Source organism: Patiriisocius sp. (assembly GCF_051252435.1).
GTDB lineage: Bacteria > Bacteroidota > Bacteroidia > Flavobacteriales > Flavobacteriaceae > Patiriisocius.
In genome coordinates this window covers 115,343-173,013 of the sequence record NZ_JBPOFW010000006.1, presented here as the reverse complement: position 1 = coordinate 173,013, position 57,671 = coordinate 115,343, and the positions used below count along the sequence as shown (strand labels likewise).

Below are 57,671 nucleotides of genomic sequence, written 5' to 3'. Positions count from 1 at the left end.
TCTACGGCGTTTATTTGTGAAAATAAATAACCGTTGTTTTGGTATAAGTTAGTTAAATCAAAAGCTTCTGGATCTGTATTGTCTTCAATACGTTTTTTAAGTAGCGTACCATTGTATACCTCACCTTTAGTAATCCCTAAAGTTTGGCGTAATTGACCATCTGTGTAAACACTATTCCCTAAGAACTTTATATCTCCAAAATAATATTTTTGTCCTTCCTCAATTTCAATATTGATGCCTATATTTTTTCTATTTCTCTCAAACACACTGTCTTTGATGATACGGGCATCTCTATAACCATTTGACTTGTATTTTTCAATAATTGAAGCCTTATCTTCTTCATAACCGGCTTCAGTAAATTTTGACATTTTCCATAAACGTACTGGGTTTCTACGTTTTGTGTTTTTCATGGAACGTCTCAATTTTCCGTCAGAAAGATTCTCATTTCCTTCAAATTCAAGGGGTCTTACTTTAACTCTTTTACCTTTATTGACAATGATATTCATGTTCTTGGCAATTTCGGTTCCTGTAGAATCGACTTCGGGAGTTGTACTTATGAGAACTTCAGTATTGTAAAAACCTTTTTCTACATACTTGTTTTTTATGATATTCTTTGTAGTGGTAAGTAGGTTTTTAGTGATTTTAAGTCCGGGTTTTAAATCGGTTTCTTTCTTTATTTCCTTTACAACACCTTTGCGCATTCCTTTTCCTTCAAAGGTGATTGTGTTTAGCTTAGGTAGCTCAACGATGTAGATTTCTAAATCTACTAGGTCGCCGTCCATAGCAGAAACATAGATTGCAATGTCACTAAAAAGGTTTTGTTCCCACAATTTTTTGGTTACTTCGCTTAAGCGTTCTCCGGGAATGTATATTCGCTCACCAACTTTCAAGCCTGTAAATGCAATGACAGTCATTTCATTGAAACTTTGAGTCCCAACTACTTTAATATCATTGATTTCATATTTAATACCGGAGTCTAGCTCTTTTTTTTGTGCTTGTGCTGAAAAAACCGAAAGCATTGTAAAGAGTACAATGCTATATAATTTTATATGTAATTTCAAAAACTGAATTCTCCTAAAGTTGCTCACTTGTCTTTCCAAATCTTCTTTCTCTGTTTTGATAATTCAATATTGACTCAAATAGATGTTCTTTAGTGTAATCTGGCCAAAGCACCTCTGTAAAATATAACTCGGCATACGCAATTTGCCATAATAGAAAATTACTAATGCGTTGCTCGCCACTTGTTCTAATCAATAAATCTACGTCTGGTAAATCTTTTGTATATAAGTGATTTTGTATTATTTGCTCGTCAATTTCGAACGGCGAAATTAGTCCTTTTTTAACTTTAAGACTAATCTCTTTAATTGTTTTTGTTATTTCTTCTCTAGACCCATAACTTAACGCAAGTGTCAAGGTCATTCTAGTGTTGTCTTTGGTCTTTTCAATAACATCAAACAGTTCTTTCTTTACCTTGGGTTGCAATGCATCAACGTTACCAATTGCATTTAACTTAATGTTGTTTTCTTGCAATGTTTTAATCTCTTTTTTTAAAGAAGAAACTAAAAGCTTCATTAAAAATTCTACTTCAAGTTTTGGACGGTTCCAGTTTTCAGTAGAAAAAGCATACAATGTTAAAAATGGAATGTTTATTTCGGCACATGCCTCTGTAATTTCCTTCACTGCTTTAGTGCCATTTTCATGACCCATAGACCTAAAAAGACCTTTCTGCTTTGCCCAGCGACCATTACCATCCATGATAATTGCCAAGTGCTGCGGAAGCTTTTTTATATCTATTTGATCTAAGAGACGACTCATTTTTCTAGAAATTACAATAACAGGGTTCTCGACCAAAGGTAAAGGATAATGTCAAGCCTGTAAAGACATACCAGTCGTTATTATTCACGTTACCAAAACGGAGTTCTTCTGCATCGGCAAGTCCTTTTACTGGATAACTCCCATCAAGATCATCAGTAAAGGTATAGCGTGCGCCAATTTCAACGGCCGCTATTAATTTTGTGCTTATTGTGGCTTTGTAACCGACAGTCATGGGTATTGCGAAAGAGCCTGCTTGTTCATAATCTTTGTAAACTCCATCCCCTGTGATATATGAAGCTTCATATAAAAAATAAGTGATTCCTGTGTATAAATAAGGAGTTGAAACTGGGTTTCCTGTATTTAGATTAAATTCCCAAAAAGTATATTCCAGGCCAAGAGAAGCTTCTTTAATTGAGTTTTGAAAGGAATAACCTCTCTGTTGTCTTCTTTCTTCACTACTTTCTCTGTCGTCACCTTCGGCTTTTGCGTAAGTTGCTGAAAATCTAAATGAATGACGTTCGCTTCGGTTCCATTTAAAGATGCCGCCAACCGCGAGTGTGTTTGGATTTATGTAAGCTGTATTTCCTACGTCGCCAATAACATTTGCTCCACCCACAAAACCTCCTATTTCGTAGGTTTGCGAATGCGCGAAAAATGGGCAAATTATAAGTAAAATTAGGGCTGCTAAATACCTCATAAAAGTTAAAAAGTTTGCAAATATAATAATAAACTTGTCTTTACCCCATGATAAGGGAAAGACTCTGATTTGTAAACCTTTTTTGAAGTATTTTATTGTCTAATTTCTCTTGTCTTCTCCCCAAAGCAATTTTTTTCTGAGGGTTTTAACAAAACTTTCATCGTTGAGTTGGACAAGTTTGATTTTGAAAGGAGCTTTTTGAATTTTTATTGAAGTTTCATTATCAAGGGCAAGAATTCGAGAATCTAAAGAGCACAAATATTCTTTCTCCCTTCCCGTAACTTTCAAAGTAATTTTACTGTCTCCTTGCACTACTAAGGGTCGCGCGCTCAAATTATGTGGCGCAATTGGCGTTAAAATAATACAATCGTTTGTTGGGTCGATAATTGGACCTCCACAACTCAAAGAATATCCAGTAGAGCCTGTGGGTGTGGCTACTATTAATCCGTCTGACCAATACGATGTTAAGTATTTGTCATCAATAAATGTCTCCACTTTAATCATTGAAGTGGTGTTTTTTCTATTTATTGCTACTTCGTTCAAAGCAAAATTTAACGGTACTATTTCTTGATGTCCCGGGTCTGTTTCAATGGAGAGTAATGTTCTTTCTGAAATGTAATAATCACCTTCTAAAATTTCAGAAATACTTTCGGCAATATTTTCTTTTTGTATCGTGGCTAGAAATCCTAACCTTCCCGTGTTGATCCCTACAATAGGAATATTTAAATCTCTAACAAATGTGACAGATTTTAAAATCGTACCATCACCGCCTATGCTGAAAAATAAATCATACGAGCTGTCGAGTTTTGCAAACGTTTCAATATTCGACAAATCTGAATGAAATTTTTTATGTTCATTCATCATTGCCAAGAAATTTTCTTCAATTACAATAGTCACATTTCGGCGTTGCAAAACATCTAAAATTGATTGAATGTGCTGCTCGCTGTTTTCATGATAAAATTGACCGTAAATCGCTATTTTCATCACTTACATATTTAGATATTTATCCAAGTAGTCTGATCGCTTTTTCAAGTCCTCTAAAAATTTATCTTCTTCGTGATTGCTCACCACATTATAACTGTAGCGTCTAAAAGTTTGGACAATCGCATTCATTCCAGTATGCCCTATTTTAATAGTTGCCTGCATTAAATCATTGCTAATTTTTGAAATAAATATTCCTAGAATCTTCGCGTCGTTGCTCTCTACTATTTGGCACATTTCAGAAAAAGAATAATCTAGAATACCCTTCTCCACAACAATGATTCCGCCGGCTTCGCTCAAAAATGGCGTGTCGTTAAATAGTTGCATGATGTCGCTCAACTCATAGTAGCCAAGGTATTCATTTTCAATATTTAGCACGGGCATAATGTTGCTTTGGTGCAATGCAAAAGCTTCCAGAATATCAAGCCAATTGGTATCTTCCTTCACGTGAAAAGGCTCGAGTGCATATTGAAAATCACCAATTACTTTATCGGTTTCAAAGCAATGCACATCGGTTTCCGAAACGCTACCAACAAAATCATTTTCATGAACTACCGGAATGTGCGAATATGTCAATTGGTTAAATGCCTTTTGAACAGAGCTAATAGGCGCAGTTTTATCAAAAGGCTGGATGTCGTTAATAATATATTCAGATGTGTTCAAAGCGTTTGTTTTTTATGCAAATTACTTAAAATATAACTTCAAAACTGCATGGAAGGGTTGTATTTTTGTTTTTCAAAGAGAAGTTCTTCGGAAATTTTAAGAGTGAAATTGAGGTTGTTTGATTTCAGAAAATAGAAAACCGAAACAATTTTAAGTACGTTCAATTCTAAAATGTTTCATATACAACCCATTTTTTGAAGTTGTTTGATTTCAGAAACTAAACCGAACTATTCTCGTCAAGTTTAATTAAAAAGATGCCCGACCAGGCGGATAGTAATATGACAAAACTAAGTGTAAATATCAATAAAATAGCTACCCTTCGAAACGCGCGAGGTGGCGATTATCCTAATGTGGTCCAAGTTGCAAAAGATGTACAATTGTTTGGTGCACAAGGTGTAACTATACATCCGCGCCCAGATGAGCGACACATTCGCTATCAAGATGCGTACGATTTAAAAAGCGTTGTAACGACCGAATATAACATTGAGGGAAACCCAATCCAGAAATTTATGGATATGGTGCTGACCATAAAACCCACACAGGTTACGCTTGTGCCAGATAGCGTGGATGCAATAACCTCAAACGCGGGTTGGGATACCATTAAACACAAAGATTTTTTGATGGAAGTGATTTCCGATTTTAAGAGAAATAACATCCGTACTTCCATTTTTGTGGATCCTGTTATCAATCAAATTGAAGGAGCAGCAAAAACTGGAACTGACCGTATTGAATTATATACAGAGGAGTTTGCAAAACAATTTGCCCTCGGAAATATGACCGCCATTAAACCGTATGTCGCGTGCGCGGAAAAAGCGCATGAGTTGGGTTTAGGGGTAAATGCAGGGCACGATTTGTCTTTAGATAACATTCAGTTCTTCAAACAAAACGTTCCCCATCTCGCCGAAGTGAGTATTGGCCATGCCTTAATTGCCGAAGCCATATATATAGGACTGCAACCTACCGTTGAGGCATACTTAAAACTATTAAAATAATGGAAACACTGCATTCACAAATAATAGGGGAAGGAAAACCGTTGGTCATTTTACACGGATTTATGGGAATGGGTGATAATTGGAAAACACTGGCAAATCAATTTGCCGAAGATGGTTTTCAAGTACATCTTGTTGATCAAAGAAATCACGGACGAAGTTTTCATAGCGACAAATGGAATTATCAAGTAATGGCAGAAGATGTGCTGAAATATTGCGATGCACATAATTTAAATGAAATCAATCTTATCGGTCATTCCATGGGAGGGAAAACCGCCATGGAATTTGCGACTACGCATCCTGAGAGAATATCAAAATTAATTGTTGCAGATATTGGTCCCAAGGCTTATCCGCAACATCACCAAGATATTTTGAAAGCATTATCGCTTCTAGATTTTAGTGCGTTAAAAAGTAGAGGAGAGGCGGATGATGTTCTGAGTGAATATATTAAGGACACCGGAATTAGACAATTTTTACTCAAAAATTTATATTGGAAAGAAAAAGGAGTTTTGGCGTTGCGCGTTAATCTACCTGTAGTTTCGGCAAAAATTGAAGAGGTGGGGAAGGCACTTGCAGATTCAAAGATTTTTGAAGGAGACACGCTTTTTGTGAGAGGAGCAAAGTCGGGATATATTGAAGACGCAGATGAATGGGGCATCAAAAAACAATTTCCGAAGAGCGAAATAAAAACAGTTTCGAAAGCTGGGCATTGGCTGCACGCAGAAAATCCTACCGAATTTTACCAAATTGTTATGAATTTTTTATAACATTGCAAGTCTTAATTTATTATGTATGCATAGTAATTGTTATATTTCAATTTTAATGCGTATTTTAATTGACAAAACAAACAAACTTTAATTTTAACTTAACGGAAAACTATTATGAAAAAAGTTTTACTTCTTGCTGTTTTTTTACTTACTGCAGCAGTAACCTATGCCGGTGGCTATAGGGTAAGTCTCCAAGGAAATAAAGCCTTGGCGATGGGTCACACAGGTGTTGCTGTTGTAAACAGTAGTGAACTTGTATTTTTTAATCCAGCGGGATTAGTGTATTTAGAAAATAAGCTAAGTGTTTCGGTTGGAGCGCACGGTGTATTTGCTGATGTTGCTTACCAAAACACCGCAACAGGTGAATCTGCTGTTACTGATAGTGATGTAGGTACTCCTTTTTACGCATACATCTCATACCAAGCTACAGATTGGTTAGCATTGGGCCTTGGTGTATACACTCCTTACGGAAGTGGTGTAACCTATGAAGATGACTGGGCTGGTTCTCACTTGATTAATAATATTGACCTTCAGGCTATCTTTATTCAGCCAACGGTTTCTATAAAATTGAGCAAATATTTTAGTATTGGTGGTGGTCCTATCTATGCTACTGGTAGCGTTAACTTTAACCGTAACGCAAACCGTACCCTTTCAAATTTTGAGGGAGAGCGTACCGAAGTAACATTAGACGACAGCGGGATTTCAAAATGGGGATGGACAGCAGGATGGATGTTTAATCCTACTGAAAATTTAACATTGGGTATGAACTATCGATCAAAAATTATTCTTGAAGCTGAAGGTGGTGATGCCACATTTGAAAACATTCCAAATTCTCCTTTAGTGCCTTTTCCTGCAAATGACGGAACTATTGAGACACAATTTAATGCAGCATTACCATTGCCAGCTGAATTGACAGTAGGTCTTTCCTATGAATTTTGTGATAAGTGGTTATTTGCTTTTGATTTTAACAGACAATTTTGGGATGTTTATGAGTCTTTAGACATACAATTTGCTGACGAAGGGATTGCAGATTCTAATAACGCACGTAATTACAAAAATTCTTCTGCCTATAGATTCGGATTGCAATACAAAGCAACAGATGCTTTCACATTGAGAGCAGGTTATTACTTTGATGAATCTCCTGTGCAACCTGGATATTTTGCACCAGAAACACCACGTAACGACAGTAACGGTTATACGGCGGGTCTGACGTTCAATGTTGGAAGTCGATTTCAAGTGGATGCATCATTCTTATACTTGCATTTCAAAGAAGTGGATGCTTCTTATGATTTTTACTTCGAAAATGGTCAATCAGTGCCATTCGAAGGAACCTACAAATCAAGTGTATTCGTACCAGGTTTAGGTATCACATATCAACTATAATCCAAAAAAAATTACAAGATGAAAAATACTATAAAATTAATGATTGGCTTACTTGCCGTTGGGTTTGTAAGCTGTGAGCCTGAATTTGAAAATCCCGTTGAAGATAATTTCTACACAAATGGTGATGCAGATTTCTCAAACTATGTGGCAATAGGTAATTCACTTACTTCTGGGTATGCTGATGGGGCATTATATATTTCAGGACAAGAAAATTCATTCCCAAATATTATGTCACAGCAATTTGCTTTAGCTGGTGGAGGTGAGTTTACACAACCTTTAATGAATGACAACTTAGGTGGTCTTTTATTAGGTGGAGCTCCTTTACCAGGCTTCGGAAATAGATTGGTTCTTTCAGTAGGTGCAAACGGAAATCCTGGGCCAGTGCCATTGGCGGGTCAGGGAACAACAGAGGTTTCAAATGTAATCGCTGGTCCTTTTAATAATATGGGAGTTCCAGGAGCAAAAAGTTTCCATTTGGGAGCTGAAGGATATGGTAACGTTGCAGGTTTGTCAACCATGCCTCCAAGCGCAAACCCTTATTTTGTTCGTATGGCTTCAAGTCCTAATGCAACGGTTATAGGTGATGCAGCTGCACAAAGCCCAACGTTCTTTAGTCTTTGGATTGGGAACAACGATATCTTGGGTTATGCTACTTCGGGCGGGTCTGGAGTTGACCAAACAGGAAATTTAAATCCTGCAACTTATGGTTCTTCTGATATTACAGATCCTAACGTATTCGCTTCTGTATATTCTGGTTATGTTGATGCTTTGACAGCAAATGGTGCTGGTGGAGTTTTGATTAATATTCCTGAAGTTACTTCAATACCTTACTTTACAACAGTTCCTGCACAATCTATTCCTTTAGACGCAGCAACTGCTGGAGCTTTGAACGCGCAATTTGCATTGTATAACACTCAGGTTTTACCAGGATTGGTTCAGGCTATGGTTATCTCTGCAGAAGAAGCTGCGTCACGAATGATTAACTTTAGTGCAGGTGCTAATTTCCCAATCATTATGGATGATGATTTGACTGATATTGCTCCTACTTTACAAGGACCTCCTTTTAATTTACCACCAGCCACTGCAGGACTTTTAGGTCAATTGCGTCAAGCAAACAATACTGACTTGGTTGTTTTGCCTGCTTCAAGCGTTTTAGGTACTGTTCCAGACCCTGCTAATCCGCAAGGAGTTGTGGGAGTTTCAATTCCATTAGAAGATCGCTTTGTATTAACTGCGGTTGAGCAAGGACGTGTTTCAACAGCTGGAGCTGCATACAATTCAACAATTCAAGCACTTGCTTCTGCAAAAGGTCTTGGTTATGTTGATGCGAGAGCTGCATTGGCGCGTGTTGCTTCAGGTGGCGTTGGTTTTGATGGAGGTAGTTTAACTTCTACTTATGTTACAGGTGGTGCTTTTTCACTTGATGGTGTACACCCTACGCCTAGAGGATATGCATACACAGCAAACGTGATTATCAATGAAATAAACCGTGCTTATAATGCTACAATTCCTAATGTAAACATAGGAAACTATGGTACTGTAACATTGAACAACAACTAATAAGTACTAGAAAACTAGACTTAAACATAGTAAATCCCCACTGATGAATAATTGGTGGGGATTTTTTTGTCTTCGGAAATTTCCACCTTATTAAAAACCAAATTTTTAAACCTATTAGCCCTCTTTCCAATTTTTTTGTAAGCTTGATAATTAATCGTATTTTTGCACGCTCGTAAATCAAGGGTGTTTGCATAAGATTTCCGAAGTGAAATTTCTAAAGAAAAAAAGTAAAAAATGGATATTAAGAAAAAAGATATTGATGCATTAAATGCAGTGGTAACAGTTGAAATAAAGAAAGAAGACTATGACGGTGCTGTTCAAAAAGTGCTTACTAATTATAGAAAGACTGCAAATATTCCAGGTTTTAGAAAAGGACATATCCCTATGGGAATGGTAAAAAAACAATACGGTCAAGCGGTGTTGGTTGAAGAGGTGAACAAATTGCTTCAAGAAGGATTACATAAATTTCTTACAGAAGAAAAACTTGATATTCTTGGAAATCCACTTCCTAAAAATGAAGGTGAAATTGACTGGAAAAGTGACGATTTTAAATTCGAATTCGATTTAGGGATGTCTCCTAAGTTTGATGTTGATGTAACTAAAAAAGCAATAACAAACTATAAAGTAGTTGCAGACGATAAAATGCTTGACAATCAAGTAAAAACTATCCGCAAGCAATATGGAAAATTAGTAAGTAAAGATGCTGCTGCAAAAGGAGATGAGGTTACGGGGACTTTTATTAATGAAGAAAAAGGAATTGATAAAAGCACAACGCTCGAACTTGATACATTAAGTGGAAAATCGCAAATCAAAGCGCTTACGGGTGCTAAGGTAGGTGACGAAGTTTCTTTAAAAGTGAAAGGAATGTTTGCCGAGGATCACGAAATCCAAAAGCATTTAGGTGTAACGGCTGAGGATGCAAAGGATATTGATGAGGTAACATTCAAAGTTGAAGAAGTAAACACTCGTGAAATGGCGGAGTTAAATCAAGAGTTGTTCGATAAACTTTTTGGTGAAGGTGTTGTTAAATCTGAAAAAGAGCTAAAAGCAAAAATAAAAGAAGATGCCGAAAAGCAATTTGAACAACAGAGCGACCAAAAAATGTTGAACGATGTTGTTGAATCATTAATAGAGAACACAAAATTTGACCTTCCTAAGGAATTTTTAGAGCGTTGGATTGCCGTTTCGGCAGAGAAACCAATGACCGAAGAGGAAGCAAAAGCAGAATACGAAAGAAGTGAGAAAGGATTACGTTACCAATTAATCGAAGGAAAATTGAGAGCGGAAAATAATTTACAGGCTACCTTTGATGAGCTAAAAGAATATAGCCGCGGGATGATAAAGGCGCAGATGGCGCAGTTTGGTCAAATGAACCCTAGCGACGAAGAGCTTGACAATATTGCAGCGCGTATCATGTCAAACCAAGAAGAGGTACAGCGTATGGGCGAGCAGTTGAATACAAATAAATTGCTTCAGTTTTTCAAGGAAAATGCAAAATTGAAAACAAAAGAGGTAACGTATGAGAAATTCATCAAAGAAGCCTACGAGTAATTCATTAAGATTTTAGTTATCTTTAGGGCGCTTTATGGTATGATAGAGCGCCCTATTTATTTCTGAAATTTTAAATTTTTAAAACCTTAATTCTGTTGGACATACAATATGTCAGTTCATTTAAACTAGGCACTTTATTTGACAGTACAAAAGGGTGGAATGATTAAGATTTCAGAAGAAAAAATTCAATTAAGATTAAAGAATAAAAAAATATATGGACTACGGAAAAGAGTTTAAAAAATACGCGATAAGCGACCATGGTATCAACGGTAATTACTTCGATAAAATAACAAGTAGTATGAACCCAATGGGGCTTACTCCAAATATTATTGAAGAACGCCAAATGAATGCAGTAGCAATGGACGTTTTTTCTAGATTAATGATGGATCGTATTATATTTTTAGGAACGGGAATTAACGACCAGGTAGCAAATATTGTGCAAGCACAATTGCTGTTTTTAGAAAGTACAGATGCGTCTAAGGACATCCAGATTTACATTAACTCGCCAGGAGGAAGTGTATATGCCGGATTGGGTATTTATGACACTATGCAATTTATAAAGCCAGATGTGGCAACTATTTGCACTGGAATGGCAGCCTCAATGGGCGCAGTACTTTTATGCGCGGGAGAGAAAGGAAAACGAAGCGGGTTGACCCATTCTAGAGTAATGATCCACCAACCGCTTGGAGGTGCGCAAGGTCAAGCTAGTGATATCGAAATTACGGCTAGAGAGATTGTAAAACTGAAAGAAGAACTCTACACCATTATTGCAAAGCATAGCGGACAAACCTACGAGAAAGTTTATGAAGATAGCGATAGAGATTATTGGATGAAAGCTGATAAAGCGCTAGAATATGGAATGATTGATGAGATTTTATCTCGTAATAAATCGGCATAAGAATATACCGATTATAGAAATAAATTATGGCTAAAGAAGTATTAGAATGTTCTTTCTGCGGAAGAAAAAAAGCGGAGACGAGTTTGCTCATTGCAGGTTTGGACGCGCATATTTGCGACCGCTGTATAGAGCAGGCGCATGGCATTGTAGTTGAAGAGGCAGTTCATGCCAAAGGTGATGAGATTAGCAAAGACTTAATGCTAAAAAAGCCGAAAATTATAAAAGCATTTCTTGACGATTATGTAATAGGACAGGACAACACAAAACGAGTAATGAGTGTTGCCGTTTATAATCACTACAAAAGATTGTTGCAACCCAAAACTGACGACGACATTGATATTCAAAAAAGTAATATCATCATTGTTGGAGAAACGGGTACCGGAAAAACCTTGGTTGCAAAAACTATTGCTCGTATGTTAAATGTACCATTGGCTATTGTTGACGCAACAGTTTTAACTGAAGCCGGTTACGTAGGCGAAGACGTAGAAAGTATTTTAACGCGCCTCTTGCAGGCCGCAGATTACGACTTAGATAAAGCACAAAACGGAATCGTATTTATCGATGAGATTGATAAAATTGCTCGCAAGAGTGACAACCCATCCATAACAAGAGATGTAAGTGGCGAAGGCGTTCAGCAAGCATTGCTTAAATTACTGGAAGGAACGGTTGTAAACGTACCGCCAAAGGGAGGTCGTAAACATCCGGATCAAAAATTTATTGAAGTAAATACCGAGAACATTCTCTTTATAGCTGGTGGCGCTTTTGACGGTATTGAACGTCATATAACAAAGCGATTGAATATGCAAGCTGTTGGTTTTAGTGCCTCTAAAAAAGAAGATTTTCTAGAGCGTAGCCATATGCTTAAATATATTATTCCAAAGGATTTAAAAGATTTTGGATTAATTCCTGAAATAATAGGGCGACTTCCTGTATTGACATATATGAATCCGCTCGATAAAGGAACGCTCAGAGCGATTTTAACCGAGCCTAAGAACGCGATTGTCAAACAATACATAAAGTTGTTTGAAATGGACGATATTGAGCTTATAATCACAGAGGAGGCTCTGGACTTTATCGTAGAGCAAGCAGTTGTTTACAAATTGGGAGCAAGAGGACTTAGGTCGTTGTGCGAAGCCATTTTGACAGATGGAATGTTTGAGTTGCCGGGAACAGACGTGAAAACGCTTCAAGTTACCAAGGAATATGCTGAGGATAAACTAAATAAATCGACTATTAAAAAGCTGAAAGCAGTTTCTTAAGCTCACGCGAAAATTTTAATCATTCAAACCCGTGGTGTTTTATTACACTTCGGGTTTTTTTATGTTTAGGAAATTAGAATCGAAAACGTACTAATTTATAGGGTGAGGATAAAAGTAATTATAAAGGTGAAATCAAAACCGCACAAGTTACCGCAAAAAAAAGCCCTGATTCTCTCCAGATCAGGACTTTTGAAATTTAACTTACTTAAACTTACTTATTTTTATGGTAATGCAATTACCTTTTTTGTTGAGGTATTTAAAATCTTTTGTTCCATCAATTGCTTTTTGTCTTTCAAAGTATAACCGGCAACTTCAGCATCATTATTTTGAATTGAAGAAGTAGTTCCACAAGACGTCATCGTACTTGTTAAGATTACTGTAGCTAGGATAAAAATTACTTTTTTCATTGTGTATGTTACTTCATTAGAACAGTACAAACATATGACGTAAGAAAAGTACTACCAAAAGTTTTAGTTGAACTGAGAAAGATACTCGTTGAAATACACGATTTTTTTTATTCTTCGGTGAAGTGAATAATAACGCGGGTTAACGGAGTTTTTTTAATCGGAAGAAAGATGTCTTTAATCGATAAAACGAGTTTTGTTACTTATTGAGGTCGAGTAATTCGTTCAAAAAATCACGATTATTTGACAATCTGGGTACTTTATGTTGCCCGCCTAATTTGTCTCTTTGTTTTAACCAATCATAAAAAAGCTTTTCCCGACCCACGTGAATTTTGGGTGCGTTCAATGTGAGATTGTTGAATCGTTTTGCTTCATAATCACTATTGACTTGCATAAGTGCGTTGTCTAATTCTTGTGAGAAGACTTCAAAATTTGAAGGTGGTTTTTTAAATTCGATAATCCACTCGTGTGCTCCTTTTTGTTTGCCTTTCATAAATATGGGAGCAGCCGTGTATTCTACAATTTCGCAATCCGTGATTTTAGAGGCTTGTTTAAGGGCAGCTTCAGCATTTTCGATGATAAGCTCTTCCCCAAACACATTGATATGGTGTTTGGTTCTTCCAGTTACCTTAATACGGTGTGGTTGAACAGAAGTAAATCTAACAGTATCTCCCACTTTGTATCGCCACAAGCCAGCGTTGGTTGTAATCACTATGGCATAATTTTTACCAACTTCTACGTCGCACAAAGGAATGATTTTCTGTGTCTCATTTCCGTAGGAAGACATTTCTATAAATTCGTAGAAAATTCCGTAGTCAAGCATTAGAAGGAGTTCTTTGTTTGCGTTCCTGTCCTGGATGGCAAAAAATCCTTCACTGGCATTGTATATTTCGTAATACCTGAAATTATCTTTGGGCAGTATTTTATTGTACTGTTCAATGTAGGGGTCAAAACTTACGCCGCCATGAAAATAGACTTCTAGGTTGGGCCAAACATCAAACAAATTATCTTTACCCGTGGTTTGAATAACGTTATGAAGTAAAACCAGCATCCATGAAGGGACACCTAAAATACTCGTTACGTTTTCATTGATGGTTTCGTCAACGATTGCCTGCATTTTAACTTCCCAGTCGCCCATCAACGAAACTTCATTACTTGGGGTACTGCTGTATTCTGCCCAGAAAGGCATATTGTCAATTAAAATGGCAGATAAATCGCCAAAGACAGTCCCATTCTCAGTATATAATTCTTTGCTTCCGCCAAGTCTCAAACTCTTTCCCACAAACAATTTTGCATCCTCATTATTATTGAGATACATGCACAACAAATCTTTACTAGCTGCATAATGGCAATCCACCAAGGATTCATTGCTCACCGGAATAAATTTGCTTTTTGCATTTGTTGTTCCACTGGATTTTGCAAACCATTTAATGGGCGAAGGCCAAAATATATTGCTTTCGCCACGGCGAGAACGCTCAATCATATCACTATTGTCTTCATAGTTTGTGATGGGCACTCGTTCAATAAATTCTCTGTAGCTTTTTATGGTTGAAAAATCGTATTTTCTTCCAACTTCAGTAAATTTTGCAGTGCTTAAAAGATATTCAAGTAGTTCGTTTTGTACATCGATAGGGTATTTAAGGAACAGCTCTATTTGGTGAAAGCGTTTCTTTAAAAACCATGAAGCAATCGAATTTACAATGGGGATTGGCATATTTTTGACCTATCTTTAGATTTTAAAAATACATTAAATTTTTATGCAATACCAAGGGGTTCTTACAAAAATGCAAACCGAAATAGGTTCACCCATTCAGTACTATCTCGTCTTTGAAAATGATTTTCTGAATGTCAATCAATTGTTAGATAAAAAAATGACCATCAGTTTTGTTGGTTATCAATGCCTTAATTGTAAAAAGGAAAAAAAAATTTACAGACAGGGATTTTGCTACGACTGTTTTTTTGAAATACCACAAGCGGCAGACTGGATAATGAAACCAGAACTGAGCAAAGCACACTTGGGCATTGAGGAGAGAGATTTAGAATATGAACAAAAAGTACAACTCAAACCTCACATCGTTTACCTTGCAAATAGCAGTAATGTGAAGGTGGGAGTGACACGGAAAACACAAGTCCCCACCAGGTGGATTGACCAAGGTGCACACGAGGCCATTGAAATCGTAGAAGTCCCCAATCGGTATCTAGCGGGCATTACCGAAGTCGCATTAAAAGACCATGTGGGAGATAAAACTAATTGGCGAACGATGCTCAAAAATGAAGTGCAAGACGAAGATTTAGTGGTTTGGCGAGATAAATTAAAGCAATACATCCCCGAAGAAGCCCAACAGTATTTTATAGAGAATAATACCGAAACCAACCTAGAATTCCCAGTATTGCAATATCCCAAAAAATTGAAAACACTCAATCTCACAAAGACTCCAGATTTTGAAGGCATACTTAAAGGCATCAAAGGCCAATACCTCATTTTTGAAGACAACACAGTTTTTAACGTGCGTAGCAATGAGGGTTTTGTTGTGGCCATTAATGTTTAAATCTGTCCGGTTGAGCGCAGTCAAAACGTACAATTAGAAAAAGTTTAAATCATAAATACAAACTAAATTATTCTAGAGATGATAACTTCTGAAACGGTACAACTTGAAAATTCTCGCGTTCTGTTAAGACCTTTGGTTAAAAAAGATGCTTCTTTTCTTCTGAAATTTGTAAAAAACGAACCTGAAATTTGGACGTATTCACTAAAACAACTTCAAACCGAAAGCGATTTAAACGATTATATTTCCGAAGCATTGAAACTTAAAAACAATGGAAGTGCATATCCATTTATAGTCTACGATAAACTTAAAAAGCAATACGCTGGTTGTACGCGATTTTATAATATTGATGCTGTCCATAAAACGTTGATGCTAGGGTACACTTGGTATGGCAAAGATTTTCAAGGAACCGGACTCAATAAAAATGCTAAGTTATTACTTTTAGAATATGCCTTTGAAACACTGCAAATGGAACGCGTAGAGTTTAGAGCAGATGTAAATAACGAACGTAGCATTCGCGCCATGAAAAGTTTAGGCTGTAAAGTAGAGGGTGTTTTAAGGCAAAACTTTGCCATAGAAAATAAAAGAAGAGATAGTATTGTTTTGAGTATCCTAAAACCCGAATGGCCACAATGCAAAGAAGTATTGTTGAATGCCCTTAAACAATAATCATCACTACAAGTCAAATATCATTCTAATTCCTTGAGCTAAGCTTCCAATTACGAGAATATAGCCAATTATTGTGTGAATTCTATCCTTGTTTTTTGAACCTTTTGTATTGACTTTATCGCTCAATTTCCCATACATATAAAGCACGCCAAATTTTCCAATAAACACACCCGCGAAAAAACAAATGAGGACAAGAATTGGGCTGAATTTTGTAATTGAAAACAAAAATTGATTGGCAAGTGATAAAATAAAAATCCAAAACAATAACGCCGGTGGATTGAAAATGGCTAACAAAAAACCTTTGTAAAAACTTCCAACATTCCATTCCTTGGATAAGGGATTTTCAAATCCAAAATCAATTAAATTTCTTGTAATTATAAATATTCCAATAATAAAAAAGAGTACTAGAAATGAAATTTGAATCCAGAGATTATTTTCAAAGTAGTTGGTAAATACTCGGCTATACCATAAGGCAATAAATGCGATAAGTGCGCTTCCCAATCCAGCGCCATAAGCAATATTGACAGCTTTTTTAAAAGACGAGTCAAGTGTAGTTGTCACCATCGCTACATTTGAGGAACTTGCAGGAAGGGCTCCCAATCCAGAAATAATACATCCTGAAATTAAAAAAACCAATAAAATAATAGGGTCACTCATTACATATCTTTAAAATGAGCATTACGGCCCAACATACATTAGTTAACGCTATCTTTCTTCTTATTCCCGAAAATGCCACCAATTACATCTTTAATAATTTCTTTTGGTTTTTCATCCTTTGGAGGTGTTGTTGTATTTGAAGAATTTCCATCGCCTTTAGGTTTAATAATTCCGTCAATAATACCTCCAACGTTGCCACCTGTATTGCCTCCAGTATTATTGTTTATAATATCCTTTATTGCGTTTGTTCCCTTGTCAACCAATTCATCTTTTTGTTTTGCAATGATGCGTTGCGTGAGTTCAGTCACGGCCGCTTTTGTGTTCACTTTAATTTTAGGATTTGTAAATGTACCTGTAAGACCTACGGGCAGTTCTACCGTCATATTGTTTGCTTCAGAAGGGTCAAGTTTAGCGAGTAAATTTGTAATGTCGCTTCCCAAATATCTTGCGGGTACATCCATTTTTACGTCATAATTTATGGTGTTGCTCAAACTGTGCGAACCTCCCGCGGTAATTTTAATCCCTTTTACGTCAAAGTCAAACGGCTGCACAACAATGTTTCCATTGTCAAAAGAAAGATTGGTGTCAATATCTCTTAATTCTAACTTGTCTAAATTTAAAAACGAGAGTTGGCTTCCCAGTGCATTTAGCAATGGAGTTTGGTTACCATCAACTTGAGCGGTTATTATTTGAGCATAAGCTGAACCGCCTAAACTTGATAAAACCGGTGTTAAATCCTTCGTTAGATTTCCGTTGAGTTTGAATTTTGTATTCATGTTTCCTTGCAGCGCCTTTGCAATGGGTGCTAGAAATTTCAACATTGGCATTTTTGAAAAAGACTGGTCGATATCTATTTTAGAAAGATCCAGATTCATCACAAATGTAGGTACATCGTTTTTCGTAGTTACATTTCCGTCAAGGGCAATATTACCTCCAAAAATAGACGAAGTAACATTGCTCAATTGTGCCGTTTCATTTTTGATGGATACGGTTCCTTTCGCGTCGTCAAGTGTTAAATCGTCATAGATCACTTTTTTTGCATTGAAGTTCAAAGTGGCATCAAGAAAATCTGGAATTTTGATACCGGTATCTTCTGCGGAAAGGGAACTCCCACCGCTATTCTTTGAAGTTGTTCTGGTCTCGGCAACCATAAAATCGTTAATGTTGAAGGTATTGGAAGTGACATCAAAATTCCCTTTTAAATCTTGCTTCGCCATGATCCAAGGAATCAAATTTTGAATGCTCCCTTTTGCGTTGATGTCTGTTGTTCCAGAGGATGCATTCATGTCGTTCAAAACAATGCTACCGGGCGACATGCTAATATTTGCACTACTTATTTTAATAGGATTTGGAAATGCAGCATCAGCATAATTGAAATCTGTAATACTCGCCGTTCCATTTGTTTTTATGTTTTGGTATTGCTCATTTTCAACACTATTCATGTCAAAATTTGTAGTAACATCTGCCTTGAAGATTCCGGTTAAATTTTGATCCATTTCAACTGGGAGCACTTTTTCAATATTGGCGAGGTTGAGCGTTCCTTTGAGTGCCAAGTTGACGAGCATGTTTTCAGTAAAGTTTTTTAAACTTCCGCTTACATTAAATATTTCGTTGTCAATTTTAAAGGTTAAACCTCCAATATTAAGATAGGTATCCTGCATCAATCCCGTGGTATTGATGAGGTCAGCATTTATAGAAATATTTTGAACAGCTTTGGGTAAGGTTGGGTATTTAAACGAAGCATTGTCACTACGAACTTTAATATCCATTGTAGGTATTCTCGTATCATCAACGATGCCTTTTAAAATTCCATCGACGGTGAAATTACCGGTTGTTGTAACGCCATCAAGTTCTTTTACATACGTTTTTGGGATGACCGCAAGAAAGTTTTTAAAGTCTGAAGAAGGTGTTTTAAAAGTTAAATCAATCTCATTATTGTTTTCATTGATTTTTACAAATCCGTCAAATTTGAGCGGTAGTTCATTGATTTTCGCTTCGTTCTCAAGGAATGTATATTTTTGGTTTTCAAGGTCCATATCAAAAACCGCATCTAGCGTTACATTATTTTCACTCAAATAAGCAACATCTCCCATTTTGTATGATACAACGGCAGTAGTCTCGGTGTCCAATTTCGATTTTGCGGCTGAGAAATCCCCTGTTCCTTGATGGTTTACATTTGATAGCATTAAGTACGTTTTTGTTGCTTCGTCTGTATAATTTATACGCGAATTTTTCAATTCGTAACGTTGCAAATCAAAGGTAAAACCGGTGCTTTCTTCGGTAGAAATAGTCTTGTCTGCTATAGGTGCATCGTCCTTGAGCGCTATATCGTAGTTAGCATTTCCGAGGGAATCCAAGTGGATATTCACAAATGCTTCATCAAGTTCAAGCGCATCAATTTTAATAGGGTCGTCGCCACTTTTAAAAAGTTGGGTGATTCCCATATCGAGTTTCAGCGTCTTTCCACTGGCAAGCGTGTCTCCTTCAAAAGGAGCTTTGTTTATAACGCTAAAGTCTGAAATGACCAACGCCGCATCTGGAAAACTGCTAAATAGGCTGAGGTCAAAATCTTCCCAAGCCACCGTGGCGTTAAGATTTTTATTAATGTTTTTAACGAGCAGTTTTTCAAGCGAATCTCTAAATAAAAAAGGAGATGCGATGAGCGCAATGATCAATATCAAAACGACAATTCCGGTTATTTTTAAAAACTTTTTCATAATGTATGTTACTTTTTAGCTTACGCGAAAACGTGAAGCGTTTAATTCAATTTAAACTATTGTTGCTTATTTCTGGAATTTCTTCTCCCATCCTCAATCCAAATTTTTTCCGAAGTATTCCAACAAATAAATACAAAAACGGAGTGTCTAAAACAGCGACCAAAACCTTAAAAAGAAAACCCGCCAATAGTAGGCCACTAAACAACTCCCACTCAATTTTTCCAAAACTGCAAAGCAACAATAAAACCGCCGCAGTATCTACAAATTGTGATAGAAACGTTGAAAAATTGTTCCGTAGCCATAAATGTTTTCCTTTGGTGATTCGTTTCCAAAAGTGGAAAATCTGGATGTCTATAAATTGTGCCAATAAGTATGCCACCATTGAAGCTGTAACGGCAATCGAAGTGGCTCCAAAAACGTTACTGAAAATCCCATCATCAATTGGACTCCATGCAGTTGCGGGAACGGCATCTGCCACAATAACTATAAGCAACGAAAACAGCGAAGCGAAAATACCAGCTGTTACCACTTGGTTGGCTTTCTTCTTTCCATAAACCTCACTAATAATGTCAGTGATTAAAAAGGTAATAGGATAGGGTAAGATTCCCACGGAAATTTCAAAATTGTACAGTCCAAAAAAATCCCAGTAAAAGAACTTCTGAAATATTAAATTAGAAACCACCAAAGAACAAATAAACAACGCAGCTAAAATTAAATAGACACGTTGCGCCAATAGTTGCTGACCAAATGTTAATTGTTTCACCATAGTTTTATTGTAAACAAAGATAATTGCGAGTAGTTTTGTTTTTCTTAAATTGAACTTAAATTCTCATTACTCATCAACCCACTAAACAACATATATCTAGGGCTAGGCAGCAATATGGGTAATCGCTTTGAATATCTTCAAAATGCGGTGGATGCCATTTTTAAACAAATAGGTTCGGTGACTAAAATTTCGTCTGTCTATGAAACCCCAGCGATGGGATTTGAAGGAGGTGATTTTTTGAATTGTGTTGTATTGGTGCAATCAAATTATTCCGTATCAAAATTGCTAAAAGGAATTTTAGAAATTGAAAGGAAAATAGGCAGAGAAGAAAAAAAAGGGACGCAATATCAATCGCGTCCAATCGATATAGATATATTGCTATATAACGATGAAATTATTGATAAAAGAAATCTACGAGTCCCGCACCCACGAATGCAAGCACGTAAATTTGTCCTTCAGCCCCTTGCTGAAATTAATAACCAATTGGTGCATCCCGTTTTTCAAAAAACAATTTCAGAACTATTAGAAATAACTGAGGACGCAACTTCAATTACAAAACTTTCAAAATGGCTTAGAAATCCCCAAAAGGATTTTGATTTCAGTAAGCTAAATTACATCGCCATTGAAGGAAATATTGGTGCGGGAAAAACAAGTTTAGCACATTTAATGGCATGTGACTTTAATGGTAAATTAATCTTGGAACGTTTTAAGGATAACCCGTTTTTGCCTAAATTTTATGAAGACCAAGCACGGTATGCTTTTCCGTTAGAAATGTCTTTTCTGGCAGACCGTTATCAACAGTTGCTTGAGGATATTACACAATTTGATTTGTTCAACGATTGTGTAATTGCAGATTATGACGCTTACAAATCATTGATTTTTGCTCAAGTAACCTTGCAGGCTGAGGAATTTAATTTGTACAAGAAGCTATTTCATCTAATGCATAAAGAGCTTCCAAAACCAGATGTTTACATTTATCTCTATCAAAATACTGAACGACTTTTAGAGAATATCAAAAAAAGAGGAAGGTCCTACGAAAAAGGAATCAAGCCAGCATATCTTCAGAAAATTAACGACGGTTATTTAGAGTTTATTAAAAATCAGCATAACGAAAATATCAGAATCATAGACATTTCAGAATTGGATTTTATTAAAAACAGAGCCGATTATCTTTCAATTTTACATCAAATTCTAGATTGACAAAAAGATTAAATAGCTGACAAAAAATTATTGCTATTTCAACGTTAGCTTACAAAACAAATCCCAGACAACCACTCCCGTACTTACGGCAATATTTAAAGAATGCTTGGTCCCATACTGTGGGATTTCAATCACAGCATCGCTTTCGGTTACAATTTGTTGTTGAACGCCCTTTACTTCGTGACCAAAAACAATGGCGTATGTGAGCGACTTTTGAGTAGAAAATTCTTGAAGTGGGATGGATAGTTCGGCTTGTTCAATACTCGCTACAAAAACGCCTTCGGCTTGTAGTTTTTTTACAATATCCATTGTGTTTTCGGCATATTCCCAAGCAACGCTATCCGTAGCTCCGAGCGCGGTTTTTTGAATATCCTTGTGTGGAGGTTGCGCTGTAATACCGCAGAGATAAATCTTTTTCACCAAAAAAGCATCCGCCGTTCTAAAAACCGAACCTATGTTATTTAGGCTTCTAATGTTATCAAGAATGATAATCAAAGGTGTTTTTTCCTGTGCCTTAAAAGTTTCGGCATCGATACGGTCAAGTTCGCTGTTCTTTAATTTTCGGTATTTCATAGCGCAAAAATAGAATTTATTTCCGTCGGAAATTTAATCCACCGATTACTTGAGGTGTTAATTGTTTAAAACGGAAAATATTCCTTTAAATTATTTTAAATTTTAAAATTTCAGAAAAAAAATCTAAAATTATTTGTTTTATAATTATTTATTTCACAATATTTGCGCAGACAAAGTTCAAAACTTTACTGAAATGTTATCAAGAAAGGCGGAGGGATTAGACCCATTGAAGCCTTAGCAACCCTGTAACGCCGCTTTAGCGGTAACAGAAGGTGCTACATTCTACAACGGTTTTTTATAAACCGGCGATAGATAACGACAACCCAATATGCTTGCTGTGTATTGTAGTCAATTTCTTATAACATTTTTCTTAAACAATTATTAATAGGGTTCGCGTAAAACGAAAAGCGAGACCGAAGAAAATTTTTAGAAAAATGAGTGCAACAAAAATTATCCATTCCATTCCAAGTGACCCGTTAACGGGTGCAATTTCGGTACCAGTGTACCAAACTTCAACATTTATTCAAGAAGCTCCCGGCGTAAACAAAGGCTACGATTATGCCCGAAGCAACAACCCAACCCGCAAGGCGCTGGAAGATGTTGTGGCAGGACTCGAAGGTGGTCACGGCGCATTTGCTTTTGCCACGGGGCTTGCCGCAATTGATGCTGTTCTGAAAACATTATCTGCCGGTGACGAGATTATCGCGGTTGATGATATTTATGGCGGTGCCTACCGTTTATTTACGCACGTGTACGAAAAATTGGGCATTACCATTAAATATGTGGACACCACCGAAGTTGAAAATGTAGCGAATGCCGTGAGCAGTAAAACAAAATTCATTTGGATTGAGTCGCCAACAAACCCCACTTTAAAAGTAAGTGACATTGCGGCGATTGCTAAAATTGCAAAAAGCATTAACGCATTATTGGTCGTTGATAATACATTCGCAAGTCCGATTGCACAGCAGCCACTCTCGCTGGGAGCCGATATTGTAATCCATAGTGGTACAAAATACATTGGTGGTCACAGCGATTTGGTAGCTGGATTGGTTGTTACAAAAACGCAAGTATTGAGCGAAAAAATAAAGTTTATTCAAAATGCTTCGGGTGGAATTTTAGGTCCGTGGGATTGTTTCTTGACCATTCGTGGGATTGAAACGTTAGACATTCGCTACAGAAAACAATGCGAAAACGGACAAAAAGTAGCAGAATTTCTTCTGAAATGTGACCAAGTTGACTCTGTGTTTTTCCCAGGATTGGCTACACATAAAAATCACGAAATTGCAAAAAGACAACAAAATGGATTGTTTGGTGGTATCGTTTCATTTACATTAAAAGAAGATACCGTTGCAGCGGCAAATGCTTTTGTAACAAATACAGAATACTTTAAACTTGCCGAAAGTTTAGGCGGTGTAAAAAGTTTATTATGCCATCCACCACAAATGACGCATGCTTCAGTACCTAGAGAAAAAAGATTGCAGGCAGGTATCAAAGATTCATTGATACGATTGAGTTGTGGTATTGAAAATGCCGAAGATTTGATAAAAGATATAGAAATCACATTTAAAAGAGTTGCTTCAACTACTAACGCTGTTGTGGCATAACCCTATAGAAATTATGAGCGCAGAAATAATAATAAAAGAGATTGAAAAAATAGATTTGGCTCTCTTGAAAAAAACAAATGTAAATGTGGTGATTTTTGGTCACGGTCTTGTGGGCGGTGCATTGATTAAACAAATCTTAAAAGAGAAAAAGGATTTTTTGAATAGAAAATCTTTGAAGTTAATTATCGTGGGAGTTGCAAATTCTACAACGGTGTTATTAAATAAAGATGGTGTAAAAGAAAATTGGAAAGAGCTTAAGGTTGCCGAAGGGATTCCATGTTCAATAGAAAAAATTATCACTTTTGTAAAAGAGCATAAACTAGAAAACCTTATTGCAATTGATAACACTGCCGATGCTACTTTTGTTTCAAATTATGAAACACTTGTTGCCAATGGGTTTCATTTAGTTTCCTCTAATAAAATTGCCAACACACAATCTTTAGAGTCATACAATTCACTAAGAAAGGTGTTGGCTGAAAACGACAAAGAATATCTTTATGAAACAAATGTAGGTGCAGGACTTCCGTTGATTGACACTATAAAGTTGTTGCATCTTTCGGGAGAGAATATTACGAGGATCAAAGGAGTTTTTTCAGGATCACTGAGTTATATCTTTAATACCTTTTCCGAAGAAGAAAAACCATTTAGTGAAGTTTTAAAAGAGGCAATTTCATTAGGACTTACTGAGCCAGACCCAAGAGAAGACCTTTGCGGAAAGGATGTTGCGCGTAAGTTATTAATCCTCGCCAGAGAGTTGGAATTGTTCAACGAACTGGAAGATGTTGAAGTACAAAATCTAATCCCAAAACGTTTTAGGACCTTAGAAAAAGATGTGTTTTTAAGGCATATTGATGGGTTAGACTCTCAATTTGAATTAGAAAAAAACAAACATGGACAGAATAATGTGCTGCGATATGTGGGAGAATTATCGGGCGATTTATCAAAAAATGATGGAGCTGTTTTAGAAGTTAAATTGGTTTCAGTTTCAAAAAATAGTGTCCTTGGGCAATTAAAAGTAAGTGATACTATTTTTGAAATTTATACCGAAAATTACAGCAAAAACCCTTTGGTCATTCAAGGTGCCGGAGCAGGTGCTGAGGTAACTGCAAGAGGGGTTTTTGGAGATATTTTAAGACTAGTTGCTAAGTTTTAATTTAAAAAATGTCAAGCTAAACGCAGTCGAAAACTACCTAAAAATAAAGAATACTTAATACCTAATAAAACTAAATGCCAAAATCAATCCATGAAGTGTTAAAAGAAAGAATCCTCATCCTCGACGGAGCGATGGGGACTATGTTGCAACGGTATAATTTTACCGAAGACGATTTCCGTGGAGAACGATTTAAGGATTTTCATACGTCGGTAAAAGGGAATAACGATTTGCTTTCCATCACACAGCCCAAGGCGATTGCTGAGGTTCACGCCAAGTACTTTGCCGCTGGAGCAGATATCGTTGAGACCAATACATTTTCTGGAACTACCATTGCGATGGCGGATTATGATATGGAGGATTTGGTGTATGAACTCAATTTTGAAAGCGCCAAAATTGCCCGAGAAGTTGCAGATAGTTTTACTAATAAAGAACCACATAAACCCAGATTTGTAGCAGGGGCAATTGGTCCAACAAATAAAACGGCGAGCATGAGTCCAGATGTAGACGACCCAGGTTTTAGGGCGATTTCCTTTGACGAATTACGAGTTGCATACAAACAACAAGCCGAAGCTTTACTCGACGGAGGTGTAGATATTTTGCTCGTGGAAACTATTTTTGACACACTCAATGCAAAAGCAGCACTTTTCGCGATTGAGGAAATCAAAGAAGAACGTCAAATTGAAATCCCCATTATGGTGAGCGGCACGATAACAGACGCCTCGGGACGCACATTATCTGGGCAAACGGCTGAAGCTTTTTTGATATCAATTTCTCACATTCCGTTGTTGAGCGTTGGTTTCAATTGTGCTTTGGGTGCTAAACAATTAACGCCTCATCTTGAGGTGGTGAGCAATCATACAGATGTAGCTATAAGCGCATATCCTAACGCGGGGCTGCCAAACGCCTTTGGAGAATACGATGAAACACCCGAGCAAATGGCAGAACAGATTAGAGAATACCTGGATAAAAAACTCATTAATATTATTGGAGGTTGCTGTGGTACAACACCGCCGCATATAAATGCCATCGCAAAAATTGCGAGCGAATACAAGCCACGTCCCCTAAATACACCAGCGTTGTATGTCTAATATTTCAGAAACAAAACATACAAAAACTTTGACTTCGGAAATAAATAACACCCAAAACCGAGTGCTAAAATTATCAGGTTTAGAACCGCTCATTATCACTCCCGAAAGTAATTTTATCAACGTGGGTGAACGAACAAACGTAGCCGGTTCCCGAAAATTTTTACGCTTGATAAAAGAGGAAAAATTTGAAGAGGCATTGGCGATTGCACGTGAACAAGTAGAAAATGGCGCGCAGATAATTGACATCAACATGGACGACGGACTCATAGACGGGAAGACTGCGATGGTTCGTTTTTTAAATTTGATTGTTGCCGAGCCAGATATTGCACGCGTTCCTATTATGATTGATAGTTCAAAATGGGAAATTATTGAAGCGGGACTTCAAGTGGTGCAGGGCAAATGTGTAGTAAATTCAATAAGCCTTAAAGAAGGAGAAACCGAATTTATCCACCACGCTAAAAGCATAAAACGGTATGGTGCGGCTGTCATTGTAATGGCTTTTGACGAAGTGGGACAAGCAGATACCTATGAACGTCGTTGCGAAATCTCAAAACGCTCCTATGATATTTTAGTGAATACGGTAGGCTTCAAACCTGAAGATATCATCTTTGATTTAAATATTTTTCCTGTGGCAACGGGGATGGATGAACATCGCAAAAACGCCATTTATTTTATTGATGCAACACGATGGGTAAAAGCAAATTTGCCGTATTGCAGTGTAAGTGGTGGGGTGAGTAATGTGTCGTTTAGTTTCCGAGGAAATAATACCGTAAGAGAAGCGATGCATTCTGTGTTTTTATATCACGCTATTAAAGCCGGAATGAACATAGGGATTGTAAATCCTGCGATGTTGGAGATTTATGACGATATCCCGAAGGATTTATTGGAGCACGTGGAAGATGTCATGTTCGACCGTCGAGATGATGCCACCGAAAGACTATTAGATTTTGCCGAAACCGTTGTTGGTAAAGTAAAAGAAAGCACAGTCGATTTAAGTTGGAGAAATGAACCGCTCCAAAAACGAATTACACGAGCACTTGTAAAAGGAATAGATCAATACATTATTGAAGATGTGGAACAGGCAAGAAAAGAGGCAGCTGCTCCCATCGAGGTTATTGAAGGTCATTTGATGACAGGAATGAATGTGGTGGGAGACCTTTTTGGTAGCGGTAAAATGTTCCTTCCCCAAGTAGTTAAAAGTGCCCGCGTCATGAAAAAAGCCGTGGCATATTTAGAACCTTATATTGAAGCTGAAAAGCAAAAACAACTGGAAAAAGATTTGCTTACAAATAAAGATGCTAAAGTCCAACAATCTGGCGCTGGCAAAATATTAATGGCAACGGTAAAAGGGGATGTGCACGATATTGGGAAAAATATTGTTTCGGTAGTGCTGGCTTGTAATAATTATGAAATTATAGATCTTGGAGTAATGGTGCCGCCAGAGAAAATCATTGCGGAGGCTAAAGCTCATAATGTGGATATTATTGGTTTGAGCGGTTTGATAACACCGTCCCTTGATGAAATGGTATTTTTGGCCAAAGAAATGCAACGACAAAATTTTGAAGTTCCTTTAATGATAGGAGGCGCAACAACGAGCAAAGCACATACCGCAGTTAAAATTGATCCTCAATACAAACACGCTGTAGTCCATGTAAATGATGCTTCGAGGGCGGTTACGGTTGTTGGAGATTTACTGCAAAAAGAAAGAAAAGATACGTATAAAAAAGAGTTGAAGGAGGATTATGCTGTGTTTAGAGACAGCTTTTTTGGAAGGCAACGTACCAAAGAATATGTGACGATTACTGAAGCAAGAGCGAATAAATTTAAAATAGATTGGAGTACTTCGGACCTGCCTGCCGGTAAGGCAGGAATTTTTAAACCGAAAAACTTAGGAATCCAAAAGATTGAAAATTTAGATTTGGAAATCTTAAGAGATTACATTGATTGGAGTCCATTTTTTAGAAGTTGGGATTTACATGGCAAATTTCCGCAGCTATTAGAAGATGACGTTGTTGGTGAGCAAGCCACCGAATTGTTCAAAGATGCTCAAGTTATTCTTGATAAAATTATTTCAGAAAAACTGTTGATAGCAAAAGCTATTTTTGGATTATTTGAAGCAAATACCATCAACGATGATGATATTGAAATAAGCCCCCCTAGCCCCCAAAGGGGAGATGATTCGGTGTTGGGCGAAAAAGTTGAGTTTGTTTACCCTTCGGGGGTTAGGGGGGCTATATTCCGTACCCTGCGCCAACAATCAAAAAAAGCGACCGGAAGACCCAACATTGCATTGTCAGATTTTATCGCTCCATCCGAAACAGGTATCCAAGATTATATGGGGTGCTTTTGTGTGAGCACAGGTTTTGGCACAAAGGAATTGGCTGAGAAATACGAAGCAGAAAATGACGATTATAATTCAATAATGGTAAAGGCATTAGCCGATAGACTCGCAGAAGCCTTTGCCGAATATTTACACAAAGAAGTACGGACAAATCATTGGGGCTACGCAGCAAACGAAACATTGAGTAATGAAGATTTGATTAGGGAAAGCTACAAAGGAATTCGCCCCGCACCAGGATATCCAGCATGTCCAGACCATTTAGAGAAATTAACCATTTGGGAACTATTAAATGTAAAAGAAGAAATAGGAGTGGAGTTGACCGATGGATTGGCGATGTGGCCAGCAGCTTCGGTAAGTGGATATTATTTTGGAAATCCAGAAGCACGCTATTTCGGACTTGGGAAAATCAAAGAGGATCAAGTAAAAGATTTTGCCAATCGCAAGCAAATTTCAGTAGAAAAAGCAACAAAATGGCTGGCGCCAAATATTGCCGACTAGCACATTGAGTGAGAACTCTATTTTTGTGTTATTGATTAGTAGATGAATAAAGATAAATCAGTTTTTACTTTGAGTAAAAAAAATAAATACCTCCTTTGGGGGCTAAGGGGCCTATGAAAGTAATAGAACACATAGAAAATGGTAATGGTAATACGCAGTTCAGTTTTGAAATTTTGCCACCATTAAAAGGGCAGAATATTCAGCAAATATTTGATAATATTGATCCGTTGATGGAATTCAAACCCCCATTTATTGATGTGACTTATCATCGCGAGGAATACGTATATCAAGAACAGGAAAACGGATTGCTCAAAAGGAAAGTAGTTCGAAAACGTCCTGGCACCGTGGGTATTTGTGCTGCAATACAAAACAAATATGATGTAGATGCAATACCGCACATTTTATGCGGTGGATTTACAAAAGAGGATACCGAGAATTTTTTGATTGACTTGGGATTTTTAGGTATTGATAATGTGATGGCATTACGCGGAGATGCTGTTAGAAACGAAACCTATTTTACACCAGAACGCGAAGGCCATAAATATGCAAGCGAATTGGTAAGCCAGATTCAAGCGCTCAATAAAGGGAAATATCTGGATGCTGAAATTCAAAATCAAGCAGAAACCGATTTTTGCATAGGCGTTGCAGGCTATCCCGAAAAACACATTGAAGCGCCGAGTCTTGATAGCGATATTCATTTTATAAAAAAGAAAATTGCAAATGGTGCTAGCTACATAGTAACGCAGCTTTTTTACGACAATGAAAAGTACTTTAAGTTTGTCAATAAATGCCGAAAGGAGGGAATTACCGTTCCCATAATTCCGGGATTGAAACCCATAGCGACAAAGAAGCAACTCAATTTAATTCCGCATCGTTTTTCATGCGAGTTACCCGATGACCTTATCATGGCGATTGTAAAATGTAAGGATAACAACGCCGTTAGGCAAGTGGGGATTGAGTGGTGTGTCGCTCAAAGTAAGGAGTTAGTGAAAGCTGGAGTACCTGTTTTGCATTACTATTCAATGGGGAAAAGTGATAATATTAGAACGATTGCCTCGGAGTTGTTTTAGCTTCCTGATATTCTATACCTAGATTTTTCAGCTTCAATTTTAATTTCAGTTTGGCTTTTTCTCCTTTTTGTTGATAAATCCCTCCATCTTACTTTTAAAAGTGGATAACTACGGGTTATGATTTCTTCGGAAATTTTAATATTTCGGTATTTTTGAGATGTTTAAAATTTCCGAAGTAATTAATCCAAAAGATATCTGCTTTCGCGGATAATAAATATGAGCAAGCCGAAAAAAGTAACCCCTTTAATGAAACAATACAATACCATTAAGGCGAAATATCCTGATGCTTTGTTGTTGTTTAGAGTGGGTGATTTTTATGAAACTTTTGGTGAGGATGCGGTAAGAGCTGCTGGAATTTTAAACATTACATTGACTGCCCGAAATAACGGTGGCGATAATATTGAACTTGCCGGTTTTCCACATCATTCTTTAAATACCTATCTGCCCAAACTTGTGATGGCGGGATGCAGGGTTGCTATTTGTGACCAACTCGAAGACCCAAAACTCACTAAGAATATTGTTAAAAGAGGCGTAACGGAGCTAGTAACTCCGGGGGTTGCAATGAATGATGATATCTTGCAGTCCAAGTCGAATAACTTTTTGGCTGCTGTGCATTTTGGTCCTTCTACAGGCTCAGGTACTAAAAAAATTGGTGTTTCTTTTTTAGATATTTCTACGGGAGAATTTCTTACTTCGGAAGGGAATGCCGAGTATGTGGATAAATTGCTTCAGAATTTTAATCCTTCCGAAGTGCTTTTCAGTAAACAAAAAAGGAAACAGTTTTCTGAAACGTTTGGCGATAATTTTCATGTGTTCCATTTAGAAGATTGGGTATTTCAAATGGATTACTCAAAAGAAACATTGCAAAAGCATTTCGGTACAAAAAATTTAAAAGGTTTTGGGATTGACCATTTAGAAAATGGGATTATTGCAAGTGGCGCTGCGCTTCATTATCTGGGAGAGACGCAACATAAAAAATTAGAGCATATTTCGAGAGTGTCTCGTATTGCGGAGGATGAATATGTGTGGATGGACAGATTTACGATTCGCAATCTTGAATTGTATCATTCCAATCAACAAAATGCAGTCACTTTATTGGATGTGATTGATAAAACAATTTCGCCCATGGGCGGTCGTAAGTTAAAACGATGGATGGCGTTGCCTTTAAAAAATATTGATACGATTAACCGCCGTCATGAGGTGGTGAGCTATCTGCTGGAAAATGTGAACGTGCTTGCGAATGTGCAGACACACATTAAAAGGATAGGCGATTTAGAACGGTTGATTTCTAAAGTAGCAACAGGAAAGATTAGTCCAAGAGAGGTGATACAGTTAAAAAATTCTTTGGAAGCTGTAAGTCCGGTGAAGATTGCTGCAATGGCAAGTGATAATGAATCGCTTAAAATAATTGGTGAACAATTGCACGAATGTCAATTGCTACGGGATAAAATAAAAGAGACAATTAAAGAAGAGGCGCCTGTTAATATTTTAAAAGGTAACACAATCGCTTCTGGCTTTCACGATGAACTTGATGAGTTGCGCGCCATTGCTACAGGTGGTAAGGAATATCTTGACAAAATGCTGGCAAGAGAAACGGAACGCACAGGGATAACATCTTTAAAGATTGCCAGTAATAATGTGTTTGGCTATTATATTGAAGTTAGAAATACACATAAAGATAAAGTTCCACAGGAGTGGATTCGAAAGCAAACTTTAGTTAGTGCAGAGCGCTATATTACTGAAGAATTAAAAGAATACGAGACAAAAATTCTAGGTGCTGAAGAAAAAATAAGTGCCTTAGAGCAAGAGATTTTCGCAAAATTAGTACAATGGATGTTGCAATTTATTACACCAGTACAACAAAATGCGGCGCTCATTGCTGAGGTGGATTGTCTATGCTCATTTGCTTCTCATGCAAAAGCGGCCAAATATGTGCGACCTGATTTTGATGAAAGTACAGACCTACATATTAAGGACGGTCGTCATCCCGTAATTGAAAAACAGTTGCCGCCAGATGCACCGTTTATTGCTAACGATGTTTTTCTTGATAGAGAGAATCAGCAAATTATTATGATTACCGGTCCAAACATGAGCGGTAAAAGTGCGATTTTGCGTCAGACGGCTTTGATTGTTTTACTTGCGCAAATGGGAAGTTTCGTTCCTGCGGGCGAAGTGCGATTGGGTGTAGTTGATAAGATTTTCACGAGAGTGGGAGCGAGCGATAATATTTCTATGGGCGAATCTACTTTTATGGTAGAGATGAATGAAACAGCCAGTATTTTGAATAATATTAGCGAACGCAGTCTCGTGCTTCTTGATGAAATTGGTCGAGGGACAAGTACGTATGATGGTATTTCTATAGCATGGGCGATTAGTGAATACCTGCACGAACATCCAAGCCACGCAAAAACATTGTTTGCCACCCATTACCACGAAATAAATGAAATGACCGAAACTTTTTCTCGAATTAAGAATTACAATGTTTCAGTAAAAGAGTTGAAGGATGATGTACTTTTTCTTCGGAAATTGGTTCCGGGAGGCTCACATCATTCGTTTGGAATTCACGTAGCAAAAATGGCGGGAATGCCGCAAGCAGTTTTAAATAGAGCTAATAAAATTTTAAAACGGCTCGAGAAAAGTCATTCTTCCGAAGAGTTAAGTGACAAGATGAAGCAAATTTCTGAAGAGGAAATGCAGCTTAGCTTTTTCAATTTAGATGATCCTTTATTGGAGGAGCTGCGTGATGAGATTTCAGAAATCGATATTGATACCTTGACTCCGGTGGAGGCATTGATGAAACTCAATGAAATGAAGCGTATGCTGCAAAGGAGTGCGAAAGTGAAAAAAGGCAAATGATATTTGTTTTTAACGTATTCTCTCGATGGTAAAAAAGCTACTCGCTGAGGAGCCTACAAGATTGGTACTAACACTAGTTAAACTACTTTCTATTTCAAATGTTATTTCATCCTCTTCATTTAGTTCAACTAGCGTTTGAATGCTTCTAATAGGTGAGGTCACATCAACAAAAGCTACACTTAAATTAGCAAAGGAATTTTTTTGAATAACAGTGCCGTTTTTCATTATTCTAACACCATAATTTGTTGAAATGAGAAGGTTGTTTTGCTTTATCTGAACGTAAATCCTATAGATTCCATCTTGTTTTGCAGTGAAAGTGTGCGTGGTAGTGTCGAACTCATCATTTATATCGAACTCTTCATTATTGAAGGGTACAACTCCAGAACCACCACCCAATGAAATTGAAATAGTTGAAGAGGTATTAAAACTTCCTTTGACGGCAGTTTTGTAAATCTCTTCAATCGCATCCTTTAAAGGTACTTTTTTTACTATGCCGCCTGAGGTAACTAAAATGGAGTTTGTCGCCTGAGCCATATCTCCTTCCCAGTCCGTTGTTCTAATCATTAGGTCACCGTTTATGTCTAATGTTGCGTTTGGGTCTGTTGTATTTATGCCCACTTGGGCGAATAGTGAAAAGCTCGACAGCAATAAGAGTATTACCTTTTTCATAGCGATACATATTAAAAAGTTATGGGGAGCTTAGTAACACTATAAAAATAATAAAAAATAGATAAAGTGTAATATAAATAAGTTAAAATGTACTATTTAACGTTTATACTGAAATGAAAGTTAAAAAATTAACATTCTGTATTGGTAATTATAAAATGCAAAAAGCCAAGTCCTTCGACTTGGCTTTCTACTCATTTGTACTGAAGACGGGACTTGAACCCGTACGGACATTACTGCCCACTGGATTTTAAGTCCAGCGTGTCTACCAATTCCACCACTTCAGCATTGGTATTTTTTATATCCCTACAACATAAATTGTTGATATATTGAGCGAAAAACGGGATTCGAACCCGCGACCTCCACCTTGGCAAGGTGGCGCTCTACCAACTGAGCTATTTTCGCGAATTTTACTAAGACCGCATCTTAATTTCTTAAGAGTTGGCAAATTTAAAATATTTTATAGGATTTGAATGAATTATCGCGATTTTTTTTTGACTAATTTAAATACGAAATATCGATGTTTAAATTCCATCAATTTCTGTGATTATTAATTCATTAAAAATTAATTATCGTCGTTCCCTTCAATTTCATCCTCAACGTCTTGAGCAGCGTTCTCGATAGCATCACCCGTTTTTTCAGCAGCATTTTCAATAGCATCTCCAGCTTCTTCAAGGTTGTTCTCAGTATCTTCAGCTGCTTTCCCAAGAGTTTCTTGAGCACTTTCTTTGGTGGTTTCTCTACAAGAAGATACAGATACGATTAAAGCTAAAGCTGCAAATGTTACAAATAATTTTTTCATTTTAATTGTTGTTTAGGTTAATGTTTAACATAGCGAAATTAGTCATTTTTTTAACATGGGTTGTTTTTCACTTAAATATTTCCAATACCTTTTTGGCACATGCCTTATGTGCAATTTCGTATTTTTACGAGATGCAATATTGGTGCTTTTAAAATAATTTTGCCAAAGATTTTGATAGTCAAATTCCTCTATGGTAAAGTAGTCTTCATTTTTTTCTGAAATATTAATTGTTGGAGCCAAATCTATACTTATAGTTTCCACAGTTTTCATATCGTAATACAAACCATACTTTCGTTTTAAATCATAGATGATCCATCGTTGGTCTGCATACCTATTTTTAAAATGCTTCAGATTTAGTGGTAGTACATTATAATCTGGTTCAATCGTTGCAAAATAAAGACCATCTCTAGTCACTCTAAATCTAACAAAGGCATCCATTCTGTGTTTTTCCCGCCCCACCATTTTGGCAACTTTCGAAGTTCTCAAAACATGCTCATTTCCGAAGTCACCATCAATATTTTGAGCGCTACTAAAAGCATATCTAATATATCCCAGCAAGGTATTTTCAATATCATCAAATTCGCTCAAAAATGCTCGATACATATTTGAGGTCCCGGCAACAGAACATTTCTTCTTTAAACCTTGCCAAACACGAGCTGCTTTTTTCTCATCGGAAATTACGATTTCAGCTTCATCAAAAAAAGTTTCCATAGCGATGCTTGACTTTTTAATTGATACCGTTTCAAGTTTACGTTCATAAACCTCAAAAACGCAAGTTAAAAAACCTTCAAACGTGCCGTCATATTTTAAAATAGTAATCATATGGTTAATGGAAGGTTTGAGTCAAAAAGGTTTAATTGATTGCTGTATGTTTTAGAAAATTTACTTTTCGACTCTTGTAAAATGAGTCCTTTAATTTGGGCGGCAGTTCGGTCTTTGGTCTCAAAATTTCGGGAGTCGCAAACCATAAAATATTTTGCTCTGTTCAATGCCAAACCAATGGCGCTTAAATGTTCCCAATTCAATTTTCTAAATTTACGAGCATTCATAATTTTATAAACACTTTTCATTCCAAGGCCAGGGATTCTTGCTAGCATTCGCTTGTCCGCTTTATTAACATCAACGGGAAAGTATTGAAGATTACGCAACGCCCAACTCAATTTTGGGTCAATATCCGTATCTAGATTGGGGTGCTCTTTGTTTAATATTTCTCGAACATCAAAGCCGTAAAACCTCAATAGCCAATCGGTTTGGTATAATCTATTTTCTCTTAATACTGGAACTTCGGTGCCAATGGAGGGAAGTCTATCGTCATAACTAATAGGTATGTAACCAGAATAATACACTCTTTTTAAATTGAAATTTTTATAAAATTGAGCAGATGTGTACATGATTTCGGCATCGGTCTCGCCACTGGCACCAACAATCATTTGTGTGCTTTGCCCAGCAGGGGCGTAAATGGGAGTAGATTTGATTAATTTTTTTTCGCTCTTGTATTGTATAATTTCATTTTTAACCTTTTCCATAGGTTTTATGAAATCTTCCCGATTTTTATCTGGAGCTAAAAGTTTTAAACCCTTAACAGAAGGTATCTCAATATTTACCGAAAGTCTATCCGCATACAACCCAGCTTCGCGCATCAACTCATCGCTCGCTCCCGGAATGGATTTTAAATGTATGTAACCATTAAAGTTTTCTTCTTCCCGCAATTTTTTAGCGACGGCCACAAGACGTTCCATCGTATAGTCTGCATTTTTAAAAATACCGCTACTTAAAAAAAGACCCTCGATATAGTTTCGGCGATAGAAATTAATTGTTAAATCTACCACTTCCTGTATTTTAAATGCCGCGCGTTTGATGTCGTTACTTTTCCGAGTAACACAATATGCGCAATCAAAAATGCAATGATTGGTCAAAAGTATTTTGAGCAACGAAACGCACCGGCCATCTTCTGTGTATGTATGGCAAATCCCCATCCCGCTGCTGTCGCCAATTCCCTTGTTTTTGTTGGTACGTTTGCTTCCGCTGGAAGAACAGGACACATCGTATTTTGCGGCGTCAGCGAGGATATTTATTTTTTCTTTGATGCGTTCAAAATTCATAGTAGGTCAAGATTTACTTCGGAAATACGACAAAATTATGGAAATAATCCTTTAAATAGGAAATTTTCCGAAGATAAATTTGGATTTATTCCAAAAAAAAGTATATTTGAATATGGATTCAAAACTTTCTATTGAAGCTCGGAGATTTAAAAAAATCAGGGAAGAGCAATATCATACGCAGCAATCCTTTGCGGATTTACTTGGAATTGGTGCAACCACGGCTGATATTGAACGTGGTAAAACCAAGATTTCTGGAAAAATAGTGATGGAATTACTCAAACAATTTTCCATCAATCCTCTGTGGTTGTTTGGGGAAAGCTATACTAAAGTAGTGAATATAAATGGAGGCGATGTGAGTCCAAAAGTGATTACACTGGACGTAAATCAAAATGACACCATTGCATTAGTAAATCAAAAAGCGGCTGCAGGATATCCACATAACATTCAAGATGTGGAGTGGTATGAGACATTGCCGGCTTTTAATATTCCATTACCTCAATATCGAAATGCTACCTATAGAGGATTTCAAGTTGAAGGGGACAGTATGCTACCAAACATTAGGCCTAACGAATGGTTGCTTGGAAAAGCAGTTCCAAATGTCTCAGAAGCTAGTGATAGCAAGATTTATATTGTTGTTTTAAATGATTCTGTACTCGTAAAAAAATTACAGAAAGTGCCAAATTCTCCAGAAAAAGTGCGGCTTATATCATTAAATCAAGAATACATTCCTATTGAGGTGGAAGTTAAAAACATCCAAGAATTATGGCTTGTAAATAGTAAACTTACTTTTGGTATTGATGAACCCAATGAAAGTTCGTTGTTAAGAGAATTGCAGCAATCTATGGAAGAATTAAAGGGGCAGATAAATAATTTGAATACTTAAGATTGAGAATTCACATCAATAAAAAAGCGATTCTCATTTGAGAATCGCTTTTTACGTTTTTAGAATAATAACTAATTTCTAGTTATTGTCGTCAGTTTTGATTTTAACGCCATCATCATCTGTTTTGATTTTGATTTCGTCACCATCCGCTTCTTTAATTTTTACTTTATCACCATCATCTTTGATTTCGATACTAGCTCCATCTTCTCTAGCATCCTCTATGATAGTTTCTGCTTCGGTTTTCTTTTTGTCTTCACAAGAAGTAAAACCAATTGCAAATATGGCAACAGCCATTAAAATTATTTTTTTCATTTTAGAAATTTAAAAAATTAATTAGTATCGTCTTCGCCTGTGATTACATCTTCTACGTCATCTGCAGCATCCTCAATTGCATCACCTGCATCGTCCATTGCATCTTCAACGTCATCAATAGCACCTTCGGCATCGTCAGAAACTTCCACTTCAATCGTTTCTTTTTTTGTATCTCTGCAAGAAACAAGTGTAGTTCCAAGCGTTGCTATTACAGCTAATGTTAAAATTATTTTTTTCATAATAAGATAGTTTTAGTTAATATGTTAGGTTAGGGTTTACTTGTTTAATTAATATTTAATCGTCATTTCCTATTTTGTCAATTTTTTTGTCAATTTCTTCGTTTACTTCATTGTCCACTTTCTTTGCAGCACGTTCAAGAATTCCTTCATCGTTTTTCTCAACTTTCTCAACTTCAACTTCCCGGATAACTGTTTTAGTTTCGGTGGTTTTTTCTCTACAAGACGTTGCAGATGAAAGTGTAACTAAAAATATTGCAAACGTTAAAAATCTAAGTTTCATAAATATAGAAATTAAAATATAATTGGCAAATTTACTTTTTTAACATTTGTAAAATGATAATTATTTAATAAATTTTTCGTAAAAACTTCATAATTTTAATATAAATTTAGAAATATGTCTTTTAAAAAACTTTACGCATTCTTGGAAGAGCTCAATAAAAATAATAACAAGGAATGGATGGATGAACATCGTGAGCATTACCACGACGTTCGTGACTTTTATATAGATTGGTTAAATACAATGAATATAGAACTTGCAAAAATTGACCCTGATTATTTTGATACACCGGGCAAAAAAGCAATTAATCGTATCAATAATAATCTAATGTTCCATCCCAATAAGCCGGTGTATAAGGACCATTTTGGGGCTGGACTTGATCAACGTAGTAAACAAGGTGATTTTTATATTCATATCGGGATTTCAGAAAACTTTATTGGTGGTGGTTATTGGCATCCATCTTCAAAATTATTAAAAAGTATTAGAGCCGCTATTGATTACAATGGTGAAGATTTTAAAAAGATTATTAATAAAAAGTCTTTCAAAAATATGTTCGGAGAACTTATGGAAGATAACCCGTTAAAAACATCTCCAAAAGGATATTCACAGGACCACAAACACATTGATTTACTAAGAAAAAAATCCTTTGCTGTGGGAGTAAATCTTACTCGCCAAGAAATAATGTCTCCCGATTTTAGTGATAGAGTAATTGAGGTTTACAAAGAACTACTACCGTTTCGGCGTTATTTAAATGAGGCTGTGACAGTTTAGTATATTCCTTAAATTGAGTTTTCTAAATAATCCATCACTACTGTCGTCGCCCCAGTATTACTATTAATCCAGTGCTCCGCAATCATTCCAGTTTTACTTCGGAAATTTTTGTCGTTTACTAATTTATCTAAAATCTCACTGCACTCTTCCTTACTACTGATAGAGAACAATCCAGCCAAAGAGCGCAATCTTTCCGCCTCAGGGAATTTTGAAAAATTGTGCCCAATTACAATAGGAACTCCAAAAGTCGCTGGCTCTAAAATATTATGCAATCCAGTAGTTCCCATCGCTCCGCCCACGTAAGCGATATCTGCATAGCTGTAAATTTTTGTCAATAATCCAATAGTATCTACAATAAAAACCTGATAGCTTTCCAGTGGCACTGGAGCATCAAGCGAGGCTGAATTTTCTAAAGCTATTTCACTGAACAAAACATTTTTAACCGTTAATTTCTCTCTCAAACTTGCCACTTTTGAAAATTCAATTTGATGAGGAGCGATGATAAATTTGGTTGGTGGAGGTGCGTTATTGATATAATCAACAAGCACATTTTCATCTTCTGGCCACGTGCTTCCACATACAATGCATGTGGAATCACTTTTAAATTTTTCAATATAATCTAAGGTATTATCCATTTCAATTTGTCGCGACACTCTGTCAAACCTTGTGTCCCCACTTACGGTGCAGTTTTCAAACCCTGATTGTTTCAACAGTACTTCACTATTTTTGTCTTGAAGGAAAAAGTGGTCAAACGTGTGGAGTGCTTTCCGCATAAAATTTCCGTAGGACTTGAAAAATAATTGATCCTCTCTAAATACCCCTGAGACTAACAGCGTTTTGATGTTGTTACGTTTCAGCTGTGCTAGATAATTGGGCCAAAATTCGTACTTCACAAATACTGCTAACGTGGGATTTATGGCTTTAATAAATTGTTTTGCATTTGCCACCGTGTCCATTGGTAAATAAACAACTGTGTCTGCAATGGGAGTGTTTTTCTTGTTTTCATAGCCAGATGGCGAGAAAAAACTAACTACTAATTTATGCTTCGGAAATTTTAATTTCATGGCTTCCATAATAGGCAACCCTTGTTCAAATTCGCCCAAAGAGGCACAATGAAACCAAATAGTTTTGTCGTTTTTAGAAATTTCCGAAGAAAGAATAGTAAATGTATTTTTTCTTCCTTGTACAAAGAGTTTGAGTTTTGGCACAAACCATTGCGCTACCCTAAGGCCTGCGTAAATGAGATATGTGAGCGTGTTATAGACGGTTTGCATAGTTTGCTAAAGTACAAAAATGCAGTTTATGGTTTTCATCCTTTATACTCTTTTGCATTCTCAATTTTAGTATTTTTGTATTTTAATAATAACAACGAAGACAGGCTTTCTGACTGACGATATTTAATAGTTGCCCAACTTTACGGGTGTTGAAGATGAAAAAAATACAAATGGTCGACCTCCAAGGTCAATATGCAACAATAAAAGAACGTGTGGATGCATCCATCCAAGAAGTGATTGAAACTACTGCATTTATTAATGGTCCTGAGGTGCATGCATTTCAAAAGGAACTTGAAGAATATTTGGGTGTAAAACACGTGATTCCCTGTGCGAATGGAACTGATGCTTTACAGATTGCAATGATGGGTCTTGGCTTAAAACCTGGTGATGAAGTGATTACTGCCGATTTTACCTTTGCTGCAACTGTTGAGGTGATTGCACTTTTGCAGTTAACACCAATACTTGTAGATGTTGATCCAGTAAATTTTAATATTGATATCGCAGCCTTGGAAAAGGCAATCACTCCAAAAACAAAAGCGATTGTACCTGTTCATTTGTTTGGTCTTGCCGCAAATATGGATGAAACTATGGAACTTGCCGAGCGTCATAATTTGTATGTGATTGAAGATAATGCGCAAGGAATAGGCTCAAAATATACTTCAAAAAATGGCACGAAAACTATGACTGGTGGAATTGGTCACGTAGGTTCGACCTCTTTTTTTCCTTCAAAAAATTTAGGATGTTATGGAGATGGCGGTGCCATATTCACTAATGACGATAAATTAGCACATATTTTAAGAGGCATCGTAAATCATGGTATGTACGAGCGTTACCACCACGATGTGGTAGGAGTAAATTCTAGACTTGATTCAATTCAAGCGGCTGTTTTACGTGCAAAATTGCCAAAATTAAACGAGTACAATACAGCTCGTAGAAACGCAGCAAGAAAATATACGAAAGCTTTTGAGGGTATAAATCAAATTGTAACTCCAACAGGTTTTTGCAATGCTGGAAATTCAATTTGTGATACTTGCGACTGTCATGTTTTTCATCAATACACGTTGAGGATTATCAATTCAGATAGAGATGCGCTTGTGAAGCATTTGAATGCAAATGATATTCCGTGCGGTGTTTATTATCCTATTCCGTTGCATTTGCAAAAAGCGTATGCCGATACTCGATATGAAGAAGTAAATTTTAAAGTGACTAACAAATTGGTAAAGGAAGTTATTTCATTACCAATGCATACTGAACTTGATGACGAACAAATAGATTTTATCACAAAAACGGTTATTGATTTTGTGACAAAATAAGTTTGTTTAAAATCGATTAATTTAAATGGTTGTTACTTCTGTAGCAACCATTTTTTATTTGCAATGGTTTAGCAATGACTCTTTTTTTCTTATGTAAGAAATTAATTTTTACCCTTCGATGTTAACAAATTAAAAGCCGTAGACATAAAGCTGTGAGAAAAAAAATTAATCTAAAAATGAAAGTATTTATTATGAAAAATTTGAAATTAAAAACAGCTATTCTATTGCTCACTGTCTTTTCATTTATTGGTTGCGATAAAGATGACGATACAAACACCGAAAACCAAGAAGCAACATTAGTGTCTATAGGTACATGCGGAGATTTTTTTGCTGGTGTAAACTTGCCATCGCTATGCGGAGTTGAAGAACAGAATACTCAAGGAATAGGTTCGGATGTTACATGCAGTTATATTATTAGAGAAAATGCTGTTGCATCACAGGAATTATATACTGCTACTTTATGGGAAGCTGCTAATGTTGACGCGGCGATAAATTTCTATGAAATTCTTAGTAATGATTTCTTTCCTGGAGAAATGCTAACACCCTTAAATGATTTAGGGGATGAGGCTATATATGCCGAAGATGTTGAAAATGCAGATTATACTTTAGTGTTTAGATTTAAAAATATGAATGTAGCTCTTTCAACAGATGAGTTATTATTTGAGTTAGGGTGTGATAACCCTCAATTAAGACTGCGAGAATTAGCTAATCTCATACTCAATAAAGTTCAATAATCTCTATTTCAGGATTTTAATTCTATTTTAACGAAGGTTTAACGCATTATTTTTGTAGTTGGCGGTTGAGTTACCTTGTTTTGCAATGATTGAATATTTTAACATTCAATAAAACAAAAGTTATGAAGTTGATAAAAATTAGAAGAAAAACTAGAACCGAAAAGAGATTTTCAAATGACATGGGTATTTTGACGGCAAATGTCACGTACGTTAAAAAAACAATTCTTAACATCCCTGTAAAAACAATTCACAAATACCGAGAGACATATTACGGAGAAGTGAAAGATTGTAAAGAATGCCAAATAAGCGCCTAAACAAAACACCTCAGATAGCAAATCCCGAATGAATATAATTTCATTCGGGATTTTTTTCGTTTTAATATTATCTTGTTATTAACTAATTTCAGCCTTACTAGCCGTAACATTTCTATCTATTTTTCTCATTAAACCTTGTAGAACATTTCCTGGCCCTACTTCGATAAATTCGGTAGCGCCATCGGCAATCATGTTTTGTATGCTTTGCGTCCATTTTACGGGTGCCGTCAATTGAAAAATTAAATTTTCCTGAATTTCTTTCGGGTCAGTTACCGCAAAGGTTGAAACGTTTTGATAAATAGGGCAGGCGGGTGCCGTAAAAACAGTTTCCTTAATAGCAGCAGCAAGTTCTTCTCTCGCAGGTTCCATCAATGGACTGTGGAATGCACCTCCCACGGGTAAAACAAGTGCTCTTCTTGCGCCGGCTTCTGTTAACGCTTCGCAAGCTCTTCCAACCGCATCAATTTCGCCACTTATTACCAATTGCCCTGGACAGTTATAATTTGCTGCGACTACAATACCGTCTTGGTCTGCGCAGATGGCTTCTACCGTGCTGTCTTCCAATCCTAAAACTGCAGCCATGGTACTGGGTGTTGATTCGCATGCTTTTTGCATTGCCAATGCTCTTTTGTAAACCAATTTCAAACCGTCATCAAACGCAATCGTGCGATTTGCAACTAATGCTGAAATCTCCCCAAGCGAATGCCCTGCCACCATATCTGGTTTAAAAGCATCGCCCATCACTTCTGCTAAAATGGTGGAATGTAAAAATATTGCGGGTTGTGTAACTTTAGTTTCCTTTAATTCATCAGATGTGCCTTCAAACATGATTTTTGTGATGTCAAAACCTAGAATATCATTGGCACGTTCAAACATTTCTTTGGCCTTTGGCGAGGAGTCGTACAAATCTTTTCCCATTCCTGTAAATTGGGCGCCTTGCCCTGGAAATACGTATGCTTTCATAATTGGTGTCGTTTAATTAGAATGTAAAAATAAATAAACCTCTTTCAATTGACTGAAAGAGGTTCATTAAATTAATATTTCCGAAGTAAATACTATGTGCTTCGGAAATATTAATACTGAAAATAATTGTTGCAAATTAGACTTTTAAAGTCCCCGAAACTCCCAAATCAGTTTTTTCTCCGGTGACAGCAGCTTTGCCCATTTTAAACAAGCTCACTATTGCGTTGCTCTTAGAATCCCAGTAAGCGGCTTCCTTTGGAGCGAATTTAATAGCAGTAATTTTTGGGTCGTTTTTCCCGTCGAACCAAGCATCATCTGTGCTGCTATATAGCTCGTCTATAATACTTTGGTCTCTAAAAATTCCTGAATTTCCATACACGCTTAAAAATTTCATGTTTTTATTACCATTGTATAGTAATTGCGTTTCGCTATTTGCCTTTATATTTTTGTTGTGTTCACTGTCTGCATTACTCAAAAACCAAATACTCCCATCATCTTCCACCTTTTTTGTGGACATTGGGATTGCATTTAATGGAGTTGCTCCTAGATTTGTTACCATCATAGCAAAATCAACAGATTCGGCTATTTCTTTTATTTTATCTTTTGCGTCTTGATTGAAAAGGTTTTGTGTGCTCATAATTTCTTTATTTTAAATAAAGATACGTACGAACACAAAGTAATTGCGCCAAGGAATTGCTAAACTAAAATGAAGGTTTTGTTAAATTAAAATTTCCGAAGAAATATTAATTCCGTTCCCAAGTCTCATACGTAAAAGCATAATCGTGCTTCTCGTCTTTTTCATGAAAAACCTCAGCGACTTTCTCCCATTTTTTTCTATCAAATTCTGGGAAATAGGTATCTACGTTAAACGTGCCGTGTACTCTTGTAAGCTCAATACGGTCTGTAACTTCGAGCCCTAACTTATAAATCTCGCCACCGCCAATGATAAATGGTGTTGAGTCGATGGAAGCTTTGATGAGCGCTGCGTCAATAGAATTTACCACAACCACATCTTTCTCACGACCTTCGGGAACTTTTGGAGTGTAATTTTTATTTCGGGTAATAATGATATGCAATCTTCCCGGAAGTGGTTTGGGGAATGACTCGAATGTTTTACGGCCCATAATCATGGGATGTCCCGTTGTCAATTTTTTAAATCGCTTAAAATCATCGGGCAAGTGCCAGACCAAATCGTTGTCTTTTCCCAATTCGTTATTTTCGCCAGCGGCTGCTATTATTGTAATCATCGTTGCTCTGGTGGTAATTGGTTGGGGTTGCTTTTTATTTGGGTGTTTTCCGTTTGTGTATCACGAGTCATTGTTTTTAATGCATCTTGTTCTTTTGCAATTTTATTTTCTTTTACCGTTACTTCCTGCATGGCTTGTTTTTTTAACTCTGCAACACGTGCTTCCTGTTTTGATTTCAATTTTTCGAGCTGTCGGTCTTCCCATTCTTTGCCCATAAATTTATTGGTGATAAATACATTGAAAACATGAATAAGAAAAATGAACACCCAAACTAAAATAGCATACACCCACCAGTCACTGGGCAATGATTCATTTTTAATAACTACCTGGCTCAAAATAATTATTAAAACAGAGCCGGCTAGAAATGCTACAAAGTGACGCATCAATTTTTTCTTTTGCGCAATTCGTCTTCGCGCATAGTCATATTGTTCGCGTGATTCTGAGTCAATTCTTTCCTTATTTTTATTTTTTGAAAACATAGTTGGTTACCTTTATGGTTGGAATTATACAGTAAAAATACCCAATTTTAACAACCTTGCCTATCGCTTTATGGAAGATTTAAGAAATGAATTCCCAGCACTCCAGCATCAAACATATTTGAATACCGCAAGCTCTGGCCTGCTTTCAAAGACGCTTTTTGATTGGAGGTCTCAACACGAAAAAGACTTGTTAAAAAACGGTGCCGACTTCACCATCCGCAAAAAAATACCCGAAGACACACGCCAAGCCGCCGCTCGTTTTTTTGATGCTCAAATGGATGAGGTCGCTTTAATTCCTAATTTTTCTTTTGGTTTCAATACCATTTTGGAAGGACTGCCCAAAGGGCAAAAAATATTGATGCTCAAAAATGATTATCCATCCTTATTATGGCCCATCGAAACCCGTGATTTTAATGTTTGTTATGCTGAAATTTCAGAAACCCTTGAGGCTAACATTTCCGAAGCCTTTAAAAAGCATCACCCAGATATTTTTGTGTTCTCTATTGTGCAATGGTTGAGCGGAGTGAAAATAGATTTTACATTTCTGAAAGCATTAAAATCCCAATATCCCAACGTGCTCTTTATGGCTGATGCCACGCAATATTTGGGGACGGAGCATTTTAGTTTTTCCGAAAATGCCATCGATGTCGTGGGTGCTAGTTGTTACAAATGGTTGTTGGCGGGCTTCGGAAATGGAGTAATGATGGTAAAAAAAGCAGCACAAGAAAAAATTTTTCCGGCGACCATTGGCTTCAACGGCGCCGAAACTTTTGACAGCAAAGCCGAAGAAACAAAATTTGTAAAACATTTTGAACCCGGTCACCAAGACACCTTCAATTACGGAAGTCTCCACCAAGCCATCCTTCAAGCCGAAAAATATGGAATTAATAATATTTCAACAAAAATTGAATCGTTGAAAAAGGTAGCTTTGGAAGGTTTGAACGAACTTGATTTGCTAGCGCCAATGACATTGAATCGCAAAATACATTCTTCTATTATCAATTTTGAGGGAGATGAGGCGCTTTTCCAAAAGTTAAAAGAACGCAATATTATTTGTTCCCCTCGCGGTGGCGGTATACGAGTAAGTTTTCATTATTATAACGACCTAAATGATGTTTCCAACTTATTGGATGCCTTAAAAAAGGACTTATGAAAAAAATAGGAATTGTTGCATTATTGGTATTGCCCGTCTTTCAGTCCTTTGCTCAAGGAGCGATTGATGGATTTTTTAAAGAAAAAGGAAATGGCTCCGTTGTTTTAGGTGCGGGTTTTGAAGACAATAAAAATTATTTTGCGGGCAACACACGGACAGATATTAGCAGATCACTTTATTATGGAAATCTATTCGCCGCGTACGGAGTTACGAACGATTTTGACATAAATGTATCCGTCCCTTTTTTGAGCAGCAACGACAATACAGATTTTCAGGATATTTCAATATACGCTAAATATAAAGTCGCTTCTTTTAAAAAATCAAACTTTAAATATGATATAGGTCTAGCCGCTGGATTTTCCACTCCTTTAACGGATTATGATGTGGGCGGACTCAATGATATTGGGCAACAAGCTACGATTGTTAATGGGCGGGCATTGCTTCATGTAATCTATAAAAACGCATGGTTTTCTACGTTGCAAAGTGGCTATGCTTATAAATTTGGCGAAACACCAGAGAGCTTTATCAGCACTTTAAAGATAGGAAAAGCAACTGCAAAATGGTATTACGATGTCTATTTTGACTATCAAAATTCCTTTGGTGGCATTGATTATCTAGGGACACCGCCACCACAAAATTTCAAAGAATTGGGCGTTGATTTTAATAAAGTTGGCGGCACTGTTTTTCATTCGTTCAATCAACATTGGGGCAGTTACGTAAGTTTGAGTTACGTTATTAACGGCCGAAATGTTTTTCAAGGTCCAGGCTACGGAATAGGACTTGTCTATAATTTCAAAAGATAAATAGAATGCTCTTTTCTTCGGAAAATTTAATTGCCCAAAACTTCGTTTTCAATTTTAAACAGTAGTTTTGTTGCAAAGAATTTTAAAGATGAAAATAGTAGTTACCGGAGGTTTAGGATTTATTGGTTCGCACGTTGTGGTAGAGTTACAACAAAAAGGATTTGAAGTTGTCATCATAGACAATCTATCAAATGCCGATAAAAATGTATTCAATGGTATTTCTGAAATTACTGGAATCACACCCCTTTTTGAAGAAATGGATTTGCGTGATAAAGCATCGGTTATCGATTTTTTTTCGAGACATACTGATGTTGATGGGGTAATACATTTTGCGGCTTCAAAAGCCGTGGGAGAGAGTGTTGAAAATCCTTTACTGTATTATGAAAACAACTTAAATACGCTTGTGTACGTTTTGCAAGAGTTACAAAAAAAGGATACTGCCAACTTTATTTTTAGTTCTTCTTGCACCGTTTATGGTCAAGCAGACCAAATGCCAATAACCGAAAATGCACCTGTAAAACCGGCAGAGTCTCCCTACGGAAACACAAAACAAATAGGAGAAGAAATTATCCAAGATGTTTGCCGAGTTACTCCAAATTTAAATGCAATTGCGCTTCGCTATTTTAATCCTATCGGTTCTCACGAGAGTTCTTTGATTGGAGAATTGCCCATTGGAACACCACAAAACTTAGTTCCATTAATAACCCAAACGGCAACGGGGCAACGAGAACAACTTTCGGTTTACGGTGATGATTATCCAACACCAGATGGAACCGCCATTCGTGATTATATTCATGTAGTAGATTTAGCAAAAGCACACGTGGTTGCACTTCAGAAATTATTGAAAAGAGAAATGAGTTCAAATTATGATTTTTTCAATATTGGAACAGGAAAAGGAAGTTCGGTTTTGGAAGTTGTAAATGCTTTTGAAAAAGTGACCGGCGAAAAATTAAACTATAAAATAGTAGCCAGACGTCCAGGCGATGTTGTCGAAGCCTATGCAAATACTACAAAAGCAAAAGAAGTATTGGGTTGGCAAACCGAGTTGACATTGGAAGATGCACTTGCATCTGCATGGAAATGGGAGCAGAATATAAGGGGATATTAATTAAAATTTAGCACATAACTTAAAGGATATTAGCAATGGATTATTTTTTAATTATCACAATACTTGTATTCTTAGCGGCTACATTTGGTTACATTAACGTTCGTTTTTTAAAGCTGCCAACCACTATAGGTTTAATGGTAATAACCATAGTGTTTACTCTTGGTGTTTTTGCAATCAGTTATTTTGATACTACACTATTAGATGCTGAAAAATACATAATCACTCAAATTGATTTTAAAACTGTCTTATTAGATATTATGTTAAGTTTCTTGCTGTTTGCAGGGGCGTTACATACAAATTTTAATCAATTAAAAATACAGCGATGGCCAGTGCTTGCTTTTTCAACTGTAGGAGTTTTAACTTCTACGTTTCTTGTAGGTATTGTGATGTATTTAATTTTACAATTATTAAACTTAAATATTGACTTTATTTACTGTTTGCTTTTTGGGGCTTTGATTTCACCTACAGACCCTATAGCCGTTCTTGGTATTTTAAAGAAAGCAGGTGTTCCAAAAAAACTCGAAACAAAAATTGTAGGAGAATCATTATTTAATGATGGTGTTGGTGTGGTCGTTTTTTTAACAATATTCCAAATTGCTTCTCTAGGTGAAGGAGGCGAGGTAAATCCTATGGATATTGTTGTTTTGTTTTCCCAAGAAGTATTGGGTGGAATTGCGTTAGGATTATTTTTGGGATGGATTACTTACAGGCTCATGAAGTCAATAGACGATTATGATATTGAAGTTATTCTAACACTTGCAGCCGTAATGGGAGGAACAGCTGTAGCGCAACATTTTCATTTATCGGCACCTTTAGCAATGGTTACCGCAGGATTACTAGTAGGAAACGATACGGTTCGCCACTCTGCAATGTCTCAAACTACAGAAATATATGTAGATAAGTTCTGGGAGTTGATTGATATTTTACTAAATACAATATTGTTTGTATTAATTGGTATGGAAATGCTCGTGCTCACATTAAAAGGCAGTTATGTTATCGCTGGGCTGATAGCTATTCCAGTTATCCTTATTTGTAGATACAGTTCATTATTATTGCCAATTACTTTCTTTAAGAAAAAATTAAATTTTGTTCCAAAAACAAATCTAATTATGACTTGGGGAGGACTTCGGGGTGGAATTTCTATAGCGCTAGCATTAGGTTTAACTTCTGAAATGCACCGCGATTTATTTCTAGTTATAACTTACATTGTAGTTGTGTTTTCAATTATAGTACAAGGATTAACCGTTGGAGCACTTGTCAAAAAAGTTGCTACAGAAACCGAAGTTGATTAAAATCAATTCATCCTCTAAATAATTACTAGTTATCTTTGCAAAATGGAAGAAACCACTACAACGCATAAAGCCGGATTTGTAAATATTATAGGAAACCCAAATGTGGGTAAAAGTACGTTGATGAACGCCTTTGTTGGCGAGCGCTTATCTATAATTACTTCAAAAGCGCAAACTACCCGTCACCGTATTTTGGGGATTGTGAACGGCGATGATTTTCAAGTATTGTTGAGTGACACACCTGGGATTATAAAACCCGCGTATGAGTTACAAGCGAGCATGATGGACTTTGTAAAAAGTGCCTTTGAAGATGCAGATGTTTTACTTTACATTGTGGAGTTAGGAGAAAAGGAACTTAAAGATGAAGCCTTTTTCAATAAAATTCAAAATAGTAAAATCCCTGTACTTTTATTACTGAATAAAATTGACCAAGGAAATGAAGAACTTTTAAAGGAAGCTTTAGAACTTTGGAAAGAAAAAGTCCCCAATGCAGAAATTTTCGCGATTTCAGCATTGCAAAATTTCGGCGTTGCCGAAGTCTTTACTCGCATTATCGAATTGCTCCCAGAGTCACCACCATTTTACCCCAAAGACCAATTAACAGATAAACCCGAACGTTTCTTTGTCAATGAATGTATCCGTGAAAAAATATTGATCCATTACAAAAAAGAGATTCCATATTCGGTTGAGATTGTGACCGAGGAGTTCTTTGAGGATGAAACCATTATCCGCATACGTGCTGTGATTATGGTAGAACGCGAGTCTCAAAAAGGGATTATCATTGGGCATAAAGGAGAAGCTTTAAAAAGAGTGGGAACCGAAGCCAGAAAAGACCTTCAAAAGTTCTTCGGAAAACAGATTTACTTGGAAACGTATGTAAAAGTGAGCAAGAATTGGAGAAGCGATTCAAAACAATTAAGACGTTTTGGATATAACAATAAGAGCTAATAATAAATGCTACTTTCTATCATCCTCTTCGCTTTGCTCGTTGTATTTGCTATTTACGCGTTCAGCAAATTAAAAAAGAAACCGGCGCAGGAATTTCCCAAGGAATGGGAATCCTCTCTGCTGAAACGAGTTCACTTTTATAGCAATCTTTCAAAAGAAAATAGAGAAGTATTTAAGAAACGAATGATGGCGTTTTTAAGCGAAATCAACATAGAAGGTATAAAAACCGAAGTTACTCAAGAAGACAAAATGCTCATCGCTGCAAGTGCGGTCATTCCCGTTTTCGGTTTTGGAGACTGGCATTATAATAATCTTAGCAGTATTTTGATTTATCCAGATAATTTTAATGACGATTTAGAATTTGAAGGGGAAGGAAACCAACGAATGATTGCCGGACTTGTGGGAAGCGGGAGATTTGAAAAACAAATGATATTGTCAAAACGAGCGATTCATCACGCTTTTGAAAACAAAACCGATAAGCACAACACGCCCGTTCATGAATTTGTGCATTTAATCGATAAACTAGATGGCGAAACTGACGGAATCCCCGAGCGCTTATTGGAACATAAATACGTTATTCCGTGGGTAAAATTAATGCACGACGAAATGGAAGCCATCAACAACGATCAAAGTGATATTAGAAAATACGGAGGAACCAATCAAGCCGAATTCTTTGCTGTGGTGAGCGAATACTTCTTTGAACGCCCAGACCTTTTTAAACGCAAACACCCAGAGCTGCATGAAATGCTAGTGCGTTGTTTTCAGCAGTTTTCATAAAAGCATTATATCTTTGTTCATCTAACGGCTTTTGAAATATTATTATATAGTATATCAAAATCAAATTTATTAAACCCTATGGTTAAGAGAACATTAAAAGAGATAAGGTCATTCGTTAGAAATTTGGGATATGATATAGTCAAATTTGAATCACAAAATCTTGGAAAATACCCTTACTTGGACATCCATAAATTTGTATCGAGTAAAAAACCTATCATTTTTGATGTTGGCGCAAACGAAGGTCAAACCCTGCAAAGTATTAAAGATGTATTTGATGACTACATTATGCACGCCTTTGAGCCTAGCCCTACAACATTTAAAATATTAGAGAAAAACACCGCAAATCATAAAAATATCAATTTGTGGAATGCTGGCCTTGGAGCACAAAAAGGGCAATTAGTTTTAAACGAAACATCAGGGACAGAGATGAGTTCATTTCTCGAAAAAGGAATTGAGGGTTGGGGTGAAGTTGTTAGAAATACCACTGTAAAAGTTAACACTGTTGATGATTTTTGCCGAGAAAAAATATTGATTTCATTGACGTATTAAAGCTGGATACTCAGGGTTATGAAATGGAGGTTTTCAAAGGAGCTAAAAAAACTTTGGCCGAAAACAAAATTGGTCTTCTGTATTTTGAAGTCACATTTATGGATATGTACAAAAATTTACCTTCTTTCTCTTCTTTATATGATGTTGCGATTGACAATGGATTTGAGCTAATAACCATTTATCCATTAAAATATCGCAACGATAAAGCTGGCTGGACAGACGTATTGTTCAAACATAAGAGTTACAAATAAACGTTTGCTTGTCTTTAGTTTTTTTTGAAATAAAATTATATTGATCGATATTTCAGTAGCCACTTAATTAATGTTTTATTTAATTTAAAAAGTTTTCTTTTCTTTCATCTTTGGCTTCAGTTTCAGTGTTTTAATATTTCCGCAGAACAAGCCATTTTACCTAAATTTTCTATCAAATAAAGAGTACTTTTGCAAACTATTAAATTTTATAAATTATGAGCATAGTTGCTATCGTGGGACGCCCAAATGTGGGAAAATCTACTTTTTTTAATCGCTTGATTCAAAGGAGAGAAGCTATCGTTGACGCCGTGAGTGGGGTTACACGTGACCGCCATTATGGAAAAAGTGATTGGAACGGGAAGGAGTTTTCTGTGATTGATACCGGCGGTTATGTGAAAGGTAGCGATGACGTTTTTGAAGCCGAAATCGATAAACAAGTAGAACTTGCCATTGATGAAGCAGACGCTATAATTTTTATGGTTGAAGTAGAAGCGGGCGTAACGGGAATGGATGAAGAGGTTGCTAGATTACTTCGGAAATGTAAAAAACCCATATTCTTAGCAGTGAATAAAGTAGATAATGGGCAACGTGCCCAAGATGCTGTTGAATTTTATTCGCTAGGATTTGAAAATTTTTATACTATTTCCAGCATCAACGGAAGTGGAAGTGGTGATTTACTCGACGACCTTATAAAAGCATTGCCAGAAGAAGCCGAAAAAGAAGAAGCGACATTGCCAAGGTTTGCTGTCGTAGGAAGACCTAATGCGGGGAAATCTTCTTTCATCAACGCATTGATAGGGCAAGAGCGCTACATAGTAACTGATATTGCGGGAACAACAAGAGATAGTATCGATACAAAATACAATCGTTTTGGATTTGAATTTAACTTGGTTGATACCGCGGGAATCAGAAAAAAACGAAAAGTAAAAGAAGACTTAGAGTTTTATTCGGTTATGCGAAGTGTGCGTGCTATTGAACATAGTGATGTTATCATCCTTGTTTTTGATGCTCAAAGAGGATTTGACGGACAGGTTCAAAAGATTTTCTGGTTGGCTCACCGAAACAATAAAGGCGTTGTTATTCTTGCCAATAAGTGGGATTTGATTGAAAAAGACCACAAAAGCGCTAAGGAATTTGAGACGTATATTCGTCGTCAATGCGAGCCTTTTACTGATGTGCCTATTGTTTTTATGTCGGTTTTAAACAAGCAGCGTATTTTCAAAGCCATTGAAACTGCGGTTGAAGTTTACGAAAACCGAAATAAGAAAATAAAGACAAGTGTTTTGAACGACACATTATTACCTATCATTGAAAATACACCACCACCACAGCATAAGGGTAAATACGTAAAAATCAAATATATTACACAACTACCTACGCCGCATCCTTGTTTCGCATTCTTTGCGAACTTGCCTCAATATATCAAAGATCCGTACAAACGGTTTCTTGAAAATCAATTGCGAAAAGAGTTTGATTTCAATGGTGTTCCTGTAACGGTTTATATTAGAAAGAAATAGTTGTTTTTCAATTATTCATAACGATTACAATTGATTGAGATTGTTGTCGTTAATACAATACCAATCAAAATCAATCGCATGCGCATACTTACACTAACGTTGCTATTCATCTCTTCAATCGCCTTTTCTCAAGAGTTTTCAATCGAAGGAACGTTGACAGATGCCGAGAGCGGAGTTCCGTTAGAATCTGCAACCGTTTACGCAGAGAAAATTCAGGATTCAACCTTGGTTACGTACACCATTAGTAATCAAAAGGGATATTTTAAACTCATTGGAAATACTGGCGCCAGTGAAGTGAACGTCAATATTAGCTTTGTAGGGTATGAAAATTATCTTAAAAAAGTTTCGATTAAAGAAAGCATTGTACAACTTGATAGTATAAAAATGATACCCGCTCAAGAAACCTTGGATGGCATTACAATTACAGCAAAACGAGCACCGGTAACTATAAAGAAAGATACTTTAGAGTTTAACGTAGCATCCTTTAAAACCAAAAAAGACGCGAACGTAGAAGATTTACTTAAAGAACTTCCCGGCGTTGAGGTAGATAGTGATGGAAAAATTACCGTTAATGGAAAGCCGGTCAATAAAATTCTAGTAAATGGGAAGCCGTTTTTTGGGGATGACCCAACCATTGCCACCCGAAACCTTACCAAAGAAATTGTTGATAAAATTCAAGTAACAGATACAAAAACCGATAGTGAAGCTTTTGCAGGTGAAGCTGGAGATGATGAAAATAAAACCATCAATATTACAATTGATGAAGAAAAAAATAAAGGGATATTTGGACGGGTTGCTGCAGGAGGAGGGACGGATGAGCGTTTTGAATATGCGGGGTTGATCAATTATTTTGACAATGAATTACGTATTAGTGCTTTGGGTGGTGGAAATAATACCAATTCGCCAGGGTTTAGCTTTGGTGAGTTGGATAAAATGTTTGGTGGGGCTAGGTATATTTCAACAAATAGTAATGGAGCAATTAATTACGGAGGCCGAAATTTTGGCGGAGGACAAGGAATTACAAACTCACGCGTGGGAGGTGCTAATTTCGCAGACGAGCTGGGTAAAGAGACGGATATTTCAGCAGACTACTTTTATTCGGCTTCAAATTCGTTTAACAACGAAATTAGAAACCGTGAAAACATACTTCCCGATGACCTCTTTTTTTCAAACAGCACTTCAAGTACACGAAGCGAAACTGATGGTCACAGTATAAATGTGAATTTTAAAACTGAAATTGACAGTACATTTCAGATTGAAGTAAGACCGCAATTTAATTACACAAAAGGTGTAAATTTTTACAGTGACAATGAAACTTCCAGCAGGATAAATGGCGATTTGACCAACCAGTCAAGCACAGATAGATTTAGCGAAAGCAAAAACGCGTCATTTGAAAACAGACTGGAAATGACTAAAAAATACGGCGATAGAGGCGGATTTTTTAGGGTTCGTTTTAATAACGATATTTCTAGGGATGAAAATGACGATGAGCTTCAAAGCAATACAGAGGTTTTTGGCGATGATCCAAATACAATCATTAGAAATCAGCTCACAGATGGAGAACAAAAAAACAATGGTTTTGAAGTTCAAACCAGATTGCGCTATCCCATTTTGGGCGATAATTTATATCTTGAAGGTACGTATACTTACGAAAGTGATAACAGGGAAGATAGACAGAGCGTGTTCGATTTTGATGAAACCACGCAAACATACTCCAATTTTAACACCGAGCAGAGCACCGATTTTGACAACAAAAACGAGAGTTCAAAGCCAGAAATTGGGATGACCTACAAAGATGACAAGCTACGAGTTTCAGCAAATGTGGCGTATGTGAACAGGACATTAGAAAGTGATGACGCGGTGCGAAATGTAAATTTCAAGAACGATTTTGATGCTGTTGAAACTGGACTGCGAGTAAATTATTCGTTCACTAAAAAATTTAGGTCTTGGATGGGTTACAGTTTGCGTAATAATGCGCCTTCGGTTGGGCAATTATCGCCGTATGTAAATGTTTCAAATCCTTTGAATATTCGAACGGGTAATCCAGATTTAAAACCCACCAATCGCCACAGTATTTATTTGGGCGGTAACAATTACGATTTTCAAACCAAGTCTGGTTTTTATGCCTATATGAATGCAAGTTTGAGCAATGACGATGTGGTTTCGCAAACTACAACAGATGAAGACTTTGTAAGAACAACAACCTATACAAACGTAGATGGAGCGTATAATTACAATGGAAATTTAGGTTGGAATAAGTCGAAACAATTGGATAGTATTCGCACCGTTACATTGAATTTAGGATTTAATTTCTACGGAAATAAATCGGTCAACTTCAATAATAATATTCAATATGACAGCCAAACAACAACGTTTAGACCCGAAATAGGGATTGGTTTTACGTGGAAAGATTTGTTTGACATTGACCCATCTTATTCTATAAGCTCAAGCCGAAATACATTCGATATTGCAGCTTTTGAAGACGAAACATATATTCAGCATACCTTAGAATTACAAACAAATTTCACCTATCCAGAAAACTTTGAGTGGAACAATGACATCAATTATAATTACAATCCCGATGTCGCCGAAGGTTTTCAAAGGAGTGCATTTTTCTGGAATACATCGATTTCATATTCGGTTATCAAAGACAAGGGATTGGTCACATTAAAGGCCTACGATTTACTAAACCAAAATACAAACGCCCGCCGTACGTCAACCGCAGACTATATTCAAGATATTCAAAGCACGGTGTTGCAGCGCTACTTTATGCTTAGCTTTAGTTATAAGTTTAACACCCTCGGGAAGAAGGGAGAGACGGATGATAATGGGTGGTGGAATTGATTTTTTTAAAATCGATAAATCTAGAATTGTTCCCTTGGCTTCTGAAATTTGACTGCGTGAAGCGATTAAAAGCCATTTATATTTATTGAAGACTTTAGATAGTCCAAAATTACCACCTTAGTAGGTGTCATCTTCATTGATGATTTAAAATAGATTTTTAGTAGTAAGAAAAATAAGTTTTTACCAACCTCCAGAAGCGCCACCGCCTCCAAAGCCACCTCCCCCGAAGCCACCACCAAAACCTCCACCGAAGCCACCTCCCGAAGAAGAACCACCTCCAAAACTTCCGCCCCCGAATCCACCGGTGCGTCCCATATTTGAAAGAATAATGACATCCAGTAAACTACTTCCGGTGCTAGTGCGGTTGCCGCCTTTTCCTCCGCGTCCATTTTTCTTTGAAGTTAAAGCGATGATAAAAACAATGAATAAGAAAATTAAAAAGAAAATAACTTGAGGTGGAATCCCTCCTTCTTTTGAAAAGTCACGGTCTTCTTTAAATTCGCCATTGAGTGCTTCAAAAACAGCATCTGCTGCTTGGTCAAGCCCACCATAAAAATTACCTGCCTTAAATTGTGGTACCATAATGCGGTTGATAATACGCTCGGCCATTAAATCTGTAATTCTATATTCTATACCGTAGCCAGTATTGATATCTACTTTACGGTCATCTTTTGCAAGTAATATTAAAATACCATTATCCTCATCTGCTTGACCAATTCCCCATTTTTGCCCCCATTTTGCTCCTAAAAAAGATATGTCTTCCCCTTTTGTAGTGCTAATAATTGCCACAACGATTTGGGTTGAGGTTGAATCTGCATACCTCACTAATTTTTCTTCTAAAGAACTCTTTTCTGAAGGTGTCAACAAATTTATGTAATCATACACAGAGGTCTGCTCTTCGGGAACTGGCGGAATATCAAATTGTGCCATTATAGTCCCACTTACTAAAATTGCAAGTGTGAATAATAAGGAAGAAATATATGTTTTTATGTTGTTCAAATTGTTGTTTGTTATAATTCCCTCACCCCAGCCCTTTTGCTTTCCTCTCAGTCGTGCCTTTCTCGTCGGATACAGCTCTCAGAGGGCGCTTTAAAACTGTGGGGTGCTCAAATAGTAATTTCTTTATTACTAACACCTACCAGCGAAGCGTCCTACCCGCTACCACCTATCCCACTGATATATCATCGGGCAATTCATTTTTATCATTCGCTTTGTAGGGAAAATATTTCTTCAATTGTTCACCCGCTTTAATGATACCATCCACAAGCCCTTGTGTAATATTTCCTTTTTTGAAATGATTGATAATTATATCTTTAGTGCTTTCCCAAAAATCTTGTGACACTTTATCGTT

General features: G+C 36.7%; 56 protein-coding genes, 2 tRNA genes and 1 riboswitch (2 of these 59 running past the window's edge). Of the genes, 31 read left to right on the top strand and 27 right to left on the bottom strand.

The window, feature by feature from the left end; genetic code table 11:
* The 5 genes from ACSHW7_RS13615 to ACSHW7_RS13595 form a co-directional block, all read right to left on the bottom strand.
* Positions 1–1,019 carry the 5' portion of a BamA/OMP85 family outer membrane protein gene (locus tag ACSHW7_RS13615; protein ID WP_435679925.1) on the bottom strand. Its footprint begins 1,546 nt before the window's first position, so the window shows 1,019 of its 2,565 coding nt (coding positions 1–1,019); the start codon lies at positions 1,017–1,019; its stop codon lies off the left edge, out of view.
* Positions 1,020–1,074: 55 nt separating this feature from the next.
* Complete coding sequence (locus tag ACSHW7_RS13610; protein WP_435679912.1) at positions 1,075–1,815, bottom strand: isoprenyl transferase; 741 nt, start codon at positions 1,813–1,815, stop codon at positions 1,075–1,077.
* 4 nt (positions 1,816–1,819) lie between these two features.
* Positions 1,820–2,512: a DUF6089 family protein gene (locus tag ACSHW7_RS13605; protein ID WP_435679911.1), complete on the bottom strand. Its 693-nt coding sequence runs from the start codon at positions 2,510–2,512 to the stop codon at positions 1,820–1,822.
* 99 nt (positions 2,513–2,611) lie between these two features.
* On the bottom strand, positions 2,612–3,496 hold the full coding sequence (locus tag ACSHW7_RS13600) for an NAD kinase (protein WP_435679910.1): 885 nt from the start codon (positions 3,494–3,496) through the stop codon (positions 2,612–2,614).
* 3 nt (positions 3,497–3,499) lie between these two features.
* Positions 3,500–4,156, bottom strand: coding sequence for a CBS domain-containing protein (locus ACSHW7_RS13595; RefSeq protein WP_435679909.1), 657 nt, complete (start codon positions 4,154–4,156; stop codon positions 3,500–3,502).
* A 278-nt stretch (positions 4,157–4,434) separates the two neighbouring features.
* Between ACSHW7_RS13595 and ACSHW7_RS13590 the strand changes: the two genes are divergently transcribed.
* The 7 genes from ACSHW7_RS13590 (at position 4,435) to clpX (ending at position 12,563) form a co-directional block, all read left to right on the top strand.
* The gene (locus tag ACSHW7_RS13590; RefSeq protein WP_435679924.1) at positions 4,435–5,148 is read left to right on the top strand and encodes a pyridoxine 5'-phosphate synthase; all 714 of its coding nucleotides are present in this window, start codon (positions 4,435–4,437) and stop codon (positions 5,146–5,148) included.
* Entirely contained in the window at positions 5,148–5,912 is a 765-nt protein-coding gene (locus ACSHW7_RS13585) for an alpha/beta fold hydrolase (RefSeq protein WP_435679908.1), read from the top strand. Before ACSHW7_RS13590 ends, ACSHW7_RS13585 begins: the two co-directional genes overlap by 1 nt.
* Positions 5,913–6,026: 114 nt before the next feature.
* Positions 6,027–7,295, top strand: coding sequence for an OmpP1/FadL family transporter (locus tag ACSHW7_RS13580; RefSeq protein WP_435679907.1), 1,269 nt, complete (start codon positions 6,027–6,029; stop codon positions 7,293–7,295).
* 18 nt (positions 7,296–7,313) lie between these two features.
* Complete coding sequence (locus ACSHW7_RS13575) at positions 7,314–8,855, top strand: G-D-S-L family lipolytic protein (protein ID WP_435679906.1); 1,542 nt, start codon at positions 7,314–7,316, stop codon at positions 8,853–8,855.
* Positions 8,856–9,089: 234 nt separating this feature from the next.
* Positions 9,090–10,406, top strand: coding sequence for a trigger factor (gene tig / locus ACSHW7_RS13570; protein WP_435679905.1), 1,317 nt, complete (start codon positions 9,090–9,092; stop codon positions 10,404–10,406).
* A 214-nt stretch (positions 10,407–10,620) separates the two neighbouring features.
* Positions 10,621–11,304, top strand: coding sequence for an ATP-dependent Clp endopeptidase proteolytic subunit ClpP (gene clpP, locus ACSHW7_RS13565; protein WP_435679904.1), 684 nt, complete (start codon positions 10,621–10,623; stop codon positions 11,302–11,304).
* Between the two features lie 26 nt (positions 11,305–11,330).
* Positions 11,331–12,563 carry an ATP-dependent Clp protease ATP-binding subunit ClpX gene (gene clpX / locus ACSHW7_RS13560; RefSeq protein WP_435679903.1) on the top strand — a complete coding sequence of 411 codons (1,233 nt, stop codon included), beginning with the start codon at positions 11,331–11,333 and terminating at the stop codon, positions 12,561–12,563.
* A gap of 221 nt (positions 12,564–12,784) precedes the next feature.
* Here clpX and ACSHW7_RS13555 read toward each other — a convergent pair whose 3' ends face one another.
* Complete coding sequence (locus tag ACSHW7_RS13555) at positions 12,785–12,970, bottom strand: hypothetical protein (RefSeq protein ID WP_435679902.1); 186 nt, start codon at positions 12,968–12,970, stop codon at positions 12,785–12,787.
* A gap of 196 nt (positions 12,971–13,166) precedes the next feature.
* The gene (locus ACSHW7_RS13550) at positions 13,167–14,681 is read right to left on the bottom strand and encodes a GH3 auxin-responsive promoter family protein (protein WP_435679901.1); all 1,515 of its coding nucleotides are present in this window, start codon (positions 14,679–14,681) and stop codon (positions 13,167–13,169) included.
* 43 nt (positions 14,682–14,724) lie between these two features.
* Here ACSHW7_RS13550 and ACSHW7_RS13545 point away from each other — a divergent pair, with 43 nt between their 5' ends.
* Together ACSHW7_RS13545 and ACSHW7_RS13540 are read left to right on the top strand one after the other, a co-directional pair.
* Positions 14,725–15,516 (top strand): DUF2797 domain-containing protein, encoded by a 792-nt coding sequence (locus tag ACSHW7_RS13545; RefSeq protein ID WP_435679900.1) that lies wholly within the window; start codon positions 14,725–14,727, stop codon positions 15,514–15,516.
* Positions 15,517–15,594: 78 nt separating this feature from the next.
* Positions 15,595–16,182 carry a GNAT family N-acetyltransferase gene (locus ACSHW7_RS13540; protein WP_435679899.1) on the top strand — a complete coding sequence of 196 codons (588 nt, stop codon included), beginning with the start codon at positions 15,595–15,597 and terminating at the stop codon, positions 16,180–16,182.
* 6 nt (positions 16,183–16,188) lie between these two features.
* On the opposite strand, the gene ACSHW7_RS13535 is transcribed toward ACSHW7_RS13540, so the two are convergent.
* From ACSHW7_RS13535 to ACSHW7_RS13525, 3 genes are read right to left on the bottom strand one after another with little or no spacing between them, the layout of a single operon-like run.
* A complete protein-coding gene (locus tag ACSHW7_RS13535; RefSeq protein ID WP_435679898.1) occupies positions 16,189–16,839 on the bottom strand; it encodes a hypothetical protein in 651 nt (216 codons plus the stop codon).
* Positions 16,840–16,877: 38 nt separating this feature from the next.
* Positions 16,878–19,556 (bottom strand): AsmA family protein, encoded by a 2,679-nt coding sequence (locus ACSHW7_RS13530; RefSeq protein WP_435679897.1) that lies wholly within the window; start codon positions 19,554–19,556, stop codon positions 16,878–16,880.
* Positions 19,557–19,602: 46 nt separating this feature from the next.
* Positions 19,603–20,322: a queuosine precursor transporter gene (locus tag ACSHW7_RS13525; protein ID WP_435679896.1), complete on the bottom strand. Its 720-nt coding sequence runs from the start codon at positions 20,320–20,322 to the stop codon at positions 19,603–19,605.
* A gap of 72 nt (positions 20,323–20,394) precedes the next feature.
* Between ACSHW7_RS13525 and folK the strand changes: the two genes are divergently transcribed.
* Entirely contained in the window at positions 20,395–21,522 is a 1,128-nt protein-coding gene (gene folK, locus ACSHW7_RS13520) for a 2-amino-4-hydroxy-6-hydroxymethyldihydropteridine diphosphokinase (protein WP_435679923.1), read from the top strand.
* Positions 21,523–21,555: 33 nt separating this feature from the next.
* On the opposite strand, the gene ACSHW7_RS13515 is transcribed toward folK, so the two are convergent.
* Entirely contained in the window at positions 21,556–22,095 is a 540-nt protein-coding gene (locus ACSHW7_RS13515) for an RNA methyltransferase (protein WP_435679895.1), read from the bottom strand.
* 193 nt (positions 22,096–22,288) lie between these two features.
* Positions 22,289–22,414, top strand: a riboswitch (SAM riboswitch).
* 115 nt (positions 22,415–22,529) lie between these two features.
* On the opposite strand from ACSHW7_RS13515, the gene ACSHW7_RS13510 reads away from it, so the two are divergent.
* From ACSHW7_RS13510 to mutS, 6 genes are all read left to right on the top strand, one after another.
* The gene (locus ACSHW7_RS13510) at positions 22,530–23,699 is read left to right on the top strand and encodes a trans-sulfuration enzyme family protein (RefSeq protein WP_435679894.1); all 1,170 of its coding nucleotides are present in this window, start codon (positions 22,530–22,532) and stop codon (positions 23,697–23,699) included.
* A 13-nt stretch (positions 23,700–23,712) separates the two neighbouring features.
* Positions 23,713–24,852, top strand: a complete 1,140-nt coding sequence (locus ACSHW7_RS13505) for an aspartate kinase (protein ID WP_435679893.1) — start codon at positions 23,713–23,715, stop codon at positions 24,850–24,852.
* Between the two features lie 74 nt (positions 24,853–24,926).
* Positions 24,927–25,940: a homocysteine S-methyltransferase family protein gene (locus tag ACSHW7_RS13500; protein ID WP_435679892.1), complete on the top strand. Its 1,014-nt coding sequence runs from the start codon at positions 24,927–24,929 to the stop codon at positions 25,938–25,940.
* Entirely contained in the window at positions 25,933–28,779 is a 2,847-nt protein-coding gene (metH, locus tag ACSHW7_RS13495) for a methionine synthase (protein ID WP_435679891.1), read from the top strand. The genes ACSHW7_RS13500 and metH overlap by 8 nt, the downstream gene beginning before the upstream one ends.
* Positions 28,780–28,892: 113 nt before the next feature.
* Positions 28,893–29,849, top strand: coding sequence for a methylenetetrahydrofolate reductase [NAD(P)H] (metF, locus tag ACSHW7_RS13490; RefSeq protein WP_435679890.1), 957 nt, complete (start codon positions 28,893–28,895; stop codon positions 29,847–29,849).
* Between the two features lie 216 nt (positions 29,850–30,065).
* Positions 30,066–32,705: a DNA mismatch repair protein MutS gene (gene mutS / locus ACSHW7_RS13485; RefSeq protein ID WP_435679889.1), complete on the top strand. Its 2,640-nt coding sequence runs from the start codon at positions 30,066–30,068 to the stop codon at positions 32,703–32,705.
* A 9-nt stretch (positions 32,706–32,714) separates the two neighbouring features.
* Here the strand turns inward: mutS and ACSHW7_RS13480 are convergent, their stop codons facing one another.
* The 6 genes from ACSHW7_RS13480 to ACSHW7_RS13455 all read right to left on the bottom strand — a co-directional run bounded on the left by ACSHW7_RS13480 (position 32,715) and on the right by ACSHW7_RS13455 (position 36,275).
* A complete protein-coding gene (locus ACSHW7_RS13480) occupies positions 32,715–33,374 on the bottom strand; it encodes a C1q-like domain-containing protein (protein ID WP_435679888.1) in 660 nt (219 codons plus the stop codon).
* A 198-nt stretch (positions 33,375–33,572) separates the two neighbouring features.
* A tRNA-Leu gene (locus tag ACSHW7_RS13475) sits at positions 33,573–33,658 on the bottom strand.
* A gap of 45 nt (positions 33,659–33,703) precedes the next feature.
* Positions 33,704–33,776, bottom strand: a tRNA-Gly gene (locus tag ACSHW7_RS13470).
* 160 nt (positions 33,777–33,936) lie between these two features.
* Entirely contained in the window at positions 33,937–34,173 is a 237-nt protein-coding gene (locus tag ACSHW7_RS13465; protein ID WP_435679887.1) for a hypothetical protein, read from the bottom strand.
* A 42-nt stretch (positions 34,174–34,215) separates the two neighbouring features.
* Positions 34,216–34,995 (bottom strand): TIGR03915 family putative DNA repair protein, encoded by a 780-nt coding sequence (locus ACSHW7_RS13460; RefSeq protein WP_435679886.1) that lies wholly within the window; start codon positions 34,993–34,995, stop codon positions 34,216–34,218.
* Positions 34,992–36,275 (bottom strand): putative DNA modification/repair radical SAM protein, encoded by a 1,284-nt coding sequence (locus ACSHW7_RS13455; RefSeq protein ID WP_435679885.1) that lies wholly within the window; start codon positions 36,273–36,275, stop codon positions 34,992–34,994. The genes ACSHW7_RS13460 and ACSHW7_RS13455 overlap by 4 nt, the downstream gene beginning before the upstream one ends.
* A 112-nt stretch (positions 36,276–36,387) precedes the next feature.
* On the opposite strand from ACSHW7_RS13455, the gene ACSHW7_RS13450 reads away from it, so the two are divergent.
* Positions 36,388–37,158 carry an XRE family transcriptional regulator gene (locus ACSHW7_RS13450; RefSeq protein WP_435679884.1) on the top strand — a complete coding sequence of 257 codons (771 nt, stop codon included), beginning with the start codon at positions 36,388–36,390 and terminating at the stop codon, positions 37,156–37,158.
* Positions 37,159–37,236: 78 nt separating this feature from the next.
* Here the strand turns inward: ACSHW7_RS13450 and ACSHW7_RS13445 are convergent, their stop codons facing one another.
* From ACSHW7_RS13445 to ACSHW7_RS13435, 3 genes are read right to left on the bottom strand one after another with little or no spacing between them, the layout of a single operon-like run.
* On the bottom strand, positions 37,237–37,470 hold the full coding sequence (locus ACSHW7_RS13445) for a hypothetical protein (RefSeq protein WP_435679883.1): 234 nt from the start codon (positions 37,468–37,470) through the stop codon (positions 37,237–37,239).
* Positions 37,471–37,487: 17 nt separating this feature from the next.
* Positions 37,488–37,709, bottom strand: coding sequence for a hypothetical protein (locus tag ACSHW7_RS13440; RefSeq protein ID WP_435679882.1), 222 nt, complete (start codon positions 37,707–37,709; stop codon positions 37,488–37,490).
* A gap of 55 nt (positions 37,710–37,764) precedes the next feature.
* Positions 37,765–37,989, bottom strand: a complete 225-nt coding sequence (locus ACSHW7_RS13435) for a hypothetical protein (protein WP_435679881.1) — start codon at positions 37,987–37,989, stop codon at positions 37,765–37,767.
* Between the two features lie 114 nt (positions 37,990–38,103).
* Here ACSHW7_RS13435 and ACSHW7_RS13430 point away from each other — a divergent pair, with 114 nt between their 5' ends.
* Positions 38,104–38,757, top strand: coding sequence for a DUF2461 domain-containing protein (locus tag ACSHW7_RS13430; RefSeq protein ID WP_435679880.1), 654 nt, complete (start codon positions 38,104–38,106; stop codon positions 38,755–38,757).
* 8 nt (positions 38,758–38,765) lie between these two features.
* On the opposite strand, the gene ACSHW7_RS13425 is transcribed toward ACSHW7_RS13430, so the two are convergent.
* Entirely contained in the window at positions 38,766–40,031 is a 1,266-nt protein-coding gene (locus tag ACSHW7_RS13425; RefSeq protein ID WP_435679879.1) for a 3-deoxy-D-manno-octulosonic acid transferase, read from the bottom strand.
* Between the two features lie 155 nt (positions 40,032–40,186).
* Here ACSHW7_RS13425 and ACSHW7_RS13420 point away from each other — a divergent pair, with 155 nt between their 5' ends.
* The 3 genes from ACSHW7_RS13420 to ACSHW7_RS13410 all read left to right on the top strand — a co-directional run bounded on the left by ACSHW7_RS13420 (position 40,187) and on the right by ACSHW7_RS13410 (position 42,392).
* Positions 40,187–41,344: a DegT/DnrJ/EryC1/StrS family aminotransferase gene (locus ACSHW7_RS13420; RefSeq protein WP_435679878.1), complete on the top strand. Its 1,158-nt coding sequence runs from the start codon at positions 40,187–40,189 to the stop codon at positions 41,342–41,344.
* Positions 41,345–41,535: 191 nt separating this feature from the next.
* Positions 41,536–42,078 carry a hypothetical protein gene (locus tag ACSHW7_RS13415; protein WP_435679877.1) on the top strand — a complete coding sequence of 181 codons (543 nt, stop codon included), beginning with the start codon at positions 41,536–41,538 and terminating at the stop codon, positions 42,076–42,078.
* 122 nt (positions 42,079–42,200) lie between these two features.
* The gene (locus ACSHW7_RS13410) at positions 42,201–42,392 is read left to right on the top strand and encodes a hypothetical protein (RefSeq protein ID WP_435679876.1); all 192 of its coding nucleotides are present in this window, start codon (positions 42,201–42,203) and stop codon (positions 42,390–42,392) included.
* Positions 42,393–42,470: 78 nt separating this feature from the next.
* Here ACSHW7_RS13410 and fabD read toward each other — a convergent pair whose 3' ends face one another.
* The 4 genes from fabD to ACSHW7_RS13390 all read right to left on the bottom strand — a co-directional run bounded on the left by fabD (position 42,471) and on the right by ACSHW7_RS13390 (position 45,081).
* A complete protein-coding gene (fabD, locus tag ACSHW7_RS13405; RefSeq protein WP_435679875.1) occupies positions 42,471–43,355 on the bottom strand; it encodes an ACP S-malonyltransferase in 885 nt (294 codons plus the stop codon).
* Positions 43,356–43,491: 136 nt separating this feature from the next.
* The gene (locus ACSHW7_RS13400; RefSeq protein ID WP_435679874.1) at positions 43,492–43,992 is read right to left on the bottom strand and encodes a pyridoxamine 5'-phosphate oxidase family protein; all 501 of its coding nucleotides are present in this window, start codon (positions 43,990–43,992) and stop codon (positions 43,492–43,494) included.
* Positions 43,993–44,098: 106 nt separating this feature from the next.
* Positions 44,099–44,602 carry a dihydrofolate reductase gene (locus ACSHW7_RS13395; protein ID WP_435679873.1) on the bottom strand — a complete coding sequence of 168 codons (504 nt, stop codon included), beginning with the start codon at positions 44,600–44,602 and terminating at the stop codon, positions 44,099–44,101.
* Complete coding sequence (locus ACSHW7_RS13390) at positions 44,599–45,081, bottom strand: 2TM domain-containing protein (protein WP_435679872.1); 483 nt, start codon at positions 45,079–45,081, stop codon at positions 44,599–44,601. Before ACSHW7_RS13390 ends, ACSHW7_RS13395 begins: the two co-directional genes overlap by 4 nt.
* Before the next feature lie 70 nt (positions 45,082–45,151).
* On the opposite strand from ACSHW7_RS13390, the gene ACSHW7_RS13385 reads away from it, so the two are divergent.
* From ACSHW7_RS13385 to ACSHW7_RS13340, 10 genes are all read left to right on the top strand, one after another.
* On the top strand, positions 45,152–46,234 hold the full coding sequence (locus tag ACSHW7_RS13385) for an aminotransferase class V-fold PLP-dependent enzyme (RefSeq protein WP_435679871.1): 1,083 nt from the start codon (positions 45,152–45,154) through the stop codon (positions 46,232–46,234).
* Entirely contained in the window at positions 46,231–47,037 is an 807-nt protein-coding gene (locus ACSHW7_RS13380) for a hypothetical protein (RefSeq protein ID WP_435679870.1), read from the top strand. The genes ACSHW7_RS13385 and ACSHW7_RS13380 overlap by 4 nt, the downstream gene beginning before the upstream one ends.
* 88 nt (positions 47,038–47,125) lie before the next feature.
* Complete coding sequence (gene galE / locus ACSHW7_RS13375) at positions 47,126–48,145, top strand: UDP-glucose 4-epimerase GalE (protein ID WP_435679869.1); 1,020 nt, start codon at positions 47,126–47,128, stop codon at positions 48,143–48,145.
* A gap of 35 nt (positions 48,146–48,180) precedes the next feature.
* Positions 48,181–49,437 (top strand): cation:proton antiporter, encoded by a 1,257-nt coding sequence (locus ACSHW7_RS13370; RefSeq protein WP_435679868.1) that lies wholly within the window; start codon positions 48,181–48,183, stop codon positions 49,435–49,437.
* Positions 49,438–49,479: 42 nt separating this feature from the next.
* Complete coding sequence (gene era, locus ACSHW7_RS13365) at positions 49,480–50,382, top strand: GTPase Era (protein WP_435679867.1); 903 nt, start codon at positions 49,480–49,482, stop codon at positions 50,380–50,382.
* A gap of 6 nt (positions 50,383–50,388) precedes the next feature.
* Positions 50,389–51,159 (top strand): zinc-dependent peptidase, encoded by a 771-nt coding sequence (locus tag ACSHW7_RS13360; RefSeq protein ID WP_435679866.1) that lies wholly within the window; start codon positions 50,389–50,391, stop codon positions 51,157–51,159.
* Positions 51,160–51,237: 78 nt separating this feature from the next.
* Entirely contained in the window at positions 51,238–51,708 is a 471-nt protein-coding gene (locus ACSHW7_RS13355; protein WP_435679865.1) for an FkbM family methyltransferase, read from the top strand.
* Positions 51,709–51,731: 23 nt separating this feature from the next.
* Positions 51,732–51,959 (top strand): hypothetical protein, encoded by a 228-nt coding sequence (locus tag ACSHW7_RS13350; protein ID WP_435679922.1) that lies wholly within the window; start codon positions 51,732–51,734, stop codon positions 51,957–51,959.
* Between the two features lie 212 nt (positions 51,960–52,171).
* The gene (gene der / locus ACSHW7_RS13345) at positions 52,172–53,476 is read left to right on the top strand and encodes a ribosome biogenesis GTPase Der (protein ID WP_435679921.1); all 1,305 of its coding nucleotides are present in this window, start codon (positions 52,172–52,174) and stop codon (positions 53,474–53,476) included.
* 78 nt (positions 53,477–53,554) lie between these two features.
* Positions 53,555–56,320 (top strand): outer membrane beta-barrel protein, encoded by a 2,766-nt coding sequence (locus ACSHW7_RS13340; protein WP_435679864.1) that lies wholly within the window; start codon positions 53,555–53,557, stop codon positions 56,318–56,320.
* Positions 56,321–56,500: 180 nt separating this feature from the next.
* Here the strand turns inward: ACSHW7_RS13340 and ACSHW7_RS13335 are convergent, their stop codons facing one another.
* The gene (locus ACSHW7_RS13335; protein WP_435679863.1) at positions 56,501–57,319 is read right to left on the bottom strand and encodes a TPM domain-containing protein; all 819 of its coding nucleotides are present in this window, start codon (positions 57,317–57,319) and stop codon (positions 56,501–56,503) included.
* A gap of 166 nt (positions 57,320–57,485) precedes the next feature.
* Positions 57,486–57,671: the 3' end of a TPM domain-containing protein gene (locus ACSHW7_RS13330; RefSeq protein WP_435679862.1), read on the bottom strand. It continues 252 nt past the right edge of the window; only the last 186 of its 438 coding nucleotides appear in the window; the start codon falls outside the window, past its right edge — the gene reads right to left on this strand; the stop codon is at positions 57,486–57,488.

Excerpts from the sequence above, each read along its gene's own strand:
- ACSHW7_RS13605 (WP_435679911.1), bottom strand. The coding sequence starts at position 2,512 with ATGAGGTATTTAGCAGCCCTAATTTTACTTATAATTTGCCCATTTTTC.
- ACSHW7_RS13540 (WP_435679899.1), top strand. The coding sequence starts at position 15,595 with ATGATAACTTCTGAAACGGTACAACTTGAAAATTCTCGCGTTCTGTTA.
- metH (WP_435679891.1), top strand. The coding sequence starts at position 25,933 with ATGTCTAATATTTCAGAAACAAAACATACAAAAACTTTGACTTCGGAA.
- ACSHW7_RS13515 (WP_435679895.1), bottom strand. The coding sequence starts at position 22,095 with ATGAAATACCGAAAATTAAAGAACAGCGAACTTGACCGTATCGATGCC.
- ACSHW7_RS13395 (WP_435679873.1), bottom strand. The coding sequence starts at position 44,602 with ATGATTACAATAATAGCAGCCGCTGGCGAAAATAACGAATTGGGAAAA.
- ACSHW7_RS13430 (WP_435679880.1), top strand. The coding sequence starts at position 38,104 with ATGTCTTTTAAAAAACTTTACGCATTCTTGGAAGAGCTCAATAAAAAT.
- tig (WP_435679905.1), top strand. The coding sequence starts at position 9,090 with ATGGATATTAAGAAAAAAGATATTGATGCATTAAATGCAGTGGTAACA.
- metF (WP_435679890.1), top strand. The coding sequence starts at position 28,893 with ATGAAAGTAATAGAACACATAGAAAATGGTAATGGTAATACGCAGTTC.
- ACSHW7_RS13535 (WP_435679898.1), bottom strand. The coding sequence starts at position 16,839 with ATGAGTGACCCTATTATTTTATTGGTTTTTTTAATTTCAGGATGTATT.
- ACSHW7_RS13585 (WP_435679908.1), top strand. The coding sequence starts at position 5,148 with ATGGAAACACTGCATTCACAAATAATAGGGGAAGGAAAACCGTTGGTC.
- fabD (WP_435679875.1), bottom strand. The coding sequence starts at position 43,355 with ATGAAAGCATACGTATTTCCAGGGCAAGGCGCCCAATTTACAGGAATG.
- ACSHW7_RS13575 (WP_435679906.1), top strand. The coding sequence starts at position 7,314 with ATGAAAAATACTATAAAATTAATGATTGGCTTACTTGCCGTTGGGTTT.
- ACSHW7_RS13445 (WP_435679883.1), bottom strand. The coding sequence starts at position 37,470 with ATGAAAAAAATAATTTTAATGGCTGTTGCCATATTTGCAATTGGTTTT.
- ACSHW7_RS13590 (WP_435679924.1), top strand. The coding sequence starts at position 4,435 with ATGACAAAACTAAGTGTAAATATCAATAAAATAGCTACCCTTCGAAAC.
- ACSHW7_RS13450 (WP_435679884.1), top strand. The coding sequence starts at position 36,388 with ATGGATTCAAAACTTTCTATTGAAGCTCGGAGATTTAAAAAAATCAGG.
- ACSHW7_RS13525 (WP_435679896.1), bottom strand. The coding sequence starts at position 20,322 with ATGGTGAAACAATTAACATTTGGTCAGCAACTATTGGCGCAACGTGTC.
- ACSHW7_RS13500 (WP_435679892.1), top strand. The coding sequence starts at position 24,927 with ATGCCAAAATCAATCCATGAAGTGTTAAAAGAAAGAATCCTCATCCTC.
- ACSHW7_RS13360 (WP_435679866.1), top strand. The coding sequence starts at position 50,389 with ATGCTACTTTCTATCATCCTCTTCGCTTTGCTCGTTGTATTTGCTATT.
- mutS (WP_435679889.1), top strand. The coding sequence starts at position 30,066 with ATGAGCAAGCCGAAAAAAGTAACCCCTTTAATGAAACAATACAATACC.
- ACSHW7_RS13460 (WP_435679886.1), bottom strand. The coding sequence starts at position 34,995 with ATGATTACTATTTTAAAATATGACGGCACGTTTGAAGGTTTTTTAACT.
- ACSHW7_RS13580 (WP_435679907.1), top strand. The coding sequence starts at position 6,027 with ATGAAAAAAGTTTTACTTCTTGCTGTTTTTTTACTTACTGCAGCAGTA.
- ACSHW7_RS13400 (WP_435679874.1), bottom strand. The coding sequence starts at position 43,992 with ATGAGCACACAAAACCTTTTCAATCAAGACGCAAAAGATAAAATAAAA.
- ACSHW7_RS13420 (WP_435679878.1), top strand. The coding sequence starts at position 40,187 with ATGAAAAAAATACAAATGGTCGACCTCCAAGGTCAATATGCAACAATA.
- ACSHW7_RS13440 (WP_435679882.1), bottom strand. The coding sequence starts at position 37,709 with ATGAAAAAAATAATTTTAACATTAGCTGTAATAGCAACGCTTGGAACT.
- ACSHW7_RS13510 (WP_435679894.1), top strand. The coding sequence starts at position 22,530 with ATGAGTGCAACAAAAATTATCCATTCCATTCCAAGTGACCCGTTAACG.
- galE (WP_435679869.1), top strand. The coding sequence starts at position 47,126 with ATGAAAATAGTAGTTACCGGAGGTTTAGGATTTATTGGTTCGCACGTT.
- ACSHW7_RS13355 (WP_435679865.1), top strand. The coding sequence starts at position 51,238 with ATGGTTAAGAGAACATTAAAAGAGATAAGGTCATTCGTTAGAAATTTG.
- ACSHW7_RS13480 (WP_435679888.1), bottom strand. The coding sequence starts at position 33,374 with ATGAAAAAGGTAATACTCTTATTGCTGTCGAGCTTTTCACTATTCGCC.
- ACSHW7_RS13555 (WP_435679902.1), bottom strand. The coding sequence starts at position 12,970 with ATGAAAAAAGTAATTTTTATCCTAGCTACAGTAATCTTAACAAGTACG.
- ACSHW7_RS13505 (WP_435679893.1), top strand. The coding sequence starts at position 23,713 with ATGAGCGCAGAAATAATAATAAAAGAGATTGAAAAAATAGATTTGGCT.
- ACSHW7_RS13380 (WP_435679870.1), top strand. The coding sequence starts at position 46,231 with ATGAAAAAAATAGGAATTGTTGCATTATTGGTATTGCCCGTCTTTCAG.
- clpX (WP_435679903.1), top strand. The coding sequence starts at position 11,331 with ATGGCTAAAGAAGTATTAGAATGTTCTTTCTGCGGAAGAAAAAAAGCG.
- ACSHW7_RS13425 (WP_435679879.1), bottom strand. The coding sequence starts at position 40,031 with ATGCAAACCGTCTATAACACGCTCACATATCTCATTTACGCAGGCCTT.
- ACSHW7_RS13415 (WP_435679877.1), top strand. The coding sequence starts at position 41,536 with ATGAAAAATTTGAAATTAAAAACAGCTATTCTATTGCTCACTGTCTTT.
- ACSHW7_RS13600 (WP_435679910.1), bottom strand. The coding sequence starts at position 3,496 with ATGAAAATAGCGATTTACGGTCAATTTTATCATGAAAACAGCGAGCAG.
- ACSHW7_RS13550 (WP_435679901.1), bottom strand. The coding sequence starts at position 14,681 with ATGCCAATCCCCATTGTAAATTCGATTGCTTCATGGTTTTTAAAGAAA.
- ACSHW7_RS13465 (WP_435679887.1), bottom strand. The coding sequence starts at position 34,173 with ATGAAAAAATTATTTGTAACATTTGCAGCTTTAGCTTTAATCGTATCT.
- ACSHW7_RS13530 (WP_435679897.1), bottom strand. The coding sequence starts at position 19,556 with ATGAAAAAGTTTTTAAAAATAACCGGAATTGTCGTTTTGATATTGATC.
- ACSHW7_RS13455 (WP_435679885.1), bottom strand. The coding sequence starts at position 36,275 with ATGAATTTTGAACGCATCAAAGAAAAAATAAATATCCTCGCTGACGCC.
- ACSHW7_RS13390 (WP_435679872.1), bottom strand. The coding sequence starts at position 45,081 with ATGTTTTCAAAAAATAAAAATAAGGAAAGAATTGACTCAGAATCACGC.
- ACSHW7_RS13385 (WP_435679871.1), top strand. The coding sequence starts at position 45,152 with ATGGAAGATTTAAGAAATGAATTCCCAGCACTCCAGCATCAAACATAT.
- ACSHW7_RS13610 (WP_435679912.1), bottom strand. The coding sequence starts at position 1,815 with ATGAGTCGTCTCTTAGATCAAATAGATATAAAAAAGCTTCCGCAGCAC.
- ACSHW7_RS13340 (WP_435679864.1), top strand. The coding sequence starts at position 53,555 with ATGCGCATACTTACACTAACGTTGCTATTCATCTCTTCAATCGCCTTT.
- ACSHW7_RS13370 (WP_435679868.1), top strand. The coding sequence starts at position 48,181 with ATGGATTATTTTTTAATTATCACAATACTTGTATTCTTAGCGGCTACA.
- ACSHW7_RS13350 (WP_435679922.1), top strand. The coding sequence starts at position 51,732 with ATGGAGGTTTTCAAAGGAGCTAAAAAAACTTTGGCCGAAAACAAAATT.
- ACSHW7_RS13545 (WP_435679900.1), top strand. The coding sequence starts at position 14,725 with ATGCAATACCAAGGGGTTCTTACAAAAATGCAAACCGAAATAGGTTCA.
- era (WP_435679867.1), top strand. The coding sequence starts at position 49,480 with ATGGAAGAAACCACTACAACGCATAAAGCCGGATTTGTAAATATTATA.
- clpP (WP_435679904.1), top strand. The coding sequence starts at position 10,621 with ATGGACTACGGAAAAGAGTTTAAAAAATACGCGATAAGCGACCATGGT.
- ACSHW7_RS13410 (WP_435679876.1), top strand. The coding sequence starts at position 42,201 with ATGAAGTTGATAAAAATTAGAAGAAAAACTAGAACCGAAAAGAGATTT.
- ACSHW7_RS13435 (WP_435679881.1), bottom strand. The coding sequence starts at position 37,989 with ATGAAACTTAGATTTTTAACGTTTGCAATATTTTTAGTTACACTTTCA.